The sequence below is a fragment of the Leifsonia sp. CL147 genome, assembly GCF_900114565.1.
Taxonomy (GTDB): Bacteria; Actinomycetota; Actinomycetes; order Actinomycetales; family Microbacteriaceae; genus Leifsonia.
This window is the reverse complement of the sequence record NZ_FOTM01000003.1, coordinates 94,674-150,843: the sequence shown is the minus strand read 5'-3', so window position 1 is coordinate 150,843 and position 56,170 is coordinate 94,674. Positions and strand designations below refer to the sequence as shown.

At 70.2% G+C, this 56,170-nt stretch carries 57 protein-coding genes (1 of these 57 running past the window's edge); 26 read left to right on the top strand and 31 right to left on the bottom strand.

The window, feature by feature from the left end:
* Window positions 1-1,496, bottom strand: partial view of an NCS2 family permease gene (locus BM287_RS04350; RefSeq protein ID WP_244527874.1) — the 5' portion only. Its footprint begins 67 nt before the window's first position; only the first 1,496 of its 1,563 coding nucleotides appear in the window; it begins with the start codon at window positions 1,494-1,496; the stop codon falls past the left edge of the window.
* On the opposite strand from BM287_RS04350, the gene BM287_RS04345 reads away from it, so the two are divergent.
* A complete protein-coding gene (locus BM287_RS04345) occupies window positions 1,495-2,772 on the top strand; it encodes a uracil-xanthine permease family protein (RefSeq protein WP_090036337.1) in 1,278 nt (425 codons plus the stop codon). The genes BM287_RS04350 and BM287_RS04345 overlap by 2 nt on opposite strands.
* A 14-nt stretch (window positions 2,773-2,786) precedes the next feature.
* Here the strand turns inward: BM287_RS04345 and BM287_RS04340 are convergent, their stop codons facing one another.
* From BM287_RS04340 to BM287_RS04330, 3 genes are all read right to left on the bottom strand, one after another.
* Window positions 2,787-3,119 (bottom strand): peptidase, encoded by a 333-nt coding sequence (locus BM287_RS04340; RefSeq protein ID WP_090036336.1) that lies wholly within the window; start codon window positions 3,117-3,119, stop codon window positions 2,787-2,789.
* Window positions 3,116-4,330 carry an inorganic phosphate transporter gene (locus tag BM287_RS04335; protein WP_090036334.1) on the bottom strand — a complete coding sequence of 405 codons (1,215 nt, stop codon included), beginning with the start codon at window positions 4,328-4,330 and terminating at the stop codon, window positions 3,116-3,118. The genes BM287_RS04340 and BM287_RS04335 overlap by 4 nt, the downstream gene beginning before the upstream one ends.
* Window positions 4,331-4,484: 154 nt before the next feature.
* Window positions 4,485-7,091, bottom strand: coding sequence for a DEAD/DEAH box helicase (locus tag BM287_RS04330; protein WP_090036332.1), 2,607 nt, complete (start codon window positions 7,089-7,091; stop codon window positions 4,485-4,487).
* Window positions 7,092-7,232: 141 nt separating this feature from the next.
* Here BM287_RS04330 and BM287_RS04325 point away from each other — a divergent pair, with 141 nt between their 5' ends.
* The 12 genes from BM287_RS04325 (at window position 7,233) to BM287_RS04270 (ending at window position 18,939) form a co-directional block, all read left to right on the top strand.
* Window positions 7,233-7,523, top strand: coding sequence for a WXG100 family type VII secretion target (locus BM287_RS04325; protein WP_090036330.1), 291 nt, complete (start codon window positions 7,233-7,235; stop codon window positions 7,521-7,523).
* A 52-nt stretch (window positions 7,524-7,575) separates the two neighbouring features.
* Window positions 7,576-9,552 (top strand): alpha/beta hydrolase, encoded by a 1,977-nt coding sequence (locus tag BM287_RS04320; protein WP_170857426.1) that lies wholly within the window; start codon window positions 7,576-7,578, stop codon window positions 9,550-9,552.
* Window positions 9,553-10,107: a hypothetical protein gene (locus tag BM287_RS04315; protein WP_090036325.1), complete on the top strand. Its 555-nt coding sequence runs from the start codon at window positions 9,553-9,555 to the stop codon at window positions 10,105-10,107. It abuts the gene before it with no gap.
* A gap of 223 nt (window positions 10,108-10,330) precedes the next feature.
* The gene (locus BM287_RS04310) at window positions 10,331-11,857 is read left to right on the top strand and encodes a molybdopterin-dependent oxidoreductase (protein WP_090036323.1); all 1,527 of its coding nucleotides are present in this window, start codon (window positions 10,331-10,333) and stop codon (window positions 11,855-11,857) included.
* 29 nt (window positions 11,858-11,886) lie between these two features.
* The gene (locus BM287_RS04305; protein ID WP_090036321.1) at window positions 11,887-13,017 is read left to right on the top strand and encodes a ThiF family adenylyltransferase; all 1,131 of its coding nucleotides are present in this window, start codon (window positions 11,887-11,889) and stop codon (window positions 13,015-13,017) included.
* 31 nt (window positions 13,018-13,048) lie between these two features.
* Complete coding sequence (glp, locus tag BM287_RS04300; RefSeq protein ID WP_090036319.1) at window positions 13,049-14,278, top strand: molybdopterin molybdotransferase MoeA; 1,230 nt, start codon at window positions 13,049-13,051, stop codon at window positions 14,276-14,278.
* On the top strand, window positions 14,275-15,288 hold the full coding sequence (gene moaCB / locus BM287_RS04295; protein ID WP_090036317.1) for a bifunctional molybdenum cofactor biosynthesis protein MoaC/MoaB: 1,014 nt from the start codon (window positions 14,275-14,277) through the stop codon (window positions 15,286-15,288). The genes glp and moaCB overlap by 4 nt, the downstream gene beginning before the upstream one ends.
* Window positions 15,285-15,698 (top strand): molybdenum cofactor biosynthesis protein MoaE, encoded by a 414-nt coding sequence (locus tag BM287_RS04290; RefSeq protein WP_090036315.1) that lies wholly within the window; start codon window positions 15,285-15,287, stop codon window positions 15,696-15,698. Before moaCB ends, BM287_RS04290 begins: the two co-directional genes overlap by 4 nt.
* A gap of 55 nt (window positions 15,699-15,753) precedes the next feature.
* Window positions 15,754-16,164: a TOBE domain-containing protein gene (locus BM287_RS04285; protein WP_090036314.1), complete on the top strand. Its 411-nt coding sequence runs from the start codon at window positions 15,754-15,756 to the stop codon at window positions 16,162-16,164.
* Window positions 16,161-16,955, top strand: coding sequence for a molybdate ABC transporter substrate-binding protein (gene modA, locus BM287_RS04280; protein WP_211772955.1), 795 nt, complete (start codon window positions 16,161-16,163; stop codon window positions 16,953-16,955). The genes BM287_RS04285 and modA overlap by 4 nt, the downstream gene beginning before the upstream one ends.
* An 83-nt stretch (window positions 16,956-17,038) precedes the next feature.
* Complete coding sequence (locus tag BM287_RS04275) at window positions 17,039-17,857, top strand: ABC transporter permease (RefSeq protein WP_090036517.1); 819 nt, start codon at window positions 17,039-17,041, stop codon at window positions 17,855-17,857.
* Entirely contained in the window at window positions 17,854-18,939 is a 1,086-nt protein-coding gene (locus tag BM287_RS04270; protein WP_090036311.1) for an ABC transporter ATP-binding protein, read from the top strand. Before BM287_RS04275 ends, BM287_RS04270 begins: the two co-directional genes overlap by 4 nt.
* 194 nt (window positions 18,940-19,133) lie before the next feature.
* On the opposite strand, the gene BM287_RS04265 is transcribed toward BM287_RS04270, so the two are convergent.
* Window positions 19,134-19,379 (bottom strand): MoaD/ThiS family protein, encoded by a 246-nt coding sequence (locus BM287_RS04265; RefSeq protein ID WP_090036308.1) that lies wholly within the window; start codon window positions 19,377-19,379, stop codon window positions 19,134-19,136.
* Window positions 19,372-20,466: a GTP 3',8-cyclase MoaA gene (gene moaA, locus BM287_RS04260; RefSeq protein ID WP_090036307.1), complete on the bottom strand. Its 1,095-nt coding sequence runs from the start codon at window positions 20,464-20,466 to the stop codon at window positions 19,372-19,374. The genes BM287_RS04265 and moaA overlap by 8 nt, the downstream gene beginning before the upstream one ends.
* 78 nt (window positions 20,467-20,544) lie before the next feature.
* Here moaA and BM287_RS04255 point away from each other — a divergent pair, with 78 nt between their 5' ends.
* From BM287_RS04255 to BM287_RS04245, 3 genes are read left to right on the top strand one after another with little or no spacing between them, the layout of a single operon-like run.
* Window positions 20,545-21,138, top strand: coding sequence for a sulfite oxidase-like oxidoreductase (locus tag BM287_RS04255; RefSeq protein ID WP_170857425.1), 594 nt, complete (start codon window positions 20,545-20,547; stop codon window positions 21,136-21,138).
* On the top strand, window positions 21,135-21,905 hold the full coding sequence (locus BM287_RS04250; protein ID WP_348271692.1) for a ferredoxin reductase: 771 nt from the start codon (window positions 21,135-21,137) through the stop codon (window positions 21,903-21,905). The genes BM287_RS04255 and BM287_RS04250 overlap by 4 nt, the downstream gene beginning before the upstream one ends.
* On the top strand, window positions 21,902-22,168 hold the full coding sequence (locus BM287_RS04245) for a DUF6510 family protein (protein ID WP_090107275.1): 267 nt from the start codon (window positions 21,902-21,904) through the stop codon (window positions 22,166-22,168). The genes BM287_RS04250 and BM287_RS04245 overlap by 4 nt, the downstream gene beginning before the upstream one ends.
* 56 nt (window positions 22,169-22,224) lie before the next feature.
* Here BM287_RS04245 and BM287_RS04240 read toward each other — a convergent pair whose 3' ends face one another.
* Both BM287_RS04240 and BM287_RS04235 read right to left on the bottom strand, forming a co-directional pair.
* Entirely contained in the window at window positions 22,225-24,204 is a 1,980-nt protein-coding gene (locus tag BM287_RS04240) for an APC family permease (protein ID WP_090036301.1), read from the bottom strand.
* Between the two features lie 136 nt (window positions 24,205-24,340).
* The gene (locus BM287_RS04235) at window positions 24,341-25,843 is read right to left on the bottom strand and encodes an SDR family NAD(P)-dependent oxidoreductase (protein ID WP_090036298.1); all 1,503 of its coding nucleotides are present in this window, start codon (window positions 25,841-25,843) and stop codon (window positions 24,341-24,343) included.
* 29 nt (window positions 25,844-25,872) lie between these two features.
* Between BM287_RS04235 and BM287_RS04230 the strand changes: the two genes are divergently transcribed.
* Window positions 25,873-26,286: a DUF1622 domain-containing protein gene (locus BM287_RS04230; protein WP_090036296.1), complete on the top strand. Its 414-nt coding sequence runs from the start codon at window positions 25,873-25,875 to the stop codon at window positions 26,284-26,286.
* A gap of 21 nt (window positions 26,287-26,307) precedes the next feature.
* On the opposite strand, the gene BM287_RS04225 is transcribed toward BM287_RS04230, so the two are convergent.
* Complete coding sequence (locus tag BM287_RS04225) at window positions 26,308-26,694, bottom strand: DUF5997 family protein (RefSeq protein ID WP_090036294.1); 387 nt, start codon at window positions 26,692-26,694, stop codon at window positions 26,308-26,310.
* Between the two features lie 33 nt (window positions 26,695-26,727).
* On the opposite strand from BM287_RS04225, the gene BM287_RS04220 reads away from it, so the two are divergent.
* Window positions 26,728-27,381, top strand: coding sequence for a LysR family transcriptional regulator substrate-binding protein (locus BM287_RS04220; RefSeq protein WP_090036293.1), 654 nt, complete (start codon window positions 26,728-26,730; stop codon window positions 27,379-27,381).
* A gap of 25 nt (window positions 27,382-27,406) precedes the next feature.
* On the opposite strand, the gene BM287_RS04215 is transcribed toward BM287_RS04220, so the two are convergent.
* The 4 genes from BM287_RS04215 to BM287_RS04200 all read right to left on the bottom strand — a co-directional run bounded on the left by BM287_RS04215 (window position 27,407) and on the right by BM287_RS04200 (window position 30,647).
* Window positions 27,407-27,814, bottom strand: coding sequence for a cupin domain-containing protein (locus tag BM287_RS04215; protein WP_090036291.1), 408 nt, complete (start codon window positions 27,812-27,814; stop codon window positions 27,407-27,409).
* Between the two features lie 59 nt (window positions 27,815-27,873).
* Window positions 27,874-28,797 (bottom strand): NADP-dependent oxidoreductase, encoded by a 924-nt coding sequence (locus BM287_RS04210; RefSeq protein ID WP_090036288.1) that lies wholly within the window; start codon window positions 28,795-28,797, stop codon window positions 27,874-27,876.
* Window positions 28,798-28,905: 108 nt separating this feature from the next.
* Window positions 28,906-29,934, bottom strand: a complete 1,029-nt coding sequence (locus BM287_RS04205) for a 6-phosphofructokinase (protein WP_090036286.1) — start codon at window positions 29,932-29,934, stop codon at window positions 28,906-28,908.
* Between the two features lie 98 nt (window positions 29,935-30,032).
* Window positions 30,033-30,647 carry a CYTH domain-containing protein gene (locus BM287_RS04200; RefSeq protein ID WP_090036284.1) on the bottom strand — a complete coding sequence of 205 codons (615 nt, stop codon included), beginning with the start codon at window positions 30,645-30,647 and terminating at the stop codon, window positions 30,033-30,035.
* A gap of 76 nt (window positions 30,648-30,723) precedes the next feature.
* On the opposite strand from BM287_RS04200, the gene BM287_RS04195 reads away from it, so the two are divergent.
* Together BM287_RS04195 and BM287_RS04190 are read left to right on the top strand one after the other, a co-directional pair.
* Entirely contained in the window at window positions 30,724-31,116 is a 393-nt protein-coding gene (locus BM287_RS04195) for a DUF3224 domain-containing protein (RefSeq protein ID WP_090036283.1), read from the top strand.
* A 43-nt stretch (window positions 31,117-31,159) separates the two neighbouring features.
* A complete protein-coding gene (locus BM287_RS04190) occupies window positions 31,160-31,345 on the top strand; it encodes a hypothetical protein (protein WP_090036281.1) in 186 nt (61 codons plus the stop codon).
* A gap of 69 nt (window positions 31,346-31,414) precedes the next feature.
* On the opposite strand, the gene BM287_RS04185 is transcribed toward BM287_RS04190, so the two are convergent.
* The 3 genes from BM287_RS04185 to BM287_RS04175 all read right to left on the bottom strand — a co-directional run bounded on the left by BM287_RS04185 (window position 31,415) and on the right by BM287_RS04175 (window position 34,713).
* Entirely contained in the window at window positions 31,415-33,574 is a 2,160-nt protein-coding gene (locus BM287_RS04185; RefSeq protein ID WP_090036278.1) for a DEAD/DEAH box helicase, read from the bottom strand.
* Between the two features lie 169 nt (window positions 33,575-33,743).
* The gene (locus BM287_RS04180) at window positions 33,744-34,091 is read right to left on the bottom strand and encodes a DUF6804 family protein (protein WP_090036277.1); all 348 of its coding nucleotides are present in this window, start codon (window positions 34,089-34,091) and stop codon (window positions 33,744-33,746) included.
* 118 nt (window positions 34,092-34,209) lie between these two features.
* Window positions 34,210-34,713, bottom strand: a complete 504-nt coding sequence (locus BM287_RS04175) for an RbsD/FucU domain-containing protein (RefSeq protein WP_244527873.1) — start codon at window positions 34,711-34,713, stop codon at window positions 34,210-34,212.
* Window positions 34,714-34,822: 109 nt separating this feature from the next.
* Between BM287_RS04175 and BM287_RS04170 the strand changes: the two genes are divergently transcribed.
* Both BM287_RS04170 and BM287_RS04165 read left to right on the top strand, forming a co-directional pair.
* On the top strand, window positions 34,823-35,101 hold the full coding sequence (locus BM287_RS04170) for a metal-sensitive transcriptional regulator (protein WP_090036273.1): 279 nt from the start codon (window positions 34,823-34,825) through the stop codon (window positions 35,099-35,101).
* Window positions 35,102-35,111: 10 nt separating this feature from the next.
* On the top strand, window positions 35,112-35,642 hold the full coding sequence (locus BM287_RS04165) for an O-acetyl-ADP-ribose deacetylase (protein WP_090036271.1): 531 nt from the start codon (window positions 35,112-35,114) through the stop codon (window positions 35,640-35,642).
* A gap of 269 nt (window positions 35,643-35,911) precedes the next feature.
* Here the strand turns inward: BM287_RS04165 and BM287_RS04160 are convergent, their stop codons facing one another.
* The 8 genes from BM287_RS04160 to BM287_RS04125 form a co-directional block, all read right to left on the bottom strand.
* The gene (locus BM287_RS04160) at window positions 35,912-36,496 is read right to left on the bottom strand and encodes an anthranilate synthase component II (protein WP_090036269.1); all 585 of its coding nucleotides are present in this window, start codon (window positions 36,494-36,496) and stop codon (window positions 35,912-35,914) included.
* On the bottom strand, window positions 36,493-37,968 hold the full coding sequence (locus BM287_RS04155) for an anthranilate synthase component I family protein (protein ID WP_090036267.1): 1,476 nt from the start codon (window positions 37,966-37,968) through the stop codon (window positions 36,493-36,495). Before BM287_RS04155 ends, BM287_RS04160 begins: the two co-directional genes overlap by 4 nt.
* Complete coding sequence (locus tag BM287_RS04150; protein WP_170857423.1) at window positions 37,961-39,640, bottom strand: thiamine pyrophosphate-binding protein; 1,680 nt, start codon at window positions 39,638-39,640, stop codon at window positions 37,961-37,963. The genes BM287_RS04155 and BM287_RS04150 overlap by 8 nt, the downstream gene beginning before the upstream one ends.
* Before the next feature lie 164 nt (window positions 39,641-39,804).
* Window positions 39,805-40,416, bottom strand: a complete 612-nt coding sequence (locus tag BM287_RS04145; protein ID WP_090036263.1) for an SGNH/GDSL hydrolase family protein — start codon at window positions 40,414-40,416, stop codon at window positions 39,805-39,807.
* Window positions 40,417-40,506: 90 nt separating this feature from the next.
* Window positions 40,507-41,367 (bottom strand): aldehyde dehydrogenase family protein, encoded by an 861-nt coding sequence (locus tag BM287_RS04140; RefSeq protein ID WP_090036261.1) that lies wholly within the window; start codon window positions 41,365-41,367, stop codon window positions 40,507-40,509.
* Window positions 41,364-42,860, bottom strand: coding sequence for an aldehyde dehydrogenase family protein (locus BM287_RS04135; protein WP_090036259.1), 1,497 nt, complete (start codon window positions 42,858-42,860; stop codon window positions 41,364-41,366). Before BM287_RS04135 ends, BM287_RS04140 begins: the two co-directional genes overlap by 4 nt.
* Window positions 42,861-42,873: 13 nt before the next feature.
* Entirely contained in the window at window positions 42,874-43,926 is a 1,053-nt protein-coding gene (gene deoC, locus BM287_RS04130) for a deoxyribose-phosphate aldolase (RefSeq protein WP_090036257.1), read from the bottom strand.
* A 31-nt stretch (window positions 43,927-43,957) separates the two neighbouring features.
* On the bottom strand, window positions 43,958-44,923 hold the full coding sequence (locus tag BM287_RS04125) for a sugar-binding transcriptional regulator (protein WP_090036255.1): 966 nt from the start codon (window positions 44,921-44,923) through the stop codon (window positions 43,958-43,960).
* A 91-nt stretch (window positions 44,924-45,014) separates the two neighbouring features.
* Here BM287_RS04125 and BM287_RS04120 point away from each other — a divergent pair, with 91 nt between their 5' ends.
* Window positions 45,015-45,989, top strand: a complete 975-nt coding sequence (locus tag BM287_RS04120) for an ROK family protein (protein ID WP_090036253.1) — start codon at window positions 45,015-45,017, stop codon at window positions 45,987-45,989.
* 145 nt (window positions 45,990-46,134) lie between these two features.
* Here BM287_RS04120 and BM287_RS04115 read toward each other — a convergent pair whose 3' ends face one another.
* From BM287_RS04115 to BM287_RS04090, 6 genes are read right to left on the bottom strand one after another with little or no spacing between them, the layout of a single operon-like run.
* A complete protein-coding gene (locus BM287_RS04115; RefSeq protein WP_090036251.1) occupies window positions 46,135-47,367 on the bottom strand; it encodes an MFS transporter in 1,233 nt (410 codons plus the stop codon).
* Window positions 47,367-48,380, bottom strand: coding sequence for a bifunctional riboflavin kinase/FAD synthetase (locus BM287_RS04110; RefSeq protein WP_090036248.1), 1,014 nt, complete (start codon window positions 48,378-48,380; stop codon window positions 47,367-47,369). Before BM287_RS04110 ends, BM287_RS04115 begins: the two co-directional genes overlap by 1 nt.
* Window positions 48,377-48,898, bottom strand: a complete 522-nt coding sequence (locus BM287_RS04105) for a hypothetical protein (RefSeq protein ID WP_090036246.1) — start codon at window positions 48,896-48,898, stop codon at window positions 48,377-48,379. Before BM287_RS04105 ends, BM287_RS04110 begins: the two co-directional genes overlap by 4 nt.
* Window positions 48,899-48,944: 46 nt before the next feature.
* Complete coding sequence (locus BM287_RS04100; protein ID WP_090036244.1) at window positions 48,945-49,313, bottom strand: hypothetical protein; 369 nt, start codon at window positions 49,311-49,313, stop codon at window positions 48,945-48,947.
* Window positions 49,310-50,245 carry a tRNA pseudouridine(55) synthase TruB gene (gene truB / locus BM287_RS04095; protein WP_090036241.1) on the bottom strand — a complete coding sequence of 312 codons (936 nt, stop codon included), beginning with the start codon at window positions 50,243-50,245 and terminating at the stop codon, window positions 49,310-49,312. Before truB ends, BM287_RS04100 begins: the two co-directional genes overlap by 4 nt.
* The gene (locus tag BM287_RS04090; RefSeq protein ID WP_090036239.1) at window positions 50,242-51,012 is read right to left on the bottom strand and encodes a TetR/AcrR family transcriptional regulator; all 771 of its coding nucleotides are present in this window, start codon (window positions 51,010-51,012) and stop codon (window positions 50,242-50,244) included. Before BM287_RS04090 ends, truB begins: the two co-directional genes overlap by 4 nt.
* Before the next feature lie 76 nt (window positions 51,013-51,088).
* On the opposite strand from BM287_RS04090, the gene BM287_RS04085 reads away from it, so the two are divergent.
* Together BM287_RS04085 and BM287_RS04080 are read left to right on the top strand one after the other, a co-directional pair.
* Window positions 51,089-52,681 carry a DHA2 family efflux MFS transporter permease subunit gene (locus BM287_RS04085; RefSeq protein ID WP_244527872.1) on the top strand — a complete coding sequence of 531 codons (1,593 nt, stop codon included), beginning with the start codon at window positions 51,089-51,091 and terminating at the stop codon, window positions 52,679-52,681.
* Between the two features lie 116 nt (window positions 52,682-52,797).
* Window positions 52,798-53,805, top strand: coding sequence for a ketopantoate reductase family protein (locus BM287_RS04080; protein ID WP_090036237.1), 1,008 nt, complete (start codon window positions 52,798-52,800; stop codon window positions 53,803-53,805).
* A 398-nt stretch (window positions 53,806-54,203) separates the two neighbouring features.
* Here the strand turns inward: BM287_RS04080 and BM287_RS04075 are convergent, their stop codons facing one another.
* Window positions 54,204-54,776, bottom strand: coding sequence for a nucleoside/nucleotide kinase family protein (locus BM287_RS04075; RefSeq protein WP_090036235.1), 573 nt, complete (start codon window positions 54,774-54,776; stop codon window positions 54,204-54,206).
* A gap of 39 nt (window positions 54,777-54,815) precedes the next feature.
* Between BM287_RS04075 and BM287_RS04070 the strand changes: the two genes are divergently transcribed.
* Window positions 54,816-55,679, top strand: a complete 864-nt coding sequence (locus BM287_RS04070) for an HhH-GPD family protein (protein WP_090036233.1) — start codon at window positions 54,816-54,818, stop codon at window positions 55,677-55,679.
* Window positions 55,680-56,170 lie beyond the last annotated feature (491 nt).

Sequence of the window (56,170 nt, the reverse complement as noted above, 5' to 3'; positions counted from 1 at the left end):
ACCCACAGCAGCGGGCTGATCTGGCGGCCCTTCCCGGCGAGCGAGCGGATGACCACCCAGCTGATGAAGCCTGCACCGATGCCGTTGGCGATGGAGTAGGTGAGCGGCATCACGATGATCGTCAGGAACACCGGCAGCACGACCGAGAACTCGCTCAGATCGATGTGACGGATCTGGACGACCATCAGGGCTCCGACGATCACCAGGGCCGCGGCAGCCACCTCCAGCGGCACGACCTGGGTGAGCGGGGTGAAGAACATGGCGAGCAGGAACAGCGCGCCGGTGACCACGCTGGCGAAGCCGGTCTTGGCTCCCTCGCCGATCCCCGACGCCGACTCGATGAACACCGTGTTGGACGAGGAGGAGGTGCCACCGCCGACGATCGCGCCGACACCCTCCACGATCAGCGCGGACTGCAGACGCGGGAAGGTGCCGTCCTCGTTCGCCAGGCCGGCACTGCGCGCCAGGCCGGTCATCGAGCCCATGGCGTCGAAGAAGTTGGTGAAGACGAGCGTGAAGATGAGCATGGTCGCGGCCAGGGCGCCGATGCGGCCGAAGGCGCCGAACAGGTCGACGTGGCCCACGAGGCTCAGATCGGGCAGGGAAACGAGCGAGGTGGGCAGCTGCGGGACGGTGAGATTCCATCCGGCGGGGTTCTTGCCCATCGACGGTCCGACGTGCCAGATCGCCTCGGCGATGATCGCGACCACCGTCGCCGCGACGATGCCGATGAGCAGCGCGCCCTTGACCTTGCGCGCCATCAGCACGCCCATGATCGCCAGGGCGATCAGGAAGGTGATCGTCGGCAGGGTGGCGATGGATCCGGCGTCGCCCAGCTGCACAGGAGGAGACGAGAAACCGGTCGTGCGCACGAATCCGCTGTCGACCAGTCCGATGAACGCGATGAACAGACCGATGCCGACGGTGATCGCCGTCTTCAGTGGTGCCGGCACGGCGTTGAAGATCAGCTTGCGGAGCCCGGTGGCGGACAGCAGCACGATGATGATCCCGTTGATGACGACGAGGCCCATCGCCTCCTGCCAGCTCAGGATCTTCACCACGTTGACGGCCAGGAACGAGTTGATCCCCAGTCCCGCGGCGAACGCGAACGGCAGTCGCGCGACCAGGCCGAACAGCACGGTCATCACGCCGGCGCTCAGGGCCGTCACGGCGGCGACCTGCGAGGTGCCGAGCGTATGGCCCAGCACATCCTTCGTCCCGCCCAGGATGAGCGGGTTGAGGATGACGATGTAGGCCATCGTGACGAACGTGAGGACGCCGCCGCGCACCTCGGTGCCCCAGGTGGTGCCCCGTGCGGTGATCTCGAAGAAGCGGTCGAAGCGCCCCGTGGTTCTCGTGGGCGCGCTGGTCGTAGCGGAAATGGTGACTCCCGTAGGATCGGTGGGCGGTGCCCGGCGAAGACTCAGGTCGGTCGAGTATGCGCGAGTTGCGCAGCACCAGCCTATTCCGACTCCCACCTGACGAAGGACACGCATGGCACTGCCCTGGACCCTGCACAACGACGGCACGAAGGTGGGAGCGCACGAGATCGTGCTCCCCGGTGAGCGGCTGACCTGGCCGCGCACCATCGGACTCGGCGCCCAGCATGTCGTGGCGATGTTCGGAGCCACCTTCCTCGTGCCGCTGCTGACCGGATTCCCGCCGGCGACCACCCTGCTGTTCTCAGGCGTCGGGACGCTGCTGTTCCTCGTGATCACCGGAAACCGGCTCCCGAGCTACCTGGGGTCGTCCTTCGCGTTCATCGTGCCGATCATCGCGGCGACGAAGGCGCACGGGATGCCGTCGGCTCTCTTCGGGATCGTGGTCACCGGCGTGCTCCTCGCCCTGGTCGGCCTCATCGTCGTGCTGACGGGGACGCGCTGGATCGACGCGCTGATGCCCCCGGTGGTGGCCGGAGCGATCGTCGCCCTGATCGGGTTCAACCTCGCACCGGCCGCCGGCGCGAACTTCGCCAAGGCGCCGGTGACGGCTCTCGTCACGCTGGCCGCGGTCATCCTCTGCACGGTGCTCTTCCGGGGAATGCTCGGGAGGCTGTCCATCTTCCTCGGCGTCGCCGTCGGCTATGTCTTCGCCGTCCTCGCCGGCCAGGTCGACTTCAGCAACGTCGCGAAGGCCGCGTGGATCGGTCTCCCGCAGTTCACGCTGCCCGCGAACCCCTTCACAGCTCCGGCGTCGACGTGGGGCATCCTGCCCGCTTTCCTGCCGGTGGTGCTCGTGCTGATCGCGGAGAACGTCGGGCACATCCGCGGCGTCGCGCAGCTCACCGACCCGTCCGTCAACCGGATGACGGGACGGGCGCTCCTCGCCGATGGCGTCGCGACCACGATCGCCGGGTTCTTCGGCGGCTCCGGCACCACGACGTACGGCGAGAACATCGGTGTGATGGCGGCGACGCGCGTCTACTCGACTGCGGCGTACTGGGTCGCGGGCATCGTGGCCGTGCTGCTCGGCCTGTCGCCGAAGGTCGGAGCGGTGATCGCCACCATCCCTCCCGGCGTGCTCGGCGGGGTCACGACGGCGCTCTACGGCCTGATCGGCGTCATCGGCGTCAAGATCTGGCTGGACAACAAGGTCGACTTCTCGAAGCCGACGAACCAGTTCACCGCCGCGACCGCACTCGTCATCGGCATCGGGGACTTCACTCTCGACCTGGGCCGGCTCACCTTCAACGGGATCGCACTGGGCGCCATCGCCGCGATCGTCGTCTACCACGTGATGGCGGCCGTCTCCCGCGCCCGCGGGACCGACTGAGCCGAAGCGCCCGCCTACTGGTGGAAGAACGGGATGATCAGGTAGAGCCCATAGAGCACCGCGAGGCCGCACAGGGTGAAGCAGACGCAGGCGGCGGCGAGAGCCAGCCGCTTCTGACCGGCGCTCAGCGGGTTCTTCCGCTGCGCCTTCTCCGCCTTGCGCTGCAGCTTCGCGGCCTTCTCGGGCGTCAGCACGGTGATCGCGTCGGTGAACTCGACCGGCTCCACGAACAGCGCCCGGCCGGCGACGGCGAGCAGCCGTGTCCCGAGCGCGTAGAGCGCCACGACCACGCACCCGCCGATGAGCGAAGCGGCGAAGACGACGACGAAGGCGGCCCAGTCGATCATGCGGACTCCTTCTTCGGCCGCTGCCTCTTGAGCGGCTTCACCTTCTCGATCTTGACGACCTTCCCGGAAGCAGCGACGTCGCTCCTCCCCTGGACCGGCAGCGGTGCCACCGCGTTCGCGCTGCTGACGCGATTGCGGCTCGCCCGCCAGAAGATGTAGACCACGATGGCCACGCCGAGCACGAGGTCGATGGCGACGCCGACCGGTCCCACGTTCGCGAGCAGCCCCGCGGCCGCGCCCACGATCGCCGCGGACGGCAGCGTGAGGAGCCAGCCGAGACCGATTCGGCCGGCGGTCCCCCAGCGCACGGAGGAGCCACGGCGGCCGAGGCCCGACCCGACCACCGACCCGGAGGCCACCTGCGTGGTCGAGAGAGCGAAGCCCAGGTGGCTGGAGGCGAGGATCGTGGCGGCTGTGCTGGTCTCGGCGGCGAAGCCCTGCGCGGGCTTGATTTCGGTGAGGCCGCGGCCGAGGGTGCGGATGATGCGCCAGCCGCCGGAGTAGGTCCCCAAGGCGATGGCCATCGCGCAGGCGACCACGACCCAGATCTGCGGGCCCGAGCCGGGCTCTTGGATCCCGGCGGCGATGAGGGTGAGGGTGATGACGCCCATAGTCTTCTGCGCGTCGTTGGTGCCGTGCGAGAGCGCAACGAGCGACGACGAGAAGATCTGCCCGTACCGGAAGCCGCCGCGGCCGTCCGGGCGGCCGTCGTAGCGCCGGGTGATCCAGTACGCGAGCTTGGTGGCGCCCCAGGCGACCACCCCGGCCGTGAACGGGGCGATGAGCGCCGGCAGGATGACCTTGTCGAGCACCACGATGAAGTCGATGGCTTGGAGGCCGGTGCCGACGATGGCCGCGCCGATCAGCCCGCCGAAGAGGGCGTGGCTGGAGGACGACGGGAGTCCGTACAGCCAGGTCACCATGTTCCAGACGATGGCTCCGACGAGCCCGGCGAAGATCAGGACCGGCGTGATCTGCACACCGCCGCTTCCCTCCCGGATGATTCCGCCCGAGATCGTCTTGGCGACCTCCGTCGACAGGAAGGCGCCGATCAGGTTGAGCACTGCGGCGAGCGCGACGGCCACGCGGGGCCGCATCGCCCCGGTCGCGATGGGGGTCGCCATCGCGTTGGCCGTGTCGTGGAAGCCGTTCGTGAAGTCGAAGAAGAGCGCCAGCGCGATGACCAGCACGACGATGAGGGTGAGGTCCACCGTTCCCTTTCCCGCGTTGACGCTGCCTCGTTGTCGGATGCCGTCCCTCGCGAGGGATTCATCGGAAGTTCATGCACATTGCCTGGCGCCGTTTGAACGCCGATCCGATGCTCGCACGACCTCCTGGCGAGGTCAAACCCGGGCTGCCGACGGATCAGAGCGGGCCGACGGAGACGACTCTCACCACGGCGACACTCTCACGTGCCGAGTCTTCGAGAAAGACATCGGCCGTTATCCCCCAATCGTGATCGCCCTCGGGGTCTGCGATGATCTGGCGCACCCGCCAGAGGCCTTCCTGCCCGTCTGGTTTCTCGTCGACGAGGAGCATGGCGGCGGACCGCGCGGACGCATCGGTGAGGATCTCGTCGTGCTCGGCGTAGTACGCCTCGAGGGCCGCATCCCACTGTGCTTCGGTGAACGCGGGCGCCGCGGCACCCGGCCCCTCGGCGGCAGCCAGCGCCGCCGCCTCCGCCTCCAGCATCCCGAGGTCGGCGACGCGGTCGAGCGCGGCCAGTTGGATGCGGCGGAACAGCTCGTTGCGCACCAGCACGAAGAACGCACGGCGGTTGGTGGTGACGTTGCGAGGCGCCGGGGGGCTGAGCTCCGCCGTCTCTGCGGCGTGCCGGGCGAGATCCGGATGGACCAGCTCCTCCCACTCGTCGAGCAGGCTGGAGTCGACCTGCCGGACCAGCTCGCCCAGCCACTCGATGATGTCGCGCAGTTCTTCGGTGCGGAGATCGAGCGGAACGGTCTGGTTGAGCGCCCGGTACGCGTCGGACAGGTAGCGCAGGACCACGCCCTCCGAGCGCGCGAGCTTGTAGAACGCGATGAACTCGCCGAACGTCATGGCCCGCTCGTACAGGTCGCGCACGACCGACTTGGGACTCAGCTCGAAATCGGCGACCCAGGGCTGGCTGGACGCGTAGGTGGCGAACGCCTCGTGCAGCAGCACGTCGTGGGGTTTCGGATGCGTGACCTCCTCGAGCGCCTCCATCCGCTCCTCGTACTCCACGCCGTCCGCCTTCATCGCGGCGATGGCCTCGCCGCGCGCGTTGAACTGCTGCGCCGAGAGCACCGGCCGGGGGTCGTCGAGGGTCGCTTCGACGACCGAGACGATGTCGAGGGCGAACACCGGCGACTCGGCGTCGAACAGCTCGAAGGCGGCGAGCGCGAACGGCGACAGCGGCTGGTTGAGGGCGAAGTTGGGCTGGAGGTCGACCGTCAGCCGGATCCGCACCTCGTCTCCCTCGCGGACCGCCTCCACGACGCCGGCGGTGAGCAGCGACCGGTACAGCTCGATCGCGCGCCGGGCGAGGGCGAGTTGCCGCTTCCGGGGTTCGTGGTTGTCGAAGACGAGGTCGCGCACATGCCGGAAGACGTCGCCGCCGCGCCCGATCACGTTGATGAGCATCGCGCTGGTGATCTGCATCGAGGAGGTGAGCGTCTCCGACTCGGCCTCGACGAGCCGGCGGAAGGACGGCTCGCCCCAGGAGACGAAGCCTTCCGGTGCCTTCTTCCGTACGATCTTGCGGCGCTTCTTGGGGTCGTCTCCGGCCTTCTCGATGGCCTTCAGGTTCTCGGACTCGTGCTCGGGAGCCTGCGCGACGACCGTTCCGGCCGTGTCGTAGCCGGCGCGCCCGGCCCGGCCGGCGATCTGGTGGAACTCGCGGGCGTTGAGCTGCCGCATCCGTGTCCCGTCGAACTTCGTGAGGGCGGTCAGGAGCACGGTCCGGATGGGGACGTTGATGCCGACGCCCAAGGTGTCGGTCCCGCAGATGACCCGCAGCATCCCGCGCTGGGCCAGTTGCTCGACCAGACGCCGGTACTTGGGCAGCATCCCCGCGTGGTGCACGCCGATGCCCTGGCGCAGCAGCCGCGAGAGCGTCTTGCCGAAACTCGTCGTGAACCGGAACTCGCCGATGGCCGCGGCGATCGCATCCCGCTGCTCCCGGCTGGCGATCTTGGCGCTCGACAGCGACTGGGCCCGCTCCAGCGCCGCCAGCTGCGAGAAGTGCACGACGTAGACAGGCGCCTGACCGGTGCTCAGGAGGTCCTCGATCGTCTCGTGCACCGGGGTGACTTCGTAGTAGTAGTGCAGCGGAACGGGACGTTCGACGCCGGTCACCGTCGCCGTGGCGCGCCCTGTGCGGCGCTCCAGGTCGGCGGCGAGCGCCGTGACGTCCCCCAGCGTGGCGGACATGAGCACGAACTGCGTGCGCGGCAGCGTGAGGAGGGGCACCTGCCAGGCCCAGCCGCGTTCGGGGTCGGAGTAGAAGTGGAACTCGTCCATGACGGCCTGCCCCACCGGCGTCTCGTCTCCGTGGCGCAGCGCGAGGTTGGCGAGGATCTCCGCGGTCGCGCACATGATCGGCGCGTCGGCGTTGACGGAGGAGTCGCCGGTGGTCATGCCGACGTTCTCGGCACCGAAGATCTCGACCAGCGCGAAGAACTTCTCGGAGACCAGTGCCTTGATCGGCGCCGTGTAGTACGTGCGCTCCCCGCGGGCCAGCGCTGCGAAGTGCGCGCCGACGGCGACCAGCGACTTCCCCGTCCCGGTGGGCGTGCTCAGGATGACGTTCGCTCCGCCGACGACCTCGATCACCGACTCGTCCTGTGCCGGGTACAGCCGGATGCCGCCCGCCTCCACCCACTCGACGAACGTGTCGTAGACGGCGTCCTCCGACACCGAGCCCGGGCCCGTCCAGCCGGGGATGTCCTCCAGGCGCAGGCGTCGGGCGGTGGACGTGGTGGTGTCGGACATGATGCCCCCAGCCTGTCACAGCCGGGGTCCGTGCCATGGACGCCCGTCATGAACCGCCCGGTGTCACGTCTTCGAGGGTAGACGCACTGTGAGCTCCCGCTCCGGCGCCGATGGATTCCTTCCGAGACGTGGTGGAGAGCAGTGGGCACAAAGGTCGAAGTCGATACCGAGCAGTTGCGGGCGAACGCGCAGTCGCTGCACGAAGCGAACGCGGAGCGCAGGAGGTCCTCTCCTGTCGCGGGCCGTCTCGGCGCCCGCCGGTCGACGGGTGCCTTCGAGCAGTTCGACGGGTACTGGCATCCGGCCCTTGCGACGATGACGGAGAGCATCGACGCGTTGAGCGAGGCGCTGGGCACCGCGGCTGATGTGTATGAGCAGCGTGATGCGAAGAGTGCCGAGGGTTTCGCCGGGGGTGCGCTTCGTGCGGTCTGAATCGACGGATTGGTCGCCGGTCGGGTTGGACGATGACCCGACACCGGGAGACGTGGACGCCGTCGGTTGGCGGTCTCAGGAGTTCAACTCGGTGGCGGAGTGGTTGTGGCACCGTGCGGACCGGCTCGCTGAGGTGGTGGAACGAGTCGGTGAACCGTATTGGTCCGGGGAGGCGGCGACTGTCTTCGGCGAGCGGTTGGGTTCGGTGAGCCTGGCGTGCCGGGCGACGTCGAAACGGTTCTCGGAGGCCCGCGATGCGTCGCACAGGTGGGCCTCGGCGATGTGGGGCAGTCAGGGTGCAGCCGATGCGGCGTTGCAGGCGGCCGAGGAGGCGCTGGAGGACATCGCAAGCGCCGAGGCCTCGCTGAGCGCCCTGTCCGCCGAACACGCCGCTGTGCTGGCGGCGCTGGCGCTGCTGGAGAGGACGCAGAAGCAGTACGCCGCCACCCCGCCGCCCCCGGGCACGCACGTTCCCACCGGTTCGGACGTCGCGGCGGCGCGCCGCCACGCCGATGACGCGAACCTCGAGCTCCGCTTCGCGCAGAGCCGGCTCGAGGATGCGCAGGAGCGTCTGGAGCGGGCCAGAATCGCGGCGCGCGACGCAGAGGAGCAGTACGACGCGGACGAAACGGTCTTCGTCCGTGCGCTGGAGGCCACCCTGCACGGTGCGATGCCGGCGGTGGCACCGGGCGAGCTGAGCGATTTCGTCACAACGGTCAGCGCCTTCGCGCGCGTCGGCCCACCCACCACCTCCACGGTCACTGCGGCTGCGACCTCTTCTGTCCCGGCCCCGGCCGAGATGGGCCTGCTGACCTTGACCCCGCGCGAGCTGTCGAGGATGCTCGCCCGAGACCCGCAGCTGGTCCAGAAGTTGTGGGACAAGCCGCCTCGGGCAGAGACCGCGGCGACCTGGTGGAAGAACCTCTCCCCCGAGCTCCGCGAACAGTGGTGCCAGTCCGCGCCGGCGGTCATCGGCAACCTGCCTGGCCTCGACGCGGACACCCGCATCCACGCCAACGCGATCCAGCTGCAGCGCGACCTGAACGACTCCACCATCAGTCCCACCTCCGCCCAGGGCAAGACCCTCACCGACATCCTCAAGGCGCTCGGCATCCACAAGATCGAGGGCGGCACCGCCCTCGACTACGAGAAACTCGCCAAAGCGCAGAAGCCACCGCGTGGACTGCTCTCCTACAACCTCCGCCACGACCCACCCCTGGCCGCGGTCGCGATCGGAGACACCAACGCCGAGAAGTCCGGGAAAGTCACCTGGATGGTCCCCGGGATGAACAGCAAACTCGGCGAACCCGGACGGCTTGAAGGCTGGGCGGGTGTCACGCTCGATGTCTACAAGGAGCAGCAGGGGCTCGAGCGCGGTGTTGCGCACATGGTGGTGGCGTGGATCGGGTACGAACCGCCCGGGAATGACAGCGTGGGGCAGGGCGACCGGGCACGCGCGGGAGCCGCCCGGTTGTCGCGGGAGCTGGATGGGCAGTGGGCCGCAGACTCCATCCTGGGTGATAACCCCACACCGTTTACCTCAGTGATGGGCCACTCCTATGGCACCACGGTGATCGGTAATGCAGTCAGTGACCTGGCCCACAACGTGCAGTCGGTCGTGCTGCTGGCTTCCGCTGGGGTCGAGCAGGACCTCCACAACGTGAAGTCCCTGCACGTAGACGGTGGCGGCCAACACGTCTATGCCAGCCAGTCCTCACAGGACCATTGGGCGGACACCGGCCGGGGCATCTCCGGACGGCTGGACCCGAGAGACCGCGACTTCGGTGCACGGGGGTTCTCCTCCGAGGGCGATCCGGCCCACAAGCTTCAACCTGTCGACGGGCATGATGTCATCGGGCACGGGAATGACACCGGTAATTGGTTCAACCCGATGGATGACCACGCGAGCAAAGGACACGGTTACCTCGACAAGGACACAGAAGCCCTTCACAACGCTGCCGCAGCAGCTCTGGGCCTGGACGGCAAGATCAACGGCGGCGCCAGCAAGCCCGGAGCAGGCAAGAAGTAGATGACCCCCACCCGCAGCATTCGTGCCGCCCTCATCATGATTGCGGCGCTCATCGTGATGACCGGCTGTTTCTACCCAGGAGGAACCATGACCAACCCCGGAGATGACGTCCTGTCACCGCCCAACGGACTATCCACCAAGACCCAGGACCAACTGCTCGACGACACCCTCGAACAAGTCAACGACCTGGTCCAGCTCATGGGCGGCGAATGGCTGGACGACGGGGTGCCACCGAGGGTCTTCGACCCCATCAACCGCGCTGGGTGGGCCCTCCAAGCATGTGATATGCCCGCCACCTCCGAACAGTATTCGATCACAGTGTGGCAGGACGCGGCCCCGGGAAGTCCCATCGATCCGTATCCGCCGGTGGCGAAGGTGCGCGCCTACTGGGAAAAGCTCGGCTACACCATCCGTCAGATCGGCCCCCCGTCCCAAGACGTCACGAAAGGTCACTCGATCATCGTCGACCTGCCGCGCAAGGCCGGCCTTTCGTTCTTCGCGAGCACCGAAGTGTTGGGCATCTCCGCCTACAGCGAATGCGGGAAATGGGACTGATTGCGTAACACGGTGAACGTGAAGGCGACGCGCGGACCCCTCGACGGAGTTCGATCCGGCGTCCCTGAGCGAGAAGGTGCGCAGCTACTGGGGGTGGACAGCGAATGCACGCAAGAGGACTGACCACGCAACAGCGGCTCATCCCTCGGCAGACATCACCCGGCCCGGCCGCATTGACCGCAATGATCACCGTTCTCGAAGACATTCGGCTTAGGTTTACCCCATGACGGACTTCTGGCGGCCAGCAGGCGCGGGCGTCGCGAGCGTACTCGCGGGCGTGGGTGCCGCCGAACTCGTGAGCGCGTTCGTCGTGCAGAACGGCAGTCCCGTCCTCACCGTGGGCGCCCTGCTGATCGATCTCGCGCCCGGATGGGTGAAGGAGGCCGTGATCGGCCTGTTCGGCACGGGCGACAAGGCCTTCCTCATCGTGTCGCTGGCCGTCGTCGTCATCATCGGCGCCGGGCTGGCCGGCTGGCTGGAACGCGTGCGGCCGCCGGTGGGCCGCATCCTGATCGGGGCCGGGGGCGCTGTCGGCGTGCTGGCGGCCGTCACGCGTTCCGGCAACGGCATCGTGGATGCGGTGCCCTCGGCCCTTGCAGCGCTGGTCGGCATCCTGCTGCTCGGCTGGCTCATCGGGATGCTGCGCGACACGCAGCCGACGCGCGTGGCTCCGCTCGGGCGCGTGAGCCGGCGGCGCTTCCTCACCACCTCGGCGGCGACCGCCACGGCCGGGGCGGTCGCGCTCGTGGTCGGCCAGGCGGTCGCCGGCGGTTTCCGCGCGGCGTCGGCCGCCCGAGCGGCGTTCCACCTGCCGCGGCCCGCGCGCACGGCGCCGCCGATTCCGCCGGGCGCGTCGTTCGACATCCCGGGCCTTTCGCCGCTCATCACGCCGAACGCCGACTTCTACCGCATCGATACGGCGTTGCAGATCCCCGGTATCGCGCCGGAGGACTGGCGCTTGAAGATCACCGGGATGGTCGAGCACGAGGTGGAGCTGACCTTCGCCGAACTGCTGGCGCTCCCGCTGGAAGAGTCCACGACGACCCTCACCTGCGTCTCCAATGAGGTGGGCGGCGACCTCATCGGCAACGCCACCTGGCTCGGCTACCCCATCCGGCATCTCCTCGCCCGCGCGAAGCCCAAGCCGGAGGCCGATATGGTCCTCTCGACGAGCCAGGACGGCTGGACCGCCGGCACCCCGATCGAAGCCCTCACCGACGGGCGCAACGCCATCCTCGCGGTCGGGATGAACGGGCAGCCGCTTCCGCTCGAGCACGGCTACCCGGTCCGGATGGTCGTGCCCGGGCTGTACGGCTACGTCTCCGCGACCAAGTGGGTCGTCTCGCTGGAGGTCACCCGCTTCGACCAGCACACGGCGTACTGGACCGACCGCGGCTGGTCGGAGCGCGGACCGGTGAAGCTGTCATCGCGAATCGACGTGCCCGCGTCGGGACGACAGGTGAACGCGGGGACGGTCACCGTCGCCGGAGTCGCCTGGTCGCAGCACGTGGGGGTGAGCGCTGTGCACGTGCGCGTGGACGAGGGCGAATGGCAGGAGGCGACGCTCGCCGACGCGATCTCCCCCGACACCTGGCGCCAGTGGCGGTACGCGTGGCAGGCGACTCCCGGCACGCACACGCTGCGGGTGCGGGCGACCGATGCGAAGGGGATGGTGCAGACCTCGACGGTCCGCGACGTCGTTCCCGACGGCGCGACGGGGCTGCACAGCATCCAGGTGACGGTGGCGTGAGCGCCGGCGCAGTGTGATTGGCTGAGGACATGTCCCTTCCGCCTCTGGTCGAACCCGGCCCCGAGCTGACCGCTGAGCGCGCGGCGCGGTACGCGCGCACGACGCAGCTGCCGGGATTCGGACCGCTCGCCCAGCGCCGGCTGCGCAACGCGCGGGTGCTCGTCGTCGGCGCTGGCGGACTCGGATCCGCCGTGCTCCCGCTGCTGGCGTCGGCCGGATTCGGGACGATCGGCATCGTGGACGACGACCGGGTCGAGCTGAGCAACCTGCCGCGGCAGAGCATCCACACGCCGAGGGCCGTCGGGCGATCCAAGGTGGAGTCCGCCGCGGCAGCCGTGCACGCGCTCGACGCCGAGACCGAGGTGCGGATCTTCGCCGAGCGGCTGACCGCGGAGAACGCGCCAGGGATCCTCGCGGGCTTCGACCTGGTGCTCGACGGCAGCGACAACTTCCCCACCCGGTACCTGGTGGACGACGCGGCGACACTCGCCCGCATCCCGGTCGTATGGGGTGCCGTCCACCAGACGGGTGGACAAGCGGGGCTGAGCTGGGCGGCGCAGGGACCGACATACCGCGATCTGTTCCCGGTCCCGCCGGCTCCCGGCACCGTCGCCAGTTGCGCAGAGGCCGGGGCGCTGCCCTCGGTGTGCGGCGTGATCGGGAGCCTCCTGGTGGGCGAGGCGATCAAGCTGGTGACCGGGACAGGCGAACCGCTCCTCGGCCGCGTCGTCGTGCACGATGCGCTGCGCGGGACGTTCCGCGAGCTCGCGTACGAACGCGATCCGCAGGCGGCGCCGGTGACGGAGCTGATCGACTACGACCTGTTCTGCGGCGTCACGGACACGATGTCGCCGGCGGAGCTCCACGCACGCCTGCTCGCGGGTGAGCCGCACACACTGCTGGATGTGCGGGAGCCGTGGGAGGCGGACGTCGCGTCGCTCCCCGGGTCGCTGCTGGTTCCCTTGCGGGTGGTGCAGGCCGACCCGGCGGGCGTCGCGGTGCGGCTGCCGGCGGATCCGCTGGTGATCGTCTGCCACCTCGGGATCCGGGCGGAGACCGCCCGGCGGCTGCTCGCCGCGGTGGGGACGCGCGGCGTCGTCCTCGCGGGTGGGATCGACGCCTGGTCCCGGGACGTCGACCCGGAGGTCCCCCGGTACTGACCGGCACGCCCCTTCGCGGGATACTGAGCGTATGACACGCGACCTGTCCGCGCCGCCGCGCACCGTCGAGGAGCATGCCGGGATCGTGGCGCGGATGCTCGAGCCGCTCTCCGAGGAACCCGCAGCCGAGACCGTCCCGCTCGACCGCGCCGTCGGCCGGGTGACCGTGGACGAGCTGCGGTCGGAGGTCGACCTGCCGCTGTTCCGCAACTCCCAGATGGACGGCTACGCCGTGCGCGCGGCCGACATCCTCTCGGTGCCTGTCGCCCTCGAGGTGAGCGGCGACATCCCGGCCGGTCACACGGTCCCGGTGACGCTCGTCCCCGGCACGGCTCTCCGCATCATGACGGGTGCGCCGGTGCCCAGCGGGGCCGACGCGATCGTGCCCGTCGAGGACACGGAGCTGGTGCTGGGCCGCGACGACGACCTCGCCGGGGCGGTGGTCGAGGTCCGCCGTTCGCGCGCTCCCGGCGAGTACGTGCGCGAGCGCGGCAGCGACGTCCGCCGCGGCGACGTCCTGGTCCCGGCAGGCACGCGGCTGGGTCCGCATCACCTGGCTGCGCTCGCCGCGACCGGGGTCGAGAACGTGGCGGTACGCGCGCGGCTGCGGGTCGGCATCCTGACCACCGGATCGGAGCTCGTCGGGAGCGGTGCGCCCGGCTTCGGCCAGGTCTACGACGCGAACAGCATCGCCCTCGCGGCGCTCGTGGAGGAGGCCGGCGCCGTCGTCTCGGTGCGCGCCAGCAGCGACGACGCCCCGGAGTCCTTCGAGCGCGTCCTCGACGGTGCGCTCCGGCAGAGCGACCTCGTGATCACCTCCGGCGGGATCTCGAAGGGCGCCTACGAGGTCGTCCGGGAGGTGCTGCTCCCGCGCGGCGCAGACGTCGCCACGGTCGCCATGCAGCCCGGCGGCCCCCAGGCGACCGCCGTGGTGGACGGGGTGCCGGTCCTCGCCTTCCCCGGCAATCCGGTGAGCACGCAGGTGTCGTTCGTCGTGTTCCTGCGCGGGCCGCTGCGCGAAGCGGCCGGGCTGCCCGCGGTGGCTCCGCGGCAGGCTGCGCTGAGCGAGCCGGTTCGGTCGGTGGCCGGCCGGCGCCAGTTCCTCCGCGGGCGACTGGACGACGCGGGGGGCGTCGCTCCCGTGTCGGGTCCGTCGTCGCATCTGGTCGCCGGGATGGCCAAGGCCGACGTGCTCATCGACCTGCCCACCGAGACGGAGTCCCTCGACGCGGGCTCGGTCGTGACAGTCTGGACGCTATGACGCAGCTCACCCACCTGGACGCCGACGGCCGCGCCCGCATGGTCGATGTCGGAGGCAAGCCGGAGACCGACCGCGAGGCCGTAGCGCGCGGGCGGTTCGTGACGACGCCCGAGGTCATCCGTCTCGTGGCGGCCGACGACCTCCCCAAGGCCGACGTGCTGGCCACCGCGCGCATCGCGGGGATCGGCGGCGCCAAGCGGACGAGCGAGCTCATCCCGCTCTGCCATCCCCTGCCGCTGAACGGCGTCCGTGTCGACTTCGAGCTGGATGCGGAGGCGGGCGTCATCGAGATCGAGGTGGTGGCACGCACCCACGGGCGCACGGGTGTCGAGATGGAGGCGCTCACGGCCGTCGCGGTCGCCGGGCTCACCCTCCACGACATGGTGAAGGCGGTCGACCCGGCCGCGAGCCTGACGGATGTGCGGCTCGTCGCCAAGAGCGGCGGCAAGCGCGGCGACTGGCGGAGAGATGCCGAGAGCGCGTCCGCGGACAGCGGTGGGACCGCGGAGCGCGGGCGTAGCGCCGACCCGTCGACGAGCGCCACCGTCCCCGCCATCGTCCTCGTCGCCTCCACGCGCGCCGCCTCCGGCGTCTACGAGGACGTGACCGGTCCGGTCATCGCCGACTGGCTCGCCGAGCGGCGCCTCCCGGCCGAGGTGCGCGTCGTCGCGGACGCCGACGTGGATGCGGCCCTCCGCCAAGCGGTCGCCGAACGTCCCCGGGTACTCATCAGCACGGGCGGCACCGGCGTCTCCCCCACCGATCGCACGCCGGAGGCGACCGCCGCGGTCCTCGACCGGCAGCTCCCCGGCGTCGCCGAGGCGTTGCGCGCCCGGGGTGCAGCAGCCACGCCGCTGGCGGCCCTGAGCCGCGGCCTGGTCGGGGTGGCCGGCTCGACGCTCGTCGTGAATCTGCCGGGTTCGCGCGGCGGCGTCGTGGACGGCCTCGCCGTACTGGACGAGCTCCTCCCGCACCTGCTGGACCAGCTGCGGGGAGGCGATCACTCGTGAGCATCGTACTGGCGACCGTCACCGGAGACCCGCTCGACCCCTCCACGGTCGATGAGTTCGTCTGGGAGGCGGAGGCCGGAGCGGTCGTCTCGTTCCGCGGTGTCGTGCGCGACCACGACGGCGGCAAGGGGGTGGTGTCGCTCGACTACCGCGCGCATCCCGAGGCCGAGGAGTTCCTCCGCGAGTGCTGCGAGGAGGTGGCGCGGACGACAGGGCTGCGGGTCGCCGCCCAGCACCGCGTCGGCTCGTTGACGATCGGCGACCTCGCTCTGATCGCCGCAGTCGCGGCTCCCCATCGAGCCGAGGCGTTCGCTGCCTGCGCCGAGCTGGTGGAGATCATCAAGGCGCGCGTCCCGATCTGGAAGCGACAGCACTTCACCGATGGCGAGTCGGAGTGGGTCGGACTCTGACCCTGGCTCGCACCTTCGTTTCTCGATCCGCATCCGCGGCCCTACGATTGTTCTCATGCCGCAGATACGGATCCGGGATGCCGCTCTCTATCTCGGCGTGAGCGACGACACCGTCCGCCGCTGGATCGAGGGAGGCGTGCTCGCGAGCGAGCGCGACGCCACAGGCCGCACCGTGGTCGACGGCCTGGAGCTCGCCCGCCTCGCGAAGCAGAACGCCGTGCTGCCCGACGATCCGTCCGCCGCCGGCGGTTCGGCGAGGAACCGCTTCGTCGGCCTGGTGACCGACATCGTCATGGACCGGGTGATGGCGCAGGTCGAGCTCCAGTGCGGTCCGCACCGTGTGGTGTCCCTCATCAGCAGCGAGGCGGTCCGCGAGCTGGGCCTCGAATTGGGATCGGTCGCGGTGGCCGTCGTGAAGGCGACCAATGTGATCGTGGAGGCTCCCGGCACGGCGGCCACGCGATGATGCGCACACGCTTCGCCTCCACGGCCGCGCTCCTCGCCGCCGCCGCGGTCGCGCTCGCCGGCTGCAGCGCCGCCTCCGCCGGAGCGCCCCTGCCGGCGACGTCCAGCACCAAAGTCACCGGGACCGTCACCGTCTTCGCCGCCGCCTCCCTCACGAAGACGTTCACGGCGCTCGGCACAGCGTTCGAGGCCGCGCATCCGGGCGCCGAGGTCACCTTCTCGTTCGCGGGGTCCTCCGACCTGGTATCCCAGCTGACCGCGGGCGCGCCCGCCGACGTCTTCGCCTCGGCGGATCAGGCCAACATGCGCAAGGCCATCGCGGGCGGGGTCGTCGAAGGCTCGCCCGTGGATTTCGCCACGAACGTCCTCGCGATCGTCGTGCCACCCGGGAACCCCGCGCACGTGACACGCTTCGCCGACCTCGCCTCCCCCTCCATCAAGACGGTGATCTGCGCACCGCAGGTGCCGTGCGGCGCTGCGACTGCGACCGTCGAAAAGTCGACGGGAGTGTCCGTGCATGCGGTCAGCGAGGAGTCCTCGGTCACGGATGTGCTCGGCAAGGTCAGCTCGGGCGAAGCGGACGCGGGCATCGTCTACCGGACGGATGCGGAGGGCGCCGGCTCGCGGGTGGAGTCCATCCCGTTCCCCGAGGCCGCGAAGACGGTGAACGTCTACCCGATCGCCGCCGTCGCCCACGCATCCAACGCGGGCGGAGCTGCGGCGTTCATCGCCTACGTCGCCGGTCCAGCCGGGCGGAAGGCGCTCGCCGCCGCCGGGTTCGGCGCCCCGTGAGCACGGAGCCCGGCGGCCGCGGGCTGGGCGGCCGCGGGCTGGGTGAGCGCGGGCTCGGCGGGCGCGGGCTGGGCCGGCGGGGGCTGGGCGCACTGGGTCTCGGAGTCCCGCGCTGGATCGTCGCCGTCGCAGCCGTCGGCGGCCTCTTCGTGCTGCTGCCGCTCGTGGCGATCGCCGCCCACGTCGACTGGCTGCACTTCATCCCGCTGATCACCTCGGCATCCTCGGTGGATGCGCTGCTGCTCAGTCTGCGCACGTCGCTGCTCGCCACAGTCGGCTGCCTGGTGCTGGGCGTGCCGATGGCCATCGTGCTGGCGCGCGTCCCCTTCGCCGGGCGTCGGGTGGTGCGCGCGATCGTGCTCCTCCCGCTCGTGCTGCCTCCGGTCGTCGCCGGTCTGGCCCTGCTCGCCCTGTACGGCCGGCGCGGGCTCCTCGGCGGGACGCTCGACGTCGCGTTCTCGACGCCGGCGGTGGTGATCGCGCAGACGTTCGTCGCGCTGCCCTTCCTCGTCCTGAGCCTGGAGGGCGCGCTGCGGTCGGCGGGCGAGCGATACGAGGCGGTCGCCGCGACGCTCGGCGCGCGTCCCTCGACCGTGCTGTTCCGCGTGACTCTGCCGCTGGTGCTCCCCGCCGTGGTCTCAGGCGCCATCCTGTCGTTCGCCCGGGCGCTGGGCGAGTTCGGCGCGACGCTCACCTTCGCCGGCAGCCTGCAGGGAGTGACGCGGACCCTCCCGCTGGAGATCTATCTGCAACGCGAGAACGACCCGCAGGCGGCGACCGCCCTCTCGCTCGTGCTCGTCGCAGTCGCGATCGTCGTCGTCGCCGTCGCCCATGGGGCCGGCGAGGGGCTCCGCGCACGTCCCGGGTCGCGCGTCCGGGTGGCCGCTCGGAGTGCCGCGTGACCCTGCGGATCGCCGCCGCCCTCGCCTCCCGTGACGTCGACGTCGAGCTGACGGTCGCCCGCGGTGAGACCCTCGCCGTGCTCGGCCCGAACGGCGCAGGCAAGTCCACGGTGCTGGGGATGCTCGCCGGCCTCCTCCGCCCAGACAGGGGCCGCGCCACCCTCGGCGACGACATCCTGTTCGACCTGCCCGCCGAGTGGCGGCCGCCGCACCGCCGCGGCGTCGCCCTGCTCGCCCAGGACGCCCTGCTCTTCCCCCACCTCAGCGTTCGCAGCAACATCGCCTTCGGTCCGCGGGCGACGGGCGCCTCGCGAGCCGAGGCGGCTGAGCGGGCCGACGAGTGGATGCGACGCACCGGCACGACCGCGTTCGCCGATCGTCGGCCCGGGGAACTGTCCGGCGGGCAGGCGCAGCGCGTCGCCATCGCCCGCGCCCTCGCGGCCGAGCCGAGCCTCCTGCTCCTGGACGAGCCGCTGTCGGCGCTGGACGTGGCCATCGCCGCGGAGGTCCGCGGCACGCTGGCGGAGGTCCTGCGCGGCCGCACGACCGTCCTCGTCACCCACGACGCGCTCGACGCGTACCTCCTCGCCGACCGCGTCGCGGTCATGCACGACGGCAGAATCGTGGAGCAGGGCCCGACCCGTCAGGTGCTGGAGCGGCCACGGCATCCGTTCACCGCGGAACTCTCGGGGCTGACGCTCCTGCACGGTGTGCGGACGCGCGACGGCCTCCATACCAGCGACGGGATGCACCTGCCGGGCGAGGCGGACGAGGGACTCGTCGTCGGCACGCCCGCCCTCGCGGCGATCCGTCCGTCGGCCGTGCGCCTCGTGCCGGCTGACGAGTCGGTGGGTGGCAGTGCCCTCAGTTCGGACGCTCATCCCGCCTACCCGCCGGAGGATGGCGCCCGCATCCGAGCGAGGATCACGTCGCTCGAGCCGCAGGCCGACCTCGTGCGGGTGCGGACAGACCGCCTGAACGCCCTCGTCCCTCCCGGCGTCCTCGCCGCTCTCCGCCTGCGAGTCGGCGACCCGGTCACCCTCCACGTGCCCGCGGACGCCGTCGCCATCTACCCCGCCTGAGCAAACCCACATTCGTCACGAATGTGCACCTACGCAGCGTCAGAACCCACATTCGTCACGAATGTGCACCTACGCAGCGTCAGAACCCACATTCGTCACAAATGTGCACCTACGCAGCGTCAGAACCCACATTCGTGACGAATGTGCACATACGCAGCGTCAGAATGCACATTCGTCACGAATGTCGGCTGCGCTCAGCCGCCGGCGAAGGGCGGCAGGACGTCGACGGTGCCGGACAGCTCACGCGACGGGTCGCGCGAGACGACCCCGCCGATGAGGAACGACCCCGATCGGACCACCCGCTCCATCGGCTCGCCGTAACGGGCGACGAGTTCCGCCTGCAGCCCGCCGACCGTGGCGTCCGCCAGCTCGACGCGCTCCTCCGGGCGCCCGGCCGCATCCTCTGCCGCGGCGAAGTATCGCACCAGCACCTCAGCCACCGATCGCCCCCATGCTGCGCAGCGGCGGGGCGAACCCGGCCGCGTCCATCCCGTGCCCGGCCTGCTTGCCCCACATCGCCGCACGCCACCACTGGGCGATCTCGTCGTCGTCGGCTCCGCCGCGGAGGAGGCCCCGTAGGTCGGTCTCGTCGTCGCCGAACAGGCAGGAGCGCACAGTGCCCTCCGCGGTGATCCGGGTGCGGTCGCAGGCGGAGCAGAACGAGCGGGTGACGGAGGCGATGATCCCGACCGTCGCGGGCGCGCCGTCCAGCATCCACCCGTCGACCAGCCACTCCTCGGCCGGCGCGTGCGGATCATCGCGGCCGGCCTCGATCAGGGTGAACCGCTCACTGAGAACGGACAGGAGCTCCTCGGCCGGCACCATGTTCTCGCGCAGCCACGAGCGGTCGGCGTCGAGCGGCATCTGCTCGATGAACCGCAGCCGGCACCCGTTCTCCAGCGCCCAGGCCAGCAGCGACGGCGCGTCGTGCAGTGTCTCGCGCATCATCACGGCGTTGAGCTTCAGCGGGGTCAGGCCGGCGTCGTGGGCGGCGCGGATGCCGGCGAGAACGGCCGGCAGCCGGTCGCGGCGGGTCAACCGGGCGAAGTGCTCGCGGTCGACCGTGTCGAGCGAGACGTTGACGCGGGTCAGTCCCGCCTCGACGAGAGCCTGGATGCGGTGGTCCAGTCCGATCCCGTTGGTCGTGATCGAGAGGTCCACGCCGGGAGCCACCGCGGCCGAGCGGCCCACGATCTCGGCCAGGTCGGCTCGCATCAGCGGCTCGCCGCCGGTGAACCGCACCTCCCGAACCCCCAGCGAGCGCACGCCGATCCCGACCAGGCGGGCGATCTCCGCCGCGTTCAGCAGGTCGTCGCGCGGGATCGCCGGCAGACCCTCGGCCGGCATGCAGTACGTGCAGCGCAGGGAGCACTTCTCGGTCACCGAGACCCGGAGGTCGCGAGCGACCCTCCCGAAGCGGTCGATCAGGCCGGGATGCGCCGGCCGCCCAGCCAGCTCCGGCGCCGCACCCGGCACCACCGCGGGCGCGGGCGCGCGCAGCGGGAGTCCCAGGTTGACAGCGGTCATGCTCCACCCTAACCCGGCCGGGGCGGGAGACCGAGTCCGCCGTAGACCCGGCGACGCGCACCGCAATATGCTGCCGTCATGCCAATCATCTCCTCCGGCTTCCTCGGCCGTCGCAGGGCGGACGACCCGCGCCTCCCACCGGGGCAGTACCTCACCGAGGGCTTCCCGGTACTCTCCGCGGGGCCGACGCCCCGCATCTCCCGGGACGACTGGACCTTCACCATCACCACGGAGAAGGGCGACGTGCACCGGTGGAACTGGGACGAGTTCCTCGCCCTCCCGCAGGAGGACGTGAGCACCGACATCCACTGCGTCACCAGCTGGTCCAAGCTCGGAACGTCCTGGCGAGGGGTCTCGCTCGATACCCTGTTCCGGGATGTCGACACCTCGTTCGAGTACACGATGGCGCACTCCTACGGCGGCTACACGACGAACGTCCCGCTCGCCGACCTGCTCGGCGGCAAGGCCTGGATCGCCCACAGCTTCGACGGAAAGGACCTGGAGCCTGAGCACGGCGGCCCCGCCCGCCTGCTGGTTCCCCACCTCTACTTCTGGAAGAGCGCGAAATGGGTCGACGGGCTGCAGATGCTCCCCCAGGACCAGCCCGGCTTCTGGGAGCAGAACGGCTACAACATGTACGGAGACCCGTGGAAGGAACAGCGCTACTGGTGAGCAGCGTATGGCGGGTGGCCGACGTGGTCGGCACGCGGATGGAGACGCCGACGGCACGCACGCTGCGATTGCGCATCCCAGGGCTGCACGGTCACCTCGCGGGCCAGCACGTCGACATCCGGCTGACGGCCCCGGACGGGTATCAGGCGGTCCGGTCGTACTCGATCGCCTCCGGCGGCGGCCGCGGGGCGCTGGAGCCGCACGGGCTCGCGGAGGACGAGCTGGAGCTGACGGTGGAGGAGCTCGCCGACGGCGAGGTGTCCCCCTACCTCGTGCGCGGCCTGCAGATCGGCGACCAGCTGGAGCTGCGCGGTCCCGTGGGCGGCTGGTTCGTCTGGCATGACGGCGATGCGGGACCGGTCCAGCTCATCGCGGGCGGCTCCGGCATCGTTCCGCTCATGTCGATGGCACGCGCTCATGCGGCCTCGGGCAGCAGCGCGCCGTTCCGGATGCTGTACTCGCTGCGCAGCCCCTTCTCCGGCTACTACACGGACGAGCTCCACACCCTCGCCGCCGAGGCCGAGGCGCCCCTGCAGCTCGACTACGTCTACACCCGCCAGGCTCCCCCGGGCACGAGCACACCGGCCGGCCGGCTCACCGCGGAGGGACTGATGCGACGGGTGCTCCCGGCATCGGACGCCCCCACCTTCTTCGTCTGCGGGTCGACGCCCTTCGTCGAGGCCGTCGCCGGCTGGCTGGTCGACGCCGGCCACGACGCGGCTCGCATCCGCACCGAGCGCTACGGAGGCATCGGAGGAACGCCATGACGGATCAGGACTACCTCGACGGCAACGCGGCCGCCGGGATGCTGTCGGAGGTCTTCGCGGCCGACGTCACCACGGCGATCGGCTGCTGCGCCAACTGCGGCGACCAGTCGGTGGTCGCCCGCGGCCGGGTCTACGTCGACCAGCACGGCCTGGTCATGCGCTGCTCGGTCTGCGGCGACGTACTCGCGGTGGCCGCCGAGCACGCCGGCCGGCTCTGCCTCGACCTGCGCGGGCTCGCCTGGCTGGAGTTCGCCGTCGAGTAGCCGTCAGGCCGTCAGGCCGTCCGGCCGTCAGGGCGTCCGGCCGTCAGGCCAGGCCGTCACGAGACGTGCACCGCGGGGCGGCGCTTGACATCCTTCTCGGACTCGCGCAGCACCTCACGGGTGACGGGGGCCACCTCTCCCACCCCGGTGATCAGGAACCGGAACATGTTCGAGATCGGGTTGCCCTCGGTCCACTGGAAATAGATGGTCGGCACCACCCCGGTGATGTCGCGCGTCTCGATCAGCACCGCGGCGATCGTGTTGGGGACGTTGCCGCTCTTCACCTGCAGCACCCGGAAGCCGTGCTTGACGACGCCGTGCACCACGAGGTCCTCTTCGAAGTCGGAGGAGTCGGACGGCAGCACCTCGAGGAAGATCGTGCGCGAGCGCTGCGGGATGTGGCTGAACTTCCGCTCGTCCCTGTTCTTCTGCTCGTACTCGGTGATGGTGTCGACGTCCGGCTCGTGCGAGATGATGCGGATCTCGCCCTCCTCCGCATCCTCCAGGATGTAGTCGAGCGCCGTCACGTCGAACGTCACGGAGGTCGCGCGCAACTGGAAGGACCGGCCGATCCGCGACACGATCGACACGATCAGGATGGCGAGGATGAACAGGGTCGCGATCCGCAGGCCGTCGGGCCGCTCGATGATGTTGTCGACCGTGGTGTAGACGAAGATCGCGGTGATGATCCCGAAGGCCGCCATCCGCCGCGGCTGCCGTTTGCGCCGCGCGGACAGGGTCACGGCGAGGGACGCCGAGGTGATGAGGACCAGCACGCCGGTCGCGTAGGCGCCGCCCTGCGCATCCACGCTCGCTTCGAAGATCAGGGTGATGAGGAACGCGATCGCCGTGAACACCAGCACCAGCGGCCGCACCGCGCGTGCCCACTGCGGTGCCATGCCGTAGCGCGGCAGGTACCGCGGCACCAGGTTGAGCAGGCCGGCCATGGCGGACGCGCCGGCGAACCAGAGGATGAGGATGGTGCTGACGTCGTAGACCGTGCCGAAGCCATTGCCGAGGTATTCGTGCGCCAGGTAGGCGAGCGCGCGTCCATTCGCCGGTCCCCCCGGCTCGAAGGCCGCGTGCGGGATGAGCAGCGTCGTGGTGAAGCTCGACGTGATGAGGAACACGCTCATGATGATCGCGGCGGTGGTGAGCAGCCGGCCCGCCCCGCGGATCCGTCCGGCGGGACGCGCGGGATCGTCGTCCGGCCGTCCCTTGATCTGCGGCATCACCGCGACGCCGGTCTCGAATCCGGAGAGCCCGAGCGCGAGACGCGGGAAGACGATCAGGGCGACTCCGATGACGAGCAGTGGATTGCCGTTCCCCCGGAACAGCGCGTCCCACCAGTCGCCGACGAGGGTCGGACGCTGGAACACCTCCACGATGGACGAGCCCACGACGACCACGTTGAGCGCCAGGTACACGGCGACCAGCACCACCGCGATGCCGATCGCCTCCTTGAACCCCTTGAGGAACACGGCGCCCAGCAGGGCGAGCAGGAACAGGGTGATGAGCACGTTGTTGCCGTGGAACCAGGCCGGGGCGAAGGGGTTCTCGATGGCGTGTGCCGAGGCGTCCGCCGCCGACAGCGTGATGGTGATCATGAAGTCGGTCGCGGCGAAGCCGAGCAGGACGAGAACGAGCAGCTTGCCTGCCCACCAGGGCAGCAGACGCTCGAGCATCGCGATCGACCCCGAGCCCTGGAAGCTCTCGCGCGCGACCCGGCGGTAGACGGGCAGTGCGCCGAGCAGGGTCAGCGCGACCAGCACGATGGTGGCGAACGGCGACACGAGGCCGGCGGCGAGCGCCGCGATGGCGGGCTGGTAGCCGAGGGTCGAGAAGTAGTCGACACCGGTGAGGCACATGACCTGCCACCAGTTGTGCGTGTGCTGGGGGTTCTGTCCGTGCGGTCCCTGCTGAGTGCCCCGCTCGTCCACGAGGCCGGTCAGGAGCCAGCGGCGCACTCGGCCGCCCTTCGCGGCCCGGGGCGCGGGATGGGTCTGGCCGGGCTCCGGGATGGTGCTGCCCGGCATCACCCGGTGCCCCTCCTGGCCTGGAGTGCTCGACATTCGCGTCCCTTCGCCGGCGTCCGGGTCCTCGGCCGCCGGATCCCCGGCCGCTTGATCCCCGGCCGCTCGATCCTCAGCGTCTCGGTCCTGAGCGTAGCGGTCACCAGGCCGAGGCACGGTAGTCCTTCAGGAAGACGCCGTGCAGGTCCTCGCCGGCCTCGCCGCGGACGATCGGGTCGTACACGCGCGCTGCGCCGTCGACCAGGTCGAGAGGCGCGTGGAAGCCCTCCTCCGCGAGCCGCACCTTCGTGTGGTGCGGTCGCTCGTCGGTGATCCAGCCGGTGTCGACGCTGGTCATCAGGATGCCGTCGCTCTCGAACAGCTCGCCGGCGCTGGTGCGCGTCAGCATGTTCAGCGCCGCCTTGGACATGTTGGTGTGCGGATGCCCTGCGCCCTTGTAGCGGCGGCCGAACACCCCCTCCATAGCGGACACGTTGACGATGTACGAGCGCCCGGCGGCGGCGAGCGACGGCCGCAGCCGGTCGATCAGGATGAAGGGCGCGGTCTGGTTGCAGAGCTGGACTTCGAGCAGCTCGAGCGCGTCGATGCTGCCGATGGCCTGGGTCCAGCTGTTGACGTGGGCGACATCCGGCACGAGCCCGCCGGCGTCGATCGCCGTCCCGTCGGCGTGCCGTGCGAGGGAGGAGGACCCTGCGGTCATCGCCGCCGTGGCCAGGTCGTCCGCCGTGAGCGCCGAAGGTCCCGTGAGCTCGGCGATCGTTCCCCGCACATCGGCGGCCGAGAGCAGTGGATGGGCGGCGACCGACCGCTCCAGGGCGAGAGGATGCGGGTCCGCCGTGTGGCCGAACGTCTCCAGCTCCGGCAGCGGACCGTCGGGGAGCGGCTGCGTCTCCGCCTCCGCGAGGAGCGAGTAGGAGCCGGGCGAGCGGCGGACCGTCTGCGCGGCGTTGTTGATCAGGATGTCGAGCGCGCCCCGCTCCGCGACCGAGTCGGCGAGGGCGATCACCTGGGCCGGGTCGCGGAGGTCGATGCCGACGACGCGCAGGCGGTCGATCCAGCGGCCGGCGTCGGGCAGCTGCGAGAAGCGGCGGACGGCGTCACGCGGGAATCGCGTCGTGATGGTCAGGTGCGCGCCGTCGCGGAGGAGGCGGAGGGCGATGTGCATGCCGATCTTCGCGCGTCCTCCGGTGAGCAGGGCGCGCTTGCCGGTCAGGTCCGTGCTCGCGGTCCGCTTGGCGTGACTGAACGCGGCGCAGGACGGGCAGAGCTGGTGGTAGAACCAGTCCACCTCGGTGTAGTGCTGCTTGCAGATGTAGCAGGGGCGCGAGGTGAGGAGGGTGCCGGCGGTGTGCGATCCCGTCGTGCCGGAGGTGAGCTCGCGCCCGCGGGTCTCGTCGTCGATGCGGTCGGGTGCGCCGGTCGCGGTCGCGGCGATCACCGCGCGGTCGGCCTCCTGCACCTGCTCGCGCAGCTCCCGTCGTCTCGCCACCTTCGACGCTTTGAACATGTGCGCGGTCGCTCGTCGCACGGCGACGTAGTCGGGGTGCTCCTTGTCGAGCTCGTGGAGCTGCGCGAGGACCCGGAGGGTGGCGGCGAGATCGTCGGGGTCGAGGCCCGGAGTGGCCGGAGATTGGGGAGGCACCGGAGAATTCTACGTGGCACCATGAGCCCATGGATGCGCATGCTCTGTTCGAGACGACCGCGATCGCCTTCGAGTTCGCCGGGGTGGCCGCGATGGCGATCGGCTTCCTGGTCGCGATCGGGCTGGCCCTGTACGCCTGGCGACGTCAGCGGAGCGGGCGCGCGGCATTCCGGACGCTGCGCGAGAGCTTCGGCGGGGTCATCCTGCTCGGGCTCGAGATCCTCGTCGCCGCGGACCTGGTGAGGACCGTTACCTCGGCTCCGTCGCTCACCGATGCCTTCGTGCTCGGCATCATCGTCCTGATCCGCACCATCCTCAGCTTCTCGCTCCAGATCGAGATCGACGGCGTGGCTCCGTGGAGACGGGCGCTGGTCACCGGTCCCGAGGTGCTCACCCGGGCTGCGCGGTCAGCCGCCCGGGCGCCGGAGGGCGAAGCGCACTAACCGGCTCCGCAAGCTCGCCGGTCACTCGCCCGCGTGCTTCGCGGCGCGCTCCGCATCCCGCTGCTTGACGCGCGCGTTCTCGGCACGGACCGCCGCCTGCGTCGCCCGCTCGTCCACCAGCCAGCGCGGCGGATCGGCCAGCAGCGCCTTGATCTCAGCGGTCGTCAGTGCCTCCGTGATGCCGCCCCGGGCGAGCCCGGAGTTGGAGACGCCCAGCTTGCGCGCCACGACGTCGCGGGGATGCGGACCCTCGGTGCGCAGGGTCTGCAGCCACTGGGGCGGATCGGCGGTCAGCGCATCCAGCTCGGTGCGGCTGATCTCGCGGTCGCGGAAGTCGTCCGGCGCCGCCGGCAGGTAGATGCCGAGCTTCTTGGCCGCTGTGGCCGGTTTCATGGTCTGCGCCTTCATGTGCTCCAGGCTACCGTTCGCTACCCTCGACAGGTGTCCTCCCGCTTCGCCATCGCCTTCCCTCTCGGTGTGACCCCGGGCAAGTGGACGCGCGCGTTCGAACAGCGCTTCCCCCGCGTGGAGCTGGTGGTCCGGCCGAGCGAGGACCCGCTGGCCGTCCTGGCGGCCGGCGACGCGGACATGGTGTTCGTGCGGGATGCGCACGCCGACGACGACCGCCATCTCATCCCGCTGTACACCGAGGACGTCGTAGCGGTCGTGCATCACGAGCATCTGCTGACGCTCGAGGAGGAGCTGCACCTCGCCGACCTCGCCGACGAGCCGCGGGTGGCCGGCGCGCCGTCGGAGGCGCTGATGCGCCGTGTGGCCGCGGACGACGGCATCGCGCTGCTCCCCGCCTCCGTGGCCAAAGCGCTGCGGAGGAAGGACGTGGTGGCCCTGCACCTCGAGGACGGCCCGCAGAGCAGCATCGGGCTGACCTGGCCGCGCGAGGGGCAGCATCCCCTGGTCGACGATTTCATCGGGATCGTGCGCGGCCGGACCGCGCACAGCTCCCGCGACCCCGGCGTCGCCGCGCGGGAGGCCGCCGGCGCACGCAAGGCCACCGGCGCGCGCAAGGCCACCGGCGCACGCAAGGCCACTGGCGCACGCAAGGCCGGCGGCAGCCGGAAGCGTCCCCGCAGCTGACGGCCGGAGAGTGCGAGCGCAGCGCTTACGAGACGGAGGCCCCGATCAGGGAGAGCAGCGCCTCCGCATACGCGGTGGCCGCGTCCTCGTCCTCGAAGAAGCGCTCCTCGCTCCCGATCAGCACCGTCACCCGGTAGCCGTCGGCGGTGCGCGCCAGGTCGCGGAACGTTCCGCCCAGCAGTTCGCGCAACTGGTCCTCGCGCGGGATCCACAGGGCGTCCTCGACGGCGAGCGAGTCGAGGGCCCACTCGGTGGTGCCGTTGAAGCCCAGGATCGTGCCGGTGTCGAAGTGATGCGGCTCGATGGTCATGTCGCTGACCGTGAACCGCTCCCCTCCCATGTCCGGCCGGTCGATGGCGAACGTGTCCCCCGACGCCGGCTGCCAGCGCAGGCCCGCCGCGCGCAGCTGCCGCGCGATGTCCTCGGTGATCATGGATGCTCCTCTCGTCGGAAGTCGATGGCCCGTCGTCGTGCCCACGGGCCGGTCGCCGCTCAGTCCGTGACGACCACGACCTTGCCGCGCACGTGTCCCGGCTCGAGCCGCGCGAACGCCTCCACGGTGCGCTCGATCGGGTAGATGGAGTCGATGGGCAGCACCAGCTCGTTCTCGGCGAGCAGTTCGGCCAGCTCGGAGAGCTCGGCGTTGCCCGCCGCTCGCCCGCCGACGTTGCGCGCACCGTGCGCCGCCGGCCCGAAAGTCGTGATCGAGTTCACCCGGTCCATCGGGACGCCGAGCTCGAGCGCCGCCTCGATGGTGTCCGCCCCGTGGTTGTCCAGGACCGCGGTCACCCGGTCGTCGTCCAGCGCATCCCGGATCCGCTCCGCCAGCCCGTGGCCGTACTCGACGGGGATGACGCCGAGCGACTCGAGGAACTCGTGGTTCTCCTCGCTCGCCGTCCCGATGACCGTCGCGCCGGAGCGCACCGCCAGTTGGGCTGCGAGCACCCCGACGCCGCCGGCCGCCGCGCTCACCAGGACCGTGTCGTGCTCGCCGATCCCGAGCGAGCGGAACGAGGCCATGGCCGTACGCCCCACCACGCCCAGCGAACCGGCCGCCTCGAAGGTGAGGGCGTCGGGCTTGGCGACGACCTGGCCGTCCTCGGGCACGACGACGAAGTCCGCGATCGCGGCGAACGGCACGGTGCCCAGCACCGCCTGACCGAGCTCGAACCGGGTCACGCCCTCGCCGAGCTCCTCGACGAATCCCGAGAAGTCCTGTCCGATGCCGCTGGGGAGCGTGACGCCCATACGCGCCGCCGCGGCTTCGTCGCGGTACGCCTTGTAGTCCATCGGATTGAGACCGGCGGCCATCACCCGCACCAGCAGCTGGCCCGGCCCCGGCCACGGCCGCTCCCGCTCCACGACATGCAGGTAGTCACGCGAACCGAACTCATCGAACTGGACGAAACGCGGCACGGACGGCTCCTTCCCTCTCGTACGAGGGAGCCTAGCCCCGGAAGCCCCGCAAATGGCCCGGAACAGCTGAGAGCAGCGCGCGGCGGCTCCGCGTGCCCAGCGTCATCCTCAGCCGAACAGCAGTGCGGCCTCTTCGTACCGTGCGGGCGGGACCGTCTTGAGACCCCCGGTGGCATCCGCGATGGAGACATTGACCACGTCCGTGCCGCGGAGCGACACCATCGAGCCCCAGCGTCCCTCGTAGACGGCGTCGACCGCAGCCATGCCCAGGCGCGTGGCGAGCACACGGTCGTAGGCGCTGGGGACTCCCCCGCGCTGCATGTGGCCGAGGACGGTCGCACGCGACTCGATTCCGGTGCGCTCCTCGATCATCGGCGCGAGCATCTCGCCGATGCCGCCGAGGCGCGGACGGTTGAACGCATCCAGTCCCTTGTGCGAGTGCGCCTCCTCCATCGTGTCCAGGTGGAAACCCTCCGACACGACGATGACGGGGGCGCGGCCGCGGTCCCGCACCGACTCCACCCACTCGCAGATCTGCTCGATGGACTGCGGCTGCTCGGGGATGAGGATGGCGTGAGCGCCGCCCGCCATACCCGAGTGGAGCGCGATCCAGCCGACGTGACGGCCCATCACCTCGACGACCATGCAGCGCTGGTGCGACTCGGCGGTGGTGCGGAGCCGGTCGATCGCCTCGGTCGCGATCTCGACCGCGGTGTCGAAGCCGAAGGAGTAGTCGGTCGCGGCCAGGTCGTTGTCGATCGTCTTCGGAACGCCGACGATGCGGACGCCGGCGTCGGTCAGGCGCCGGGCGGCGGTCAGCGTGCCCTCGCCGCCGATGGCGATGATGGAGTCGATGCCGTGCGCATCCATCGTCCGCTGGATGTTCTCGGGGCCTCCGGCATCGCCCTCGAAGGGGTTGGTGCGGCTGGAGCCGAGGATGGTGCCGCCCTGGCGGGAGAGGCCGCGGACGCTGTGCCGGTCGAGCGGCATGATGTCGCCGTCGACCACGCCGCGCCAGCCGTAGCGGAAGCCGGCGAACTCGGAGCGGTACACGCGGTCGCCCTTCAGGACCGCGCCGCGGATGACCGCGTTCAGGCCCGGGCAGTCGCCGCCGCTGGTGAGGATGCCGATCTTCATGCTGCTCCGTTTCTCAAGACGTCCCCTGAATCATGCCCGGACGCGGACGGCTGCACAAAATCGCACTGGACGAAGGGCACCGACCGGTGGTAGGCGGATCAGAGGCCGAGGGCGCGCTGCAGCTTCGACGAACTGGCGGAGGGACGCGCTCCCGCGCCGAGCAGGCGCTCCTCGATCCCGTCCAGCAGAGCGGTGCGGCGCTCCCGGGTGTCCGGTGCTCCGGCGAGCAGTTCGACCTCCCACTCCCGCCACTCCTGCGTGCCGCCGGTGCGGAGATCCTCACTGCGCACGTGGTCGTCGGTGAGCTCTGCCACCTCGAAGCCCGCCGCGTCCTGCAGGAGCACGCTGTCGCGGTGGTTGGTGATGCGGGCGATGGGGACGAGCGGCTCGTCGCCGATGAGGTCGCGGAGGTGCTCGCGGAGGGCGGCAGGCGGCTCCTCGCCGTCGCTCGGCTCCCAGTGCAGCTCGGTGCGGCCCTCCTCCGCCGGGAGCTTGACGTGCCAGCCGGCATCGTGCCCTCCGGTTCGCATCCGCAGGGCGGTCGCGTGGCGGGCCAGCGTGAGGCCGGCGGTGTCGAAGTACGTGGCCACGAGTTCGTGGCGCTCCGGTTCGCCCTGCACCGCGACCGCGCCGACGCCGACGAGCAGTGGATGCCGGGCCTCGGCATCCACATCGTACTTTCGTTCGATCTCGGTCTGGGAGTGATGGTGCACATCCCCTGTCTAGCCCAGATTGCCCGTGTCGCGAAATTTCAAGAGTCGTGCGGCCGGCACCCCTTACGGTGAGCGTATGACGACAGAGACGATCACCGCCCGCTTCGACGTGACCGGCTGGGAGCCGGCTCCGCTCACCGGGATCGAGGGCGACTGGGTCGGCGCGATCGTCATGCGGAAGACGTACACCGACGGTCTCGTGGGCGAGTCCGTCGCGCATTTCGTCTCGTCCGGCACCGAGGAGGACGGCCGCGGCTACCTCGCCGCCGAGCGCATCACCGGGCAGCTGGACGACGGCCGCGCCGGATCGGTGACGGTGCATCACGGCGCGCTGCAGCATCCCGACGACGACTCCGCCTTCGGCTACATCGTCCCGGGGACCGGCACCGGCGACTTCGCGGGATTCCAGGGACGCGCACGGATCGTGCACGACGACCGCGGCCCGTTCTTCGTCTTCGAACTGGTCTGAACCCGGCCTTCACGACCGCGTCGCCCGGCGGTACTCTCAGGGCATGAGCGACCCGAGAGAAGACGACGACCTGGACGACTTCCGCGAGGCGCAGGAGGCCGACTACGAGCCGGAGCCCGTCGTGCGCGACCCCGACGACCTCCCCGCGGTCGACGACGAGGACGACGAACTGCTCCCCGACGACGACCGTCCCGTCCCGCTGGACCCGGACGACGCCGAGATCGCCTGACGCGCGCCGACCCGAGCTGCGCCGACCCGACCTGCGCCGACCTGACCTGCGCCCGCTCGGCCCGGGACGTTACGCGAGGGCGTCGGAGAGCAGGTGGATGAGCGCGTCGAGCTGGACGGAGTCGGTCGAGCCGGCCTCGACGTCGCTGCCGTCCAAGGCGCGGGCCGCGAGGCCCTGCTTGGCGTCGATCAGCTCGGCGATCTTGGAGTCGATGGTCTGCGCCGCGATGATCCGCCACGCCGTGACCGGCTCCTCCTGCCCGATGCGGTGGACGCGGTCGATGGCCTGCGTCTGCTCGGCCGCCGTCCACGAGAGCTCGGCGAGCACCACGTTGGATGCGGCCTGCAGGTTGAGGCCGACGCCCGCCGCGGTCAGCGAGCACACCGCGACCGCGACCTCCGGATCGTTGTTGAACGCGTCGATCTCCTTCTGGCGCGCCAGCGCGGACTGGTCGCCGCGGATCGAGATCGTCTTCAGGTCGCGGGCGGCGAACGCCTCCTCCGCCGCATCCATCACGTCGATGTGCTTGGCGAAGAAGACCACCTTGCCGACCGAACGGGCCAGCTGGGCCGTGTAGTCCGAGGCCAGCCCGGCCTTCGCCTGGCCGATCTTCCGGACCATGGTGAAGACGTTGTCCCCGGACTTCGCCGACTTGGCCTCCTCCAGCTCCGACTGGGCGACCAGGCGGATGAGGTGCCGGCGGTGGGCGTCGTCGTCGCCCTCGAACGAGTCGGGCCGTCCCGCAGCAGCGGCGCGGTGGAAGCGGGCGACGAGGCGCGCGGCCAGGTCCTTCTCAGCCTGGCGGATGGAGCGCCCGAGCTCGTCGTCCAGCTCGACCGGCAGGTCGACGACGCGCCGGCTGGGCAGGTCGGCGGCGACGTCGATCTTGCGGCGGCGCACGATGCCCATGTCGATGACGGCCTCGCGGGCCGCTGCATAGAACCCGAAGTCGGCAGGCGTGAGGCCGGTCTCCTCCAGGTGCTCCATCAGCTGCGCGGTCGGCTTGCTGCCGTCGATCCAGCCGAGGAACTGCCAGATCGCCTTGAAGTCGTCGATGTCGTTGATCAGCGGCGTACCGGTCAGCGCGACCATCAGCGGGTCGGGGGTCGACTGCCGGATGGCGTCGGCCAGCCCGAGGACCAGCCGGGACCGCTGGGAGTGCAGGTTCTTGATGAAGTGGGCCTCATCCACGACCATGCCCTGGAAACCCAGCGTGCTCAGCCAGGACAGGTGCCGGTCGAGCACCTCGTAGTTGACGATGACCACGTCGGCGAAGGCGTCGAGCCCCTCTCCGTCACCGTGGATCACGGTCGCGCGGCGGTGCGGCGTCCAGCGCTCGACCTCGCGCGCCCAGTTCATCTTGACCACGTTGGGAACGACCGCCAGGAGGGGATACGCGCCGGCGACGGAGGCCGCGAGCAGCGACTGCGCGGTCTTGCCGAGGCCCGGCTCGTCCGCGAGCAGGAAGCTGCGGTGGCCGAGGCGCACGCTCTCGATGAAGCGCGACTGGTGGTGCATGAGCTCCAGGCCCTGCGGCGAGTACCGGTCGATCAGCGGGGCGGGCGGAAGGTCCATGCTCGCCGCCTGGCCGCCTGCGCCGTACTCGAACGACTTGAACAGCGGCCCCAGCAGCTCCCACGAGTCGAGCCGCCGGCGCGGAGTCGGCGCAGCGGGCGCCGCCCGCGAGAAGTCGGGAGCGAGGAACGGATTCGACAGCTGCCGGGCTTTCACCGACTGCGGCACGACTTGCTTCTCCGCCAGCTCCGGCGGAATGACGCTCTCCTGCTTGGCGACCGGGCGCTCGATGGTGATGATCAGGTCGTCCGGCGAGAGGGCGGTCCCCGACTCCAGCAGCCAATCGCGGCGCATCTTCTGCGCGGTCGCCGTGGACGCCGACTCGCTTTCCAGCAGCGAGATCAGCGATGTGTCGCGAGCCGCCGTCTTCGCCAGGATGGTGGCGATGCCGTCGAGCCGCTTGAGCTGCTCGGCACGGGCGGCGTCGCTGAGCTCCGGATCCGTCTTCGCGCGGGCGCGCTCCTCGCGCATCAGGAAGGCGATCACCTGGAACTTGGTGCGGTTCGTCGGCCCGAGCTTCTTGCCGTCGGCGGCCTTCGCCTCCACCTCGCGCACCTTGCGGGCGAGGATGGGGATCAGCCCGTCGTTGTTGGCGTGCCGGTTCTTCCGCTGCTGCGGCCTGGTCGGGCTGGTGCGCTGACCGGAACGAGACATGGTCCTCCAGTGGAGGCGTCGCGCTGTCGAAGGGTGCGACGCCGTTTGGGCGTGAGGCCGGCGGGGCGAGGAGCACGGTACCGAGTGGACCGGGCTCGACGCGGGTGACGCCGGGAGTGCGCGGCACAGGATGGCCGCGCAGCATCCATTTTACGGCACGGAACGCGGTTCAGCGACGCGTGTCTGCAGGGATCTTGATCGTGACCGCCGCGGCGACGAACACGATGGCTCCCGCGATCGCCAGGCCCTGCAGCACCAGGTCGCCGAGCGGCAGCGGCCACACCGGATTCCAGACCACGGCGACCGGGATGAGACCGGCGAGCCACCACCACAGCCGCGCCTGGCCGGCGAACACGCAGAGGATGAGCGCAAGGATGCTGACGGCGTACCGGACGTAGAGGTACCAGTCGCTCGACACCAGCGCCAGGCCGGCCAGCAGCACGATGGCCCCGAGGAGCCCCGGTGCGAGGGCGGCGCGGCTGAAGGCGGGCTGCTGCGGCGTGTGTGGTCCAGGCATCGGGAGTCAACTCTACGCGGCGGCGCGGTGGCAGAAATACGCCCGCCCGGTGCGGAGGACTCTCGGTCTCCGGCCGGGCGGGCGGGCTGTGTGATTGCGGGATGCGGGACGCGGCGGGTTACAGCGTGCCACGACGGAACAGGAACGCGCAGGGCGGTGCGTCGGAGCCGACACGTACCGTGACGGCGGCGGTTCGGGCGAGCTCGAGGAACGGGTCGAGCTCGAGGCGGGTCATGGGTACTCGGCGCAGTTCGGCGTCGGACGCGATCCCGTTCACCGCGAACGCGACGTCGGGGACGTCGTAGGGCTCTTCGGCGAGATCGAGGAACACGATCGGCGAGGCATCCTGCTGGTCGAGCGGGAACACGGAGAGGATCGCTTCGGCGGCGGCCTCTGTCGTGACGTCGTCGCCCAAGTGGACGACGGGGGCGGTGATCTGATCTTCCGGGTAGCCGCTGCCGACGAGGGTAAGCGTTTGGCCATCGTGCATCGCGTCGAGCGCGCTCAAGAGCGCACCGGACAGCAGCGGGCTGAGGTTCTTCAGCAAAGTCGGGCCTTTCCTGTTAAACGAATATTTCTCAACCCCTCCCTGGAGGATAGACCCATCGGTATGTCCACCCACACCCCCCATTGAGGGGATAGCCCGGGTGAACTCCTCGTCGGCTTGGACCCCCGGGGCGACGCCATTTACCCCCTCCGGGTATGGGCGGCTCCGGCATTATCCTGAGGGGGTGATCGCAGACATCAAGAAGCGTGCACTGCACCGCACGCGCATCCTCGAGGGCCAGCTCCGGGGCCTGGAGAAGATGATCGAGAACGAGGACTACTGCGTGGACATCATCACGCAGTCCCTCGCCATCCAGAAGTCGCTCGGCTCGCTCAACAAGCTGCTGGTCGAGAACCACCTCCGCACGCACGTGTCGGAGATGTTCGAGGAAGGCGGAAGCGCACGCGACGACGCCATCCTCGAACTGCTCAAGGTCTACGAGCTCTCCAACAACCGCGGCTGACCCGGCGACCATGGCTGAGGAGCTCATCCGCATCGTCCGCGGAGACATCACCGACGAGACCGTGGATGCGATCGTCAACGCCGCCAACAGCTCGCTGCTGGGCGGTGGAGGGGTGGACGGCGCCATCCACCGGCGAGGCGGGCCGGCCATCCTCGCCGCGACCAGGCAGCTGCGTGCCACCACGCTGCCGGACGGGTTGCCCACGGGCCAAGCGGTGGCCACCACGGCGGGCGACCTCGCAGCGAGTTGGGTCATCCACACGGTCGGACCGGTGTGGTCGGCGCACGAGGACCGCACTCCGCTGCTGCAGAACGCGTATCGGTCCTCGCTGCGGGTCGCCCGGGAGCTGGGCGCCCGGACGGTCGCCTTCCCGGCGATCTCCGCCGGGATCTACGGCTGGCCGATGGACGACGCCGCGCGGATCGCGATCAGCACCGTGCGTGCCGTGCTCTCCTCCGGGGTCGGATCGGTCGAGCACGTGCGCTTCGTCCTGTTCTCGGACGCGGCCTTCGACGCCTTCCGCACCGCGGCCGCCGCCTGACGCCCCCACCCCACCCCCACCCCCACCCCCCACCGTCGAGTCCGCAGAGATTGCACGGCCGCGCGGCGTTTCGCGTGCAGTCTTTGCGGACTCGATGGTGGGGCGGGAGATCACGTACGCCAATCACCATGCGGGTTGCCCGACGGCTCGGCTTCTCCGGCTCGTTCGAACATCATCCACACCATGTCTGTCCCTGGTCGCGAATTCGGCCGTTGGGCCGGGACGATCCCTGCACTATCGCAAACCGAAGGTCCTCGATCCGCGCCGGCTCACCCATCGACTACTACGAGACTCTTCAGATAGTTTTCAAAGTATCGATGTCCGACCTGAGTACCGATACTTTCCGGGTGAAACTGCACGGCCTCGATCCGCCGATCCTTGTGGCGCAGTCCCATCACGTAGTTGTCGTCTGAGGAGCGTGCGGTGACAACCAAGCACTCTGGAATGGTCGCCTCGTCTACGACCAGCGAGTGATATCGGGTGACAGTCGCTGGTCGCGGTAAGCCCCGGAAGACGCCGTGGCCGTCGTGGTCCACGAGACTCGTCTTGCCATGCATCAGATGTTCTGCCGGCCGGACTGTTGCGCCGAAGAATTCGGCAATCGCCTGGTGGCCCAGGCAGATCCCGAGCACCGGGATGTGCTGGGAATGGGCCTCCAGGATCTCGATGTGACCGGACGCAGCGGGCGTGCCGGGCCCCGGCCCCAGGACGATGCAGTCAGGCTCGAGTTCAGCGAGTCGGGCGGGATTCTCCGCGTGGCTTCGGAGCATGGTCGTCTCGGCGCCTGCTTCGTCGAGGTACTGCTTGATGATCCACACGAAACTGTCGAATGCGTCGATGACCGCGACCTTCATACCAACTCCTCGTTCGAGACGGCCCAGAAAGCAGCCGCCATTTTCGACAGCGTCTCGTTCCACTCGCCGTCGGCGGACGAGTCCGCGACGACCCCTGCGGACGCGCGGACGGTGTACTTCCCCTCGTGGTGTGTCGTCATCCGAATGCCGAGTCCGAGCACGCACCATCCTCCGAATCCGATGAGACCGTGCGCCCCCGCATAGAGTCCTCGGCGGGAGCTTTCCAAAGTCTCGATCAACTCCATGGCTCGAATCTTGGGCGCACCCGTCATCGTTCCGGCGGGAAACGTTGCGCGAACCAATTCCATGGCTCCGACGCTTTCACGTGCTGCGCCCGCCACATCCGATACCAAGTGCATGACGTGTGAATACTCTTCGACGACCATGAGCTCGTGGACACTGATCGATGCGGGCCTGCAGACTCGGCCGAAGTCGTTGCGGCACAGATCCACCAGCATGAGGTGTTCTGCCCTCTCTTTCTCGTCAGCGAGCAAGGCGTCACGCGCGTCGAGGTCTCTCGCTTCATCGCCGCTTCGCGGAGCAGTGCCGGCGATGGGGCGCATCGTGACGACGCCCCTCTCGAGACGTACGAACAGTTCAGGGCTCGCACCCACCAAGGACGTACCTGCGATCTTCGCGAAGCTCATGTACGGCGAAGGGTTGCGTTCCCGGAGCCGGCGGTACACATCGAACGGAAGCACTGACGTCTCTATCTCAATCTGATGACCGAGCTGTATCTGGTAGATATCGCCGTCGGCGATGTGGTCGAGCGCTACCTCAACCCGACCGGCATACTCCTCAGGCGTGACTTCAAAGCGGACGGAACGTGGGCGAGGTACGTGCGTACCTCGGCGAGGGTTCCTCATGCTCAGATCCCTGTGCAGAGCGGTTTCGTCGATGTCCGGCCAGAGTTCGCACCGGGCGATCATCAACTCAGCCTCAGTCGATGCGGGTTCGGTTCGAATGAGGGCATGGACAAGGGAAAAGAAGGCATCCGGTGGTGCCGAGTCGGCCGCAGGGATCAGGCGGGGTAGCTCCTCAACGTACTGAGCTGTGTCGTAGCCGAAGCAGGCGAAGAACCCGCCACCGAAGTCGCTGCCGATCGACTCGTCATCGACGGCGAAAAGGGTCTCAAGGACGTCGGTGAGCTCCCATAGCGCGCCGGGCTGCCGTAGCGCCAGGCCCGCGTCATCCCGAACCAGCACGCCGGACCGAAGGAGGACCGATTCGGCCTCACGAGTGACGCGCGGGAGACCACTGATCTCAACCCGGTGGCTGTAGACGGCCACGTCGAGAAGGCCTGTTATGGCCACCATCGAGTGGCGAGCATCGCGCAGAGGACCTGACGCCGACTCCAGCACAACCACCGAGTCCGCTCCCAGTCGATTCACCAGTGCGTCGGCAGCGTCCAATATGTCTGGAGCTCGGATCAGGCGACGGTCAATGTTCAGATCGAAACCGCGGCTACGCATTGGTCGTGCTCACCAGAGTGTCGCTGAGAGAGGCGAGCCCTGCTTTCGCACGCAAGACAGTGGACATCTGGGCGAGCGTCCCGCTGACGTCCAGCGGATGCGTTTGCACAACGACAACGTGTGCGCGCGTGTCGTCAGACAGCGTTCGTACAGCCCGCTCGAGATCCTCCGGTGTTGTGACGTGCGCCAGCGACGCCACCGAGTTCCCGAGCCCGAGCGCACGACTGAACGCGACATAATCCCAGGCCGGGACATCGTTATAACGCGCGTGCTCGCCGCGAATAGCGCGCTCCACCGTGTACCCGCCGTTGTCGATGATGACGATCACAGGCGTAAGCCCCATCGTGCACACCAGAGCCAGTTCCGATGCCACCTGCTGAAAGGCTCCGTCGCCGATGACCACCACGACATGCTCGGAGCGGGCGGCAATCGCGGAACCGATACCTGCTGGGAGCGACCATCCGATAGCCGCCCACAGCGTCGCGCTCTCTACCCGTATGCCCTCTGGTATTCGGGAATCAAGCAGCCCGTAGAAGCTGCTCCCCGTGTCAACGAAGAGCCGCGTGCCGGGAGAAAGGCGCGGCAAGAGCGCGGCCCACACCGCTCTGAGAGATATCACGCTCTCGTCGCCCTCGACAGGAGCTCGCCGAGACGGCCCAGGAGCCGCGCTCTCGAATCGCTCGTTCCTCGGCGGCCAGTACTCCAACAGAAGCCGACACGCGGATTCGAAAGGAAGATCGACGCGTTGGTCGCGCCAGACGATCGCATCCCGGCCGACCGCCAAGGTCGACTCTTCTTCGAACCGATGACTCAGTCCGCCCGTCGTCGTGTCCGAGAGGACGCAGCCGATCAAGACTCGCCCGTGGGAGCCCTCGACCTCATCTCGCACTGGTGGGCTCGAGAGCTTCCCGTTATAGACGCCCACGTAGGTAGGTTCCGACCGAGGAGCTGATCCGAGCGCGTTCGGCAGTTCTGCTATGCGCGCCCCCCGGCGCGCCAGCGCGGTGCCGACATCACCGCACTCGCGCCGCCAGATGAGATGCCCGAGAACGGCAACAGCATCTGGGACCTCTGTGAAGAAGCGCGAGAGGAGGTCGCTGGCATTCTTGATAGCCGTTGGTGCGACGCGAGGGAGTGATAGTGGCGCCGGTGTAGCGGCGGCAATCTCTGCAACGTCCTGAGGAAGCAACAGATAAACGGGTCGCTTCGTCGAACGCAGGGCAACAAAAGCCCTGTCGATTGTCGCCGTTGGCGCATCCAAGCCCACCGAGAAGTTTGTCTCGGTGAGATTGGCCGCAGCACGCCGGAATCGGTCGAAGTCGCCGTCGTGAAAGGTGTGATGCAACGGGCTGCGAGCGTTTACCGCGCGCGTCGCGGGACCGACGACGATGTGCAGCACCGCTACATCCTCAGCTGTTGCACCGGCGACGCCCGTCGCGGCGGACAGCTCACCGACTCCGAAGGCCGTCAGAAGCGCGCCATAGCCCCGATTTCGCGCATATCCGTCTGCGGCGTACGCAGCACCCAGTTCTCCGCTCGTACCGACCCAGTCAACGGTCGAGGTGGACTCGAGCCTGTCCATGATTGCAAGCGAGAAGTCGCCGGGGACTCCGAAGATGTGGTCAACGCCGAGTTCGACCAGTCGCGCGAACACATGATCGAGGACGGTCATCTCGGGAGCAAGCGGAGCTCGTCCTTCAGCAGTAGCCATACCCTGTGGACGAACGAGCGCCCCACATCATGACGCGAATTCTGACAATTGATGCAATGTTTACGCGACTCGCTACGCCACCGACCGAAACTCCTGAAAGCCAGCAGTCGTCGTCGGTCTGCGGGTCAGGCGGCGCCGCCGAGGTCGGGGAGGGTGATGGCGCGGCTGTTCGGGGGGAGATCACGGAGGCGCTCGAGTGCGGGGGCGAGCTCGGCCGCCCAGACGCGGTAGCCCTCGGGGTTCAGGTGGAGGCGGTCCTCCGTGTAGGCGGGGTTGAGCTCGCCGTCCTCCAGCGCCATCGCGGGCCAGAGGTCGAGCCAGCCGGCGTGCACGGTCGGCGCGAATTGCCACAAGTGGCGGTTGATGTCGCGGATCTGGTCGGCGAACTCGTGCCCGCGCGGCATCACGGACTGCACGAGGATGCGCGTCTCCGGCAGGTCCTTCCGCAGGGTCACGAGCATGGTCTCGATGTTGCGGACGACGTGCTCCACCGATCGGCGCCAGGCGAGGTCGTTGGTGCCGATCAGCAGGGCGATGGTCGCCGGGCGGGCGTCGATCACATCGTCGAGGCGGGCGAGCACGTCGTCGGTGGTGTCCCCCGCCGCCCCGAAGTTGCGGACGACCTCTCCGGGGAGGAGCGCACCCCAGTCGCCGCCCTGGGTCAGGCTGTCCCCGACGAGGGCCAGCTCGCCGCGCTGCGGACTCCACCCCTGCTCCGGTCTCCAGTCCTCCGGCATCCCGCGCTCCCCTCGTCGTACCCCATCCTCCCCCACTACTGCGGACAGAGGAAGGAACGGGCGCGGAAACGGGACGCCCCCACAGCCGTCCTACAGCAACGACTTGGTGTGCCAGACGGTCTTCGTCTCGGTGAAGAACGCGATCCGGTCGAGCGACGGAGCGGCTGCATCGGCACCGTTCTCGGGCGGGAGCACGCGCTTCAGCGTGTCGGCTGCCGCGATCTGCAGGTCCACCCAGTCGAGGTCGCCCGCGCCGACCAGGTCCAGCGCGTTGACGTCGGCGTGCGAGGCCAGCCAGGGCGCGATCTCGGCCGGCGAGCCGGTGAGGATGTTGACGACGCCGCCCGGCACATCGCTCGTCGCGAGCACCTCGCTCAGGCTGATGGCCGAGAGCGGGAAGCGCTCGCTGGCGATGACCACGACGGTGTTCCCGGCCACGAGCGCCGGTGCGATCGCACTGACGAACCCGAGCAGGCCGGAGTCCTGCGGCGCGATGATCGCGACGACACCGGTCGGCTCCGGCACCGAGATGTTGAAGTACGGGCCGGCGACCGGGTTGGCGTTGCCCGCGACCTGGGCGAACTTGTCCGCCCATCCCGCGTACCAGACCCACCGGTCGATCGCCTCGTCGACCTGCGCAGCGGCGGCGGACGCCGAGGCGCCCTCGGCCTTCTGGATCTCGTCGACGAACTGCGCCCGGCGGCCTTCCATCAGCTCGGCGATGCGGTAGAGCACCTGGCCCCGGTTGTAGGCCGTCGCGCCCGACCAGCCGGAGACGGCGCCGCGGGCGGCGACCACCGCATCCCGGGCGTCCTTGCGGGAGGCTTTGGCCGCGTTGGCCAGGAACGCGCCCTTCGCGGTCACCACCTCGTACGTGCGGCCGGACTCGCTGCGCGGGAACGCGCCGCCGATGTAGAGCTTGTAGGTCTTCGGTACGGCCAGGCGGGTCATCGTGCGGCTCCCTTGCGAGCGAGACGGGCGGGGATGGATGCGGCGGCCGGCAACGACCGCCCGGGCACCAGGTAGGCGCCCAGGCCGTGCCGGCCGCCTTCGCGCCCGTAGCCGGACTCCTTGTAGCCGCCGAACGGGCTGGCCGGGTCGAAGCGGTTGAAGGTGTTCGCCCAGACGACACCGGCGCGCAGCTTGTCGGCGACGGCCAGGATGCGGCTGCCCTTCTCCGACCAGATGCCGGCCGAGAGTCCGTACGGCGTGTTGTTGGCCTTGGCGATCGCCTCCGCCGGCGTCCGGAACGTCAGGACCGACAGCACCGGACCGAAGATCTCCTCGCGGGCGATCCGGTGGCTGGTGGAGACGTTGTCGAAGATCGTCGGCGCGAACCAGAAGCCGTTCTCCGGGATGGCGCACTCCGCCGTCCAGCGCTCCGCGCCCTCCGCCTCGCCGATGTCCGAGAGCTCCCGGATGCGCTGGAGCTGTTCGGCCGAGTTGATCGCACCGATATCGGTGTTCTTGTCGAGCGGATCGCCGAGGCGCAGCGTGGAGAGACGCCGCTTCAGCCGGTCGACGACCTCGTCGTGGATCGACTCCTGGACGAGGAGCCGGCTGCCGGCGCAGCAGACATGACCCTGGTTGAAGAAGATGCCGTTCACGATCCCCTCGACCGCCTGGTCGATGGGCGCGTCGTCGAACACGATGTTCGCGGCCTTGCCGCCGAGTTCCAGGGTCAGCTTCTTGGAGCTCCCGGCGACCGAGCGTGCGATCTCCCGTCCGACAGCGGTCGAGCCGGTGAAGGCGACCTTGTTCACGTCGGGGTGCGCGACGAGCTCGCGGCCGGTCTCGCCCGCACCCGTCACGATGTTGACCACACCGGCCGGCAGGCCGGCCTGCTGCACGATCTCCGCGAAGAGCAGCGCGGTGAGCGGGGTCGTCTCGGCGGGCTTCAGCACGACCGTGTTCCCGGCCGCGAGTGCCGGGGCGATCTTCCAGGCCAGCATCAGCAGCGGGAAGTTCCACGGGATGACCTGCGCGGCGACTCCGAGGGCGCGGGGGGCGGGACCGAGGCCGGCGTGCTCGAGTTTGTCCGCCCATCCCGCGTAGTAGAAGAACCAGGCTGCGACGAGCGGGACGTCCACATCCCGGCTCTCCTTGATCGGCTTGCCGTTGTCGAGGCTCTCGGCGACGGCCAGTTCGCGGGAGCGCTCCTGGAGGAGACGGGCGATGCGGAACAGGTACTTCCCGCGGTCGCTGCCGCTCATCCGCGACCACACGCGGTCGTAGGCGCGGCGCGCGGCGGCGACCGCTGCATCCACATCGGAGGCGTCGGCGGTCGCGATGGTCGCGATCCGCTCCTCCGTGGCCGGCGAGATCGTCTGGAACGGCGTGCCGCGGCCGGGGACGAACTCGCCGTCGATGAACAGCCCGTACTCGTCCCGCAGGTTCAGGATCGACCGCGACTCGGGAGCCGGGGCGTATTCGAGGAAACTCATGTCAGGTCCGCTTTCAGTCGATCGTCACGTAGTCGGCGCCGGAGTAGTGCCCGGTCGCCAGCTTCTGCCGCTGCAGCAGCACGTCGTTGAGGAGGCTGGAGGCGCCGAACCGGAACAGGTTCGGCTGCAGCCAGCGCTCCCCGACCGTCTCGGCGACGGTCACGAGGTACCGGATGGCGTCCTTCGACGAGCGGATGCCGCCCGCCGGCTTGACGCCGATCTCCTCGCCGGTGAGCCGGTGCCAGTCGCGCACCACCTCCAGCATCAGCAGGGTGACCGGGAGGGTGGCCGCAGGCGACACTTTGCCGGTCGAGGTCTTGATGAAGTCGCCGCCGGCCAGGATGCTGAGCCAGGACGCGCGACGGACGTTGTCGTAGGTGTTCAGCTCGCCGGTCTCCAGGATCACCTTGAGGTGCGCGTACGTGCCGTCGTCGCGGCGGCACGCCTCCTTCACCGCCACGATCTCGTCGAAGACCAGCCCGTAGCGGCCGGAGAGGAAGGCGCCGCGGTCGATGACCATGTCGATCTCGTCGGCGCCGGCGGCGACCGCGTCCGCAGTGTCGGCCAGCTTGACCTTGAGGGAGGCGCGTCCGCTCGGGAACGCCGTCGCGACGGCGGCGACGTTGATGCCGCCGCCGGGTCCGCTCCCGTCGCCTCCTGTGCGCCGGATCGCACCCGCGTGGGCTGCGCCCATCGCCTCCACCGCGTACGGCACCATGTCGCCGTACACGCACACGGCCGCGGGCCGCGGCGTCGTCAGGTCCGACGGGTCGGGGGTGAGCGCCTTCGCCACGAGGGAGCGCACCTTGCCCGGGGTGTCCGCGCCCTCGAGGGTCGTCAGGTCGATGAGCTCGATGATCGTGTCGAGCGCGCGCTTCTTGCTGCTCGTCTTGATCGAGCGGGTGCCGAGGCCGGCGGCGCGCTGCTCGAGCCCCACCGCATCCACCCCCGGGATGCCGCCCAGGTAGCGGCGCAACGACCCCTCGGTCAGGTCGCCGCCGAGCACGTCGACGGCGCGGGCCGCCGGCGCGAGCGTGCGCACGGGCGGCGTTGTCTCGATGGTCACGTGGTCCTCCAGGTGCTGCTGAATCCGGCCATCAGGCCGGGGTGCTCGGGACCGTGCGCCCGAGCAGGTCGTTGGCGGTCGATTCATCGGTGATCAGGATGCTGCAGAGCCCGCTCGCGACGACGGCGTGCGCGACACTGTGCTTGGGCTCCCCGGCGATGACCGCGATGGACGTGCGCGCCGCGCGCAGCTCGTCCAGGCTGAGACCGAGGGTGCGGGAGTTCAGCTCCGGATCGGCCACCTGGCCGTCCTCGGTGATGAAGCGGCCGACCACGTCGCCCACCGCTCCCTTCTCGGCCAGCGCCGCGACATCCTCGACGGAGAGGTACCCGGAGTCGACGTGGACCGAGCTGGTGTCGACGACGCCCGCGCTGAACAGGTACGCGTTGGCGGCGCGGGCGAGCTCGAGGACGCTCTGCACCGAGCGGTCGGCCTCGATCGCCCTGCGGGTGGCGGCATGCTCGAAGATCGCCGGGCTCGGCAGCAGGGTCGCGGTGCCCTGGGCCTTGCGCGCGATGACCACCGCCGTGTCGGCCGCGGCGGTGGCCTGCCGGGTGGAGGAGACGCTCCCGTTGATCTGGACCGGGTTCACGCCGACAGCCCAACCGGGCCGCAGCCGCGCCGCGACGGCGTGCAGCGTGCGGCCCCAGCTCACACCGAGGGTCCGCGGGACAGGGCGCAGGGTGGTCAGGTAGTCGGCGGCGGCTTGCGCGACCCTCCCCTGCACCTCGGAGTCGGACTCGGCGGCCGGCACGACCACCGCATCCATGAGGCCGTAGAAGGCGCAGAGCTCGCGCTCCAGCGAGAACCGCCGTGCGCTCGGGTGCACGATCTCGATGCGGACGAAACCGTTCTCGCGGGCGGCGACGAGCAGGCGGCCGACCTTCCAGCGCGAGACGTTGAGGGCGACGCCGATCTCATCCTGCGTCTTGCCGGCTTCGTAGTAGAGCTCCGCGGCTTTGACGGCGAGGATCTCATCCGTATCGTTCAGTGCCACTTCCCCAGCTTAGGAACGGGATGCGCGCCGGAGCAACATGTGCGTGGTCACTGCTCAAATGAGCACCCACCGATTCGTTTATCGTTGGGTCGTGCCTTCAGACCCCACGCCTGCCGCCACGACCGGCGCTACTCCCTACGCCCTCGCCGTCGACTTCGGCGGCACCAAGGTGGAGGCGGCACTGGTGGATGCCGACGGGCGCCTCGTCGCCGGATCGCGCCAGCGCCGGCCCACCGGACGGACGGCCACCGTGCCGGAGCTGGAGGAGTCGGTGGGCGGCGTCGTGCGCGCGAGCGCGGCATCCCTCCCGGCGGATGGCCGCATCGTCGGCGTCGGCATCGGCAGCGCCGGCCCCGTCGACCGCCGGCTGGGCCTCGTGTCCCCGCTGAACGTCCCGCACTGGCGCGACTACCCGATGCGCGACTTCGTGTCCCGCGTCGCCGCGGAGCTGGGGCTCGACGTGCCGGTGACGCTCGAAATGGATGGCGTGGCCATCACCATGGCGGAGCACTGGGTGGGCGCGGCGCAGGGCGTCGACAACGTGATGGGCATGGTCATCTCCACCGGGATCGGCGGCGGGCTCATCGTCGGCGGTCGCGTGATCACGGGACCGACCGGCAACGCGGGCCACATCGGCCACGTGGAGGTCGGCGAGCTCCGCGGCGAGGACACCTTCGGCAATCCGTACGCGCTGGAGGCCATGGCGTCGGGCCCGCACACCGTCGCGTGGGCGCGTCAGCACGGCTTCGCCGGCGGGACGGGAGAGGAGCTGGCTGCCGCCTACGCGGCGGGCGACCCCGTCGCCCGTGCGGCCATCGCGCGCACGGGCGAGGCGGTCGGCCGGGCGATCGCCTCGGCCACCGCGCTCCTCGATCTGGAGCTGGTGGCGATCGGCGGCGGGTTCTCGCACTCGACTCCGGACCTCTTCGACCACATGCGCTCGGTCGTGGAGCAGCACTACTTCCCGTTCGTGCGCAAAGTCCGCATCGTGCCGTCCGCCCTCTCCTCCGAGGGCCCCCTCATCGGCGCGGCCGCCCTCATCCATCGCGCCCACCTCCTCCCCTAGCCCCGCCTCCGCCTGCGCCTGCGCCTCCGCCTGCGCCTGCGCCCCACCGTCGAGTCCGCAGAGATTGCACAGAATCGGCTCGAAAACGTGCAGTCTCTGCGGACTCGACGGTGGGGCGCGGGGCGCGTGGGGCGCGGGGCGGGGGTTAGTCCTCGAGGTAGCGGGGGCGGGCGGCGAGAGCGCCCGCCAGGGCCGCGGCGAGGACGGTGCCGGTGAGGACGACGAGGGCGAGCGTCCACGAGCTTGTGAGCTGGTGGAGGACGCCGACGGCGAGCGGTCCGAGCGCGCCGAGGGTGTAGCCGAGACCCTGCGTGAAGCCGCTGAGGGCGACCGCGCCCGCGTGGGTCCTCGTCCGCATGTTGATGAGCACGAGGCACAGCGGGAACAGGAGCGGGCCGAGACCGGCGAACGCCACCCACAGCCACGTCGCCACGCCCGGGACGAGGATGAGGCCGAGGTAGCCGAGGATGAAGAACGCGATGCCGGCGTAGATCAGCAGGGCGACGTTCTTCATCCGGGAGGCGAGCAGAGGGATGAGCAGCCCGGCCGGTATGCCCATCCCGGCATATACCGACAGCAGCGCCCCGGCATCGAGCGGCGGCACCCCGGCGACATCGTGCAGGATCTGCGGCAGCCAGGCGAACATCGCGTAGGCGTTGAGGCTGGAGACGGCGAAGAGCACCATCATCGCCCACGCCAGCGACGACCGCCAGACACGCTTGGCCATCGCCGGCTCGGCGGCCTCGACCTCCGCATCCCGGTCGGGGTGCGTGGGCCGCCGCGTGATCAGGATGCGCAGCCACGGCAGGATCGCCAGCAGGACGACCACGCCCCACATCCCGACGGAGACATGCCAGCCCGCGGCGTCCGCGACCGGCACGGCGATCAGCGGCGGCAGGAGCGTGGAGACCGACATGACCGTCGCATACAGCGAGGTCACAAGCCCGATCCGGTCGGGGAAGTACCGCTTCACCAGCGGCGGCAGCAGCACGTTGCCGACGCCCATCCCGGCGAAGGTCACCGCCGATCCGATCGCGAGGACGACGAACGACGAGGCGGACGCGCGGATCAGGTGCCCGCCCAGCATGACCCCCAGCGCGATGAGCACGACGCTCTCGAGGCTGAGCCGGCGGGTGAAGGACGGCGCGATCAGACCGAACAGCGCGAAGCAGACCGGGGGCAGCATCCCGAGCAGACCCACGTCGATGCTGGAGACGGGGAACTCGCCCCGGATCTCGGCGAAGATCGGCGAGAGCGCGGCGACCGCTGTGCGGAGGTTCGCCGCGACGAGCAGGATGCCGAGCAGCGCGATCGCGCGCCCGTGCCAGAGCGGCCGCACACCGGCGGCCGCGGCGGGGGCGGAGGTCGCACCCGCCATCAGCCGAGCTCCCGGGAGTCCGACGGGACGGACGGGACCGACGGGACCGACGGGACGGACGGGACCGACGGGACGGACGGGACGGCGCCGAGGATGCGCCGAGCCTCCCGTACGTCCTCCGCGATCTGCGCGATCAGCGGCTCGACCCCGGTGTACGCGACCATCCCCCGGATGCGCTCGACGAACGACACCTCGACCGTGTGATCGTAGAGGTCGAGCTCGCGGTCGAGCACGTACGCCTCCACCTGCTTCTGCGGGACGCCCTCGAACGTCGGGTTGTTGCCGACGGAGATCGCCGCGGGGTACCGCTCCCCCGCGTCGGTCAGCCACCCCGCGTACACGCCGTCCGAGGGGATGAGGCCCTCCGACTCCGGTGAGAGGTTGGCGGTCGGGAAGCCCAGCTCGCGACCGCGCGCGGCGCCGTGCACGACGATGCCGCGGACCGTCGGAGCCGAACCGAGAAGCTCGCCGGCGTGCCGGACGTCGCCGCCGGCGAGGAGCTCGCGGATCCAGGTGGAGGAGACGCGCCGCCCCCGTTCCGGCCGCACGTCGTCGATCAGGACCACCTCGAACCCGGAGGTCTCGCCGAGCCGGCGCAGCAGTGCGACGTCGCCCGCACCGCCGGCCCCGAAGCGGAAGTCGCTGCCCACCAGAACAGCGGCCGCGTGGAGCCGCTCCACCAGGATGCGGTGCACGAACTCCTCGGGCGAGAGGCTCGCGAGGCCACGGTCGAAGGCCACCAGGAGCGTCGCATCGATGCCCGTGGAGGCCAGAAGGCCGAGCTTCTGCGCGTTGCTGACCAGCGATGGCGGGCATTTGTCGGGCGCGAGGATCTCGAGCGGATTGCGGTCGAACGTGATGACGGTCGACACCAGCCCGCGCTCGGCGGCCACCGAGCGCAACCGGGCGATCACCGCGCGGTGACCGGTGTGGACGCCGTCGAACTTGCCGATCGTGACCGCGCTCGGTCCCCACCCGTCCGGGATCTGGGAGACGGCGTGGAAGACCCTCACGATGCGACCCCGGAGGCCGGGGCGACGGAGGAGGAATCGTCGAGCGGCGGGTGGCCGCGCAACCACAGCATCCCGAGCACCGGGAGCACGAGCGGGATGAGGAGGTAGCCCATCCCGTACACCGACCACACCGTGGCGTCGCGGCCGAACGGATCGATGTCGTGGAGCCCCAGCACGGCCGGGGCGGCCACGCTGAGGGTCCCGACGATGAGCACGCCGGCCAGTTCGAAGCTGATCGTCGCCCACGCCACGCGGTACCAGACGCGCCCGGGCGCGATGAGCGCGACGGTCGCCAGGATGTACACGGCGGCGGACAGCGCCGAGAGCGTGAACGCGACCGGCGCCTCGTGGAAGCGGTCGATGATCTGGAACACGCTGCGACCGGTCGCCGCCAGCGCGAGCACGCCGTAGACGAAGACGAGCACCCGGCCGACACCTGTCAGGCGGCGGCCCGGCGTCCGCCGTCCGGGAGACGACTGCGAGGGCTTCGTGCGGGGTGACCGGGTGTGGTGGGACATCGCCTACGATTCTATTTCCCGCGCGCCGCGTTCCGGTGCGGAGGGGTCAGGCGCCCTGCACGAACCAGATCTGGCCCATCCGGTACACCATCACGGCGATGGCGAGGCAGACTCCGCCGAGGATGACGGTACTCCAGCGGTTGCGCTCGATCAGCGCCCAGAACCCGCCGGCGAGCGGAAGGATGAGCGCGGAGATCAGGTAGATGTAGAACTCCGCGAGGCTGCCCGTCGGAGGGTTGCCCACGAGTGGAGCGATGATCGCGACGACCAGCTGGGCGATCAGCAGCAGCTCGACGACGGCGACCGCGCCCATCGAGACATCCCCCGGGAGCCGCCCCACGAGCCCGAGCACGAGGCACAGGATGCCCGCGGCGCACGCCACGAGGACCTGCGTCGTGGTGAACCAGTCGATCATCCTCGTCCGCCGGCCTGGCCGACCGCCTCATCCGTCGGGAAGTTCACGAGTGTCCTGGCTTCCTTTCCGCGGAACTCGATCAGTCCCACAAGCGCTCCGGTCGGCGCGATAGCGGCCACCGGTTCCCCGCCCGGTCCCTCCCGGTCGGCGAGGTGGATGCGGCGCCCGTGCGTCAGGTCGATCGCCTGCTGCTCGGTGAGCTCGAGCGTCTCGAACAGCCGGCCGGCGGCGTCCACCGCGGGGATCAGCGCCGCTTCCGCATCGAGCGTAGCGAGGTCGTGCGCGTCCCGCACGTCGTAGGCGCCCACGCGCGTGCGTCGGAGCGCGGTGAGGTGGCCGCCGACGCCGGCGCCCACGCCCAGCCCCGCTCCCAGGTCGCGGGCGAGGGAGCGGATGTACGTCCCGGACGAGCAGACGACCCGCACCTCCAGATCGATCGCCCCCGGCTCACGGCGGGTCCCGAGCAGCTCGAACTCGGAGATGGTGACGGCGCGCGCCTTCAATTCGACCTGCTCGCCGGCGCGCACCCGGGCATACGCTCGCTTGCCGTCCACCTTGATCGCGCTGACCGAGCTCGGAACCTGCTCGATCTCGCCGGTCAGTTCTGCGATGCCGGCCACGATCGCCTCGGCGGTCACCGCATCCAGAGCCTCCTGCGATGCGGGAGCCAGAAGCTCGCCTTCGGCGTCGTCCGTCGTCGAGGCAGCGCCGAGCCGGATGGTCGCCAGATACTCCTTGTCGGCGCCGACGATGTACGTCAGCAGCCGGGTCGAGGAGTTGATGCCGAGGATGAGAAGCCCTGTCGCCATCGGATCGAGAGTCCCGGCATGGCCGACCTTGCGCGTCCCCGCCGCTTTACGCACGCGCGCGACGACGTCGTGGCTGGTGATGCCGGCGGGCTTGTCGATGAGGATGAGTCCGCTGCCGGTCATGCGCGCTGTGCCCCCGCCGCCCGGCCGTGATCCGCCTCGGCGGCCAGGTGCAGCACGAGGTCCAGCTTCGTGCGGAACGTGCATTCCAGCAGTTCCCTGGCGGCTTCGTCCTCGTCGTAGCTGTCCGGCAGCCGCAGACCGAGCAGGGTGTTCAGCAGCATCCCCTCGGCGAGGAAGGCCCGCGTCTGCTCGGGAGTGAAGCCCGCCTCTGCGCGCAGGAGCCGGTAGATCGTCAGGAAGCCGGCCCGCGCCTGGGCGCCGATGGTCGGATCGTGACCCATGCTGAACGCCTGCATCAGCACCAGCAGAAGCCCCCGGTCCTCGACCAGGCTGACGTACGCGAGGCCGAGGCGGCGACCGATCTCGCCGTGGCCTCCGGCCGAGGTGGGCGCGGCGAGGTCGCCGGGAGGAGCGGCGGGAGCCCCGGCGGCCGTGGCGTGGCCGGCGAGCGGCTCGGCGGGAGACCCGGCGGCGGTGGCGTAGCCGGCGAGCGGCTCGGCGGGAGACCCGTCGGCCTTCCACTGCTCCAGCGTCTCGGTGAACGCGACCAGCAGCCGGTCGAGGCACCGCGACAGCACGCCGAGGAACAGGTTCTCTTTGCCGCCGAACATGCGCACCACGTAGGGCTGGCTGATACCGGCCGCCTTCGCGATCTGGTCGGTCGTCGCCCCGAAGTAGCCGCGCTCGCCGAAGACCCGGCTGGCGGCGTCGAGAATCTGCTCCCGGCGTTCGGTGGAGGGGATCCTCTCGCTGATCTTGTCGCTCACACTTGACAGGTTATCAGTCGATTACTAGTGTCTGCTCTTGTAATCATTCGATAACCACATTCCTTCGGAGGCGTCCATGTCCGCTCCTCTCGCGTCCCGCCGGCGCATCCCGGTCTGGCTGGCGATCGTCGCCGCATCCCTGCCCATGTTCATGGCGACGCTCGACAACCTCGTCGTCACCAGTGCGCTGCCCGTCATCGCGAAGGACCTCGGCGCCTCCATCGAAGAGCTGCAATGGGTCATCAACGCGTACACGCTGAGCTTCGCGACCCTCATGCTCATGGCGGTCGGGCTGGGTGACCGGCTCGGGCGGCGCTCCGTGTTCCTCGCAGGCATCGCCGTCTTCACCCTGGCGAGTGCGGCGAGCGCACTCGCCACCGAGCCGTGGGAGCTCATCGCGGCCCGCGCGATCCAGGGCGCCGGAGCGGCGGCCCTCCTCCCGCTCTCCCTGACCCTCCTCGCCGGAAGCGTGAGCGAGCGCCTGCGGCCTGCGGCGATCGGGATCTGGGGCGGCATCTCCGGGCTCGGCGTCGCCCTCGGCCCGCTGATCGGCGGTGCAGTGGTCGAGGGATGGAACTGGCAGGCGATCTTCTGGCTCAACGTCCCGCTCGGCGTCGTGGCCATCCCGCTGGTGCTGTTCGCGGTGCCGAACAGCTTCGGCGACCGGGTGCGGGCCGATGTCGTCGGCCTGCTGCTGGCGGCGCCCGGCGTCCTCGGACTGGTCTACGGCATCGTGCGAGGCAACCCCGCGGGATGGGGCAGCGCTGAGGTGCTGATCCCGCTGATCGCCGGCTCGGCGCTGCTCATCGGGTTCGTCTTCTGGGAGTCCCGGACCGCCGCTCCACTGCTCCCCTTGAGGCTGTTCCGCGACCGCAGCTTCACCGTTGCGAACCTGGTCGGCGTGACCTTCAGCTTCGGGATCTTCGGAGCGATCTTCATCCTCATCCAATTCCTGCAGGTCGTTCAGGGGCACACCCCCGTGGAGGCGGGCGTCATGACGATGCCGTGGACCCTCGCGCCGATGGTCGTCGCGCCGCTGACCGGCCTGGCGTCGTCGCGGACCGGAACCCGCCTCCCGGTCGTCGTCGGCCTCGTGCTGCTGGCCGTCGCGATGGCCTGGGTCGCGCTGACCCTCTCGGCGACGCTGCCCTTCGCCCGGATGTGGCCGCCCTTCCTCCTCGCCGGGATCGGCATGGGCCTCGTCTTCGCGCCGAGCTCGACCGCTGTGCTCGCCAACATGCGGCCGGCCGACCACGCGAAGGCGTCCGGGACGAACTCCACACTGCGTGAGGTCGGCGTCGCGCTCGGCATCGCCGTGCTGACCGCCGTCTTCACGGGCGCGGGCGGGACGCTGACGCCGACCGGGTACGTGCACGCGGCCATCCCGGCGGTCGGGGTGGGAGCGGCCGTGCTGGGCGTCGCGGCCGTGATCGCGCTGGCGCTGCCCGGCCGGCGGGCGGCGGCGCGGGCCGCTGCTGCTGGGGCCGGGGCGGGGGCGGGGCGCGCGGCGGAGGTCGCGACCGGGTCCACCCCGGCCACCGCCGCCGCTACGGCCACCACCGCGACGGCCACCGCCACCACCGCGACCACCGCCACCGCCACCGCGGCCACCGCCACCGCGGCCACCGCCGCCGCGGCCGCCGAGTCCATGCCCGTCCTCGCGGACTGACCCCACCATCCCGCTGACGCGATACGCCGTCACGCACGCGGCGGTGTGTCGCCTCAACTCCTTCCGTGAGCCCGACCAGGGCCGCCCCACACCGTGCCGCGGTTAGGCTGGACCGCGTGCGTATCGGCGTCATCGGAGCGGGAGCCATCGGCGGAACGATCGCCGCGCTGCTCGACCGCGTCGGCCACCTGGTCGAGGTGGCGGCCCGGGGCGAGCAGCTGGCGGCCATCCGCGGATCCGGGCTTCGGCTCGACGGTGGATGGGGCATCCACACCGCGCGGATCTCCGCCTCGGAGACCCTGCAGGCCGTCCCCGAACTCGCGTTCGTGTGCACGAAGGCCCAGGATGCGCCTGCCGCGATCGGTGCCAATGCGGCGCTGCTCGACGGTATCCCGGTCGTCATCGTGCAGAACGGCCTCGCCGGCGTGCGCGAGGCCGATGAGCTCCTGCCCGGCTCCGCGTGTGTGGGCGGCCTGGCGCTCTACGCCGCGAGCTTCCTCTCCCCCGGGCACGTCTCTGTGACCACCACCGCCAACACCTACCTCGGCGCCGGCGACGGACCGCCGCCGCCGGCAGCCGTGGAGGCGGCGCGCATCCTCGACGCCGCCATGCCCGCCTTCGCCATCGACAACTTCACCGGTGCGCAGTGGACCAAGCTCATCGTCAACCAGATCAACGCGCTCCCCGCGATCACCGGACGGAGCGCGCAAGAGGTGCTCGGCGACCGCCGGCTGCGGCCGATCATGACCGCGAGCCTGCAGGAGGCCACCCGGGTCGGTTACGCGCGCGGCATCCGCTACGGCAGCATCCAAGGACTGGACGACCGACTCCTCCGCATCGTCGCGCACGCGCCCCGCTGGGCCGCACAGGCGGTCCCCCTCCTGATGAAGCGGCGGATGGGCACGACGCCCAACCCCGGATCGACGCTGCAGAGCATCCGCCGCGGTCAGCTCACAGAGATCGACTACCTCAACGGCGCCGTCGTGGATGAGGCGCGAGCGGCCGGCATCGACGCGCCGATCAACGCGGCGATCACCGCGCTGGTCCACGAGGTGGAGCGCACGCGTACCTTCCTCTCGCCGGACGATGTCGCCGCACGGATGCGCCCCCTCCTCGCCGCCTGATCCCCCACGGGCCTGTCCATCCGCCCGCCGTGCCCCACCTGCCCCACCTGCCCCCCGCCCTGCCCCACCTGCCCCACCTGCCCTGCCTGTCCCACCTGTCCCAAACATTCGTCACGAATGTGCACTTCCAGGCCGTGTAAGCGGCGATTCGTCACGAATGTGCACTTCCAGGCCGTATAAGCGGCGATTCGTCACGAATGTGCACTTCCAGGCCGTGTAAGCGGCGATTCGTCACGAATGTGCACTTCCAGGCGGTGTAAGCGGCGATTCGTCACGAATGTGCACTTCCAGGCGGTGTAAGCGGCGATTCGTCACGAATGTCGGCTTTCGACAGCCACAGTGCGGCGCGGCGGGGCCCCGCGCGGCGCGGATCTGCCCGGAGGAGGCGAGACGGGGCCTCAGACGCGGAACGGCAGCGCCGGCTCGGAGTCGTCCACGAGGATGTCCGCGTTCTCCAGCGGCCGCGCATCCTCCAGATACACGGAGTCCTGCGGGGCGTTCACGAGCAGGATGGAGGCGTTCCAGATCTCCCGCAGTTCCGGCCGGAGGGCGAACTCGCCGTCGATGACGAGCACCGCGTCCCGACCGGCCGTGAGCCAGCGCGCCTGCACCGGCCGATCCCGTTCCTCATCGAAAGCGGCCGTCTGGAAGCCCGTACTGCCGCCCATCCGGTAGGGGTCGAGCAGCACGCGCCGCAGGGTCACGTAGTCGTAGCCCTCGCGGTAGTAGCTCTCCGCTGTCTCGGGGCCTTGGCGCGTCCGGTACGCGCGCGAGTGGTGGAAATCCCCGAGGGAGGCGCGGAACGTGTCGGCGCCGGCCTCCCGGAACACGGCCGCGAGGTCATCCGCGAACGGCGAGCCCGTCAGCCCTCCGTCGACGGCGACGACCACCCTCCCCACCGGGAACACCAGCCGGAGGTCGCCGATCAGTCCGCGCAGGAACTGCACGCGAGGCGTCGGCGGAAGCATCATGCGAGAAGCATAGGCCGCAGCAGCCGTTAGCCTCGATGCATGCACGACTTCGCCGGGACGGTGGTGGCCTGGTACCACGCGAACCGGCGGGACCTGCCGTGGCGCCGCGACGGATTCACCGCCTGGGGCACGCTGGTCAGCGAGTTCATGCTGCAGCAGACTCCCGTGAGCCGCGTCATCCCGCGCCTGGAGGAGTGGCTCAGCCGCTGGCCGACACCCGCGGACCTGGCCGCCGTCCCTCCCGGCGAGGCGGTCCGCGCCTGGCAGTCGCTCGGATACCCGCGGCGTGCGCTCTGGCTGCATGCGGCCGCGGTGGCGATCACCGAACGACACGGCGGAATCGTGCCGGAGGACGTGGATGCGCTGCTCGCGCTCCCCGGCATCGGCGATTACACGGCCCGGGCGGTCGCGGTGTTCGCCTACGGCAACCGGCATCCGGTCGTGGACACGAACATCCGCCGCGTGATCGCCCGGGCCGTCGACGGCCAGGCCGAGCCCGGACCGCCGGGCAAGCGCGACCTCGCGGCCATGGAGGCGCTGCTTCCCGACGACCGGCCGGTCGCCGCAGCGTTCAACGCCGGGATGATGGAGCTCGGTGCGATCGTCTGCGTCGCCCGCTCCCCCCGCTGCGATGAGTGCCCGCTCGCCGGCCGCTGTGCGTGGCGGCGGGCGGGGTTCCCGCCGTACGACGGGCCGCGCAAGGCCATCCAGAAGCGCTACGAAGGCAGCGATCGCCAGGTGCGCGGCCGGATCCTCGCCGAACTGCGGGCGTCGCACCTCCCGGTGACCGCCGCCGAGCTCGAGGGCGTCTGGCCGGATGCGGCCCAGCGCGACCGAGCCCTCGCGGGCCTCCTCGCCGACGGCCTGGCCGTGCCCGCGGACGGCGGCTACACCCTCCCGTGACCTCCGCGCGGCCTGGCCGGCCCCCGCAGCCCCGCGCAGAGCGACCAGGCCCGCGAAGTGCTCGTAGGTGCACGCGACACGCCGTGGCGCGGTGCAACAACGAGCACCTCGGCAGCTGGCGCACCCCCGCGCAGAGCTCCCAGCCCCTGCGTAGAGCGCGCCGCCCCGCGGGGAAAGCGCGCAGCCCCCGCGCAGAGCGACCAAGCCCGCGAAGTGCTCGTACATGCACGCGACACGCCGTGGCGCGGTGCGACAACGAGCACCTCGGCAGCTGGCGCGGCCTCGCGGAGCGCGCCCGCCCGGCGAAGTGCTCGTAGGTGCACGCGACACGCCGTGGCATGGTGCAACAACGAGCACCTCGGCAGATGGCGCAGCCCCCGCGGAGAGCGCCCAGCCCCGCGCAGAGCGACCAAGCCCGCGAAGTGCTCGTTGTTGCACGCGACACGCCGTGGCGCGGTGCAACAACGAGCACCTCGGCAGATGGCGCGGCC

Bases quoted from the DNA above. Each gene is read 5' to 3' on its own strand.
- BM287_RS04240 (WP_090036301.1), bottom strand. From the start codon at position 24,204: ATGCCGGGCAGCACCATCCCGGAGCCCGGCCAGACCCATCCCGCGCCC.
- BM287_RS04185 (WP_090036278.1), bottom strand. From the start codon at position 33,574: ATGTCTCGTTCCGGTCAGCGCACCAGCCCGACCAGGCCGCAGCAGCGG.
- truB (WP_090036241.1), bottom strand. From the start codon at position 50,245: ATGACCGGCAGCGGACTCATCCTCATCGACAAGCCCGCCGGCATCACC.
- moaCB (WP_090036317.1), top strand. From the start codon at position 14,275: ATGACGCAGCTCACCCACCTGGACGCCGACGGCCGCGCCCGCATGGTC.
- BM287_RS04155 (WP_090036267.1), bottom strand. From the start codon at position 37,968: ATGCGTAGCCGCGGTTTCGATCTGAACATTGACCGTCGCCTGATCCGA.
- BM287_RS04310 (WP_090036323.1), top strand. From the start codon at position 10,331: ATGACGGACTTCTGGCGGCCAGCAGGCGCGGGCGTCGCGAGCGTACTC.
- BM287_RS04190 (WP_090036281.1), top strand. From the start codon at position 31,160: ATGAGCGACCCGAGAGAAGACGACGACCTGGACGACTTCCGCGAGGCG.
- BM287_RS04255 (WP_170857425.1), top strand. From the start codon at position 20,545: ATGCCAATCATCTCCTCCGGCTTCCTCGGCCGTCGCAGGGCGGACGAC.
- moaA (WP_090036307.1), bottom strand. From the start codon at position 20,466: ATGACCGCTGTCAACCTGGGACTCCCGCTGCGCGCGCCCGCGCCCGCG.
- BM287_RS04150 (WP_170857423.1), bottom strand. From the start codon at position 39,640: ATGACCGTCCTCGATCATGTGTTCGCGCGACTGGTCGAACTCGGCGTT.
- BM287_RS04285 (WP_090036314.1), top strand. From the start codon at position 15,754: ATGCCGCAGATACGGATCCGGGATGCCGCTCTCTATCTCGGCGTGAGC.
- BM287_RS04140 (WP_090036261.1), bottom strand. From the start codon at position 41,367: ATGACCCGCCTGGCCGTACCGAAGACCTACAAGCTCTACATCGGCGGC.
- glp (WP_090036319.1), top strand. From the start codon at position 13,049: ATGACACGCGACCTGTCCGCGCCGCCGCGCACCGTCGAGGAGCATGCC.
- BM287_RS04230 (WP_090036296.1), top strand. From the start codon at position 25,873: ATGGATGCGCATGCTCTGTTCGAGACGACCGCGATCGCCTTCGAGTTC.
- BM287_RS04195 (WP_090036283.1), top strand. From the start codon at position 30,724: ATGACGACAGAGACGATCACCGCCCGCTTCGACGTGACCGGCTGGGAG.
- BM287_RS04330 (WP_090036332.1), bottom strand. From the start codon at position 7,091: ATGTCCGACACCACCACGTCCACCGCCCGACGCCTGCGCCTGGAGGAC.
- BM287_RS04180 (WP_090036277.1), bottom strand. From the start codon at position 34,091: ATGCCTGGACCACACACGCCGCAGCAGCCCGCCTTCAGCCGCGCCGCC.
- modA (WP_211772955.1), top strand. From the start codon at position 16,161: ATGATGCGCACACGCTTCGCCTCCACGGCCGCGCTCCTCGCCGCCGCC.
- BM287_RS04315 (WP_090036325.1), top strand. From the start codon at position 9,553: ATGACCCCCACCCGCAGCATTCGTGCCGCCCTCATCATGATTGCGGCG.
- BM287_RS04215 (WP_090036291.1), bottom strand. From the start codon at position 27,814: ATGATCACCGAGGACATCGCGCGGCAGCTGCGCGCGGCGGGCCTGCGC.
- BM287_RS04100 (WP_090036244.1), bottom strand. From the start codon at position 49,313: ATGATCGACTGGTTCACCACGACGCAGGTCCTCGTGGCGTGCGCCGCG.
- BM287_RS04345 (WP_090036337.1), top strand. From the start codon at position 1,495: ATGGCACTGCCCTGGACCCTGCACAACGACGGCACGAAGGTGGGAGCG.
- BM287_RS04115 (WP_090036251.1), bottom strand. From the start codon at position 47,367: ATGGCGGGTGCGACCTCCGCCCCCGCCGCGGCCGCCGGTGTGCGGCCG.
- BM287_RS04160 (WP_090036269.1), bottom strand. From the start codon at position 36,496: ATGAAGGTCGCGGTCATCGACGCATTCGACAGTTTCGTGTGGATCATC.
- BM287_RS04245 (WP_090107275.1), top strand. From the start codon at position 21,902: ATGACGGATCAGGACTACCTCGACGGCAACGCGGCCGCCGGGATGCTG.
- BM287_RS04340 (WP_090036336.1), bottom strand. From the start codon at position 3,119: ATGATCGACTGGGCCGCCTTCGTCGTCGTCTTCGCCGCTTCGCTCATC.
- BM287_RS04075 (WP_090036235.1), bottom strand. From the start codon at position 54,776: ATGATGCTTCCGCCGACGCCTCGCGTGCAGTTCCTGCGCGGACTGATC.
- BM287_RS04070 (WP_090036233.1), top strand. From the start codon at position 54,816: ATGCACGACTTCGCCGGGACGGTGGTGGCCTGGTACCACGCGAACCGG.
- BM287_RS04225 (WP_090036294.1), bottom strand. From the start codon at position 26,694: ATGAAGGCGCAGACCATGAAACCGGCCACAGCGGCCAAGAAGCTCGGC.
- BM287_RS04165 (WP_090036271.1), top strand. From the start codon at position 35,112: ATGGCTGAGGAGCTCATCCGCATCGTCCGCGGAGACATCACCGACGAG.
- BM287_RS04145 (WP_090036263.1), bottom strand. From the start codon at position 40,416: ATGCCGGAGGACTGGAGACCGGAGCAGGGGTGGAGTCCGCAGCGCGGC.
- BM287_RS04205 (WP_090036286.1), bottom strand. From the start codon at position 29,934: ATGAAGATCGGCATCCTCACCAGCGGCGGCGACTGCCCGGGCCTGAAC.
- BM287_RS04135 (WP_090036259.1), bottom strand. From the start codon at position 42,860: ATGAGTTTCCTCGAATACGCCCCGGCTCCCGAGTCGCGGTCGATCCTG.
- BM287_RS04305 (WP_090036321.1), top strand. From the start codon at position 11,887: ATGTCCCTTCCGCCTCTGGTCGAACCCGGCCCCGAGCTGACCGCTGAG.
- BM287_RS04105 (WP_090036246.1), bottom strand. From the start codon at position 48,898: ATGTCCCACCACACCCGGTCACCCCGCACGAAGCCCTCGCAGTCGTCT.
- BM287_RS04085 (WP_244527872.1), top strand. From the start codon at position 51,089: ATGTCCGCTCCTCTCGCGTCCCGCCGGCGCATCCCGGTCTGGCTGGCG.